Source organism: Haemophilus sp. HMSC71H05 (genome assembly GCF_001838635.1).
Classification (GTDB): domain Bacteria; phylum Pseudomonadota; class Gammaproteobacteria; order Enterobacterales; family Pasteurellaceae; genus Haemophilus_D; species Haemophilus_D parainfluenzae_R.
In genome coordinates this window covers 63,631-121,301 of the sequence record NZ_KV838033.1, presented here as the reverse complement: position 1 = coordinate 121,301, position 57,671 = coordinate 63,631, and the positions used below count along the sequence as shown (strand labels likewise).

The 57,671-nt window shown below is 37.2% G+C and carries 56 protein-coding genes (1 of these 56 running past the window's edge); 41 read left to right on the top strand and 15 right to left on the bottom strand.

Translation table 11 applies throughout. The features are described 5' to 3' along the window. Nucleotides 1-655, top strand: the 3' portion of a protein-coding gene (gene ispH, locus HMPREF3279_RS05605) for a 4-hydroxy-3-methylbut-2-enyl diphosphate reductase (RefSeq protein ID WP_070868332.1). Its footprint begins 290 nt before the window's first position; the window shows 655 of its 945 coding nt (coding positions 291-945); the start codon falls outside the window, past its left edge; the stop codon is at nucleotides 653-655. 48 nt (nucleotides 656-703) lie between these two features. Here ispH and HMPREF3279_RS05600 read toward each other — a convergent pair whose 3' ends face one another. Then, the gene (locus HMPREF3279_RS05600; protein WP_070868331.1) at nucleotides 704-1,075 is read right to left on the bottom strand and encodes a CopM family metallochaperone; all 372 of its coding nucleotides are present in this window, start codon (nucleotides 1,073-1,075) and stop codon (nucleotides 704-706) included. Between the two features lie 131 nt (nucleotides 1,076-1,206). On the opposite strand from HMPREF3279_RS05600, the gene rdgB reads away from it, so the two are divergent. The 7 genes from rdgB (at nucleotide 1,207) to HMPREF3279_RS05565 (ending at nucleotide 7,533) form a co-directional block, all read left to right on the top strand. Further along, on the top strand, nucleotides 1,207-1,806 hold the full coding sequence (rdgB, locus tag HMPREF3279_RS05595) for an RdgB/HAM1 family non-canonical purine NTP pyrophosphatase (protein ID WP_070868330.1): 600 nt from the start codon (nucleotides 1,207-1,209) through the stop codon (nucleotides 1,804-1,806). Nucleotides 1,807-1,844: 38 nt separating this feature from the next. Then, on the top strand, nucleotides 1,845-2,162 hold the full coding sequence (locus HMPREF3279_RS05590) for a heavy metal-binding domain-containing protein (protein WP_005695251.1): 318 nt from the start codon (nucleotides 1,845-1,847) through the stop codon (nucleotides 2,160-2,162). A gap of 145 nt (nucleotides 2,163-2,307) precedes the next feature. After that, the gene (locus HMPREF3279_RS05585) at nucleotides 2,308-2,670 is read left to right on the top strand and encodes a helix-hairpin-helix domain-containing protein (RefSeq protein WP_070868329.1); all 363 of its coding nucleotides are present in this window, start codon (nucleotides 2,308-2,310) and stop codon (nucleotides 2,668-2,670) included. A 213-nt stretch (nucleotides 2,671-2,883) separates the two neighbouring features. Beyond that, nucleotides 2,884-3,738, top strand: coding sequence for a formate transporter FocA (gene focA, locus HMPREF3279_RS05580; protein WP_049364775.1), 855 nt, complete (start codon nucleotides 2,884-2,886; stop codon nucleotides 3,736-3,738). Between the two features lie 55 nt (nucleotides 3,739-3,793). Then, nucleotides 3,794-6,106 carry a formate C-acetyltransferase gene (pflB, locus tag HMPREF3279_RS05575; RefSeq protein WP_070868328.1) on the top strand — a complete coding sequence of 771 codons (2,313 nt, stop codon included), beginning with the start codon at nucleotides 3,794-3,796 and terminating at the stop codon, nucleotides 6,104-6,106. A gap of 129 nt (nucleotides 6,107-6,235) precedes the next feature. Then, nucleotides 6,236-6,976: a pyruvate formate lyase 1-activating protein gene (gene pflA, locus HMPREF3279_RS05570; RefSeq protein WP_049364777.1), complete on the top strand. Its 741-nt coding sequence runs from the start codon at nucleotides 6,236-6,238 to the stop codon at nucleotides 6,974-6,976. A 53-nt stretch (nucleotides 6,977-7,029) separates the two neighbouring features. Then, a complete protein-coding gene (locus HMPREF3279_RS05565; RefSeq protein WP_070868327.1) occupies nucleotides 7,030-7,533 on the top strand; it encodes a surface-adhesin E family protein in 504 nt (167 codons plus the stop codon). A 195-nt stretch (nucleotides 7,534-7,728) separates the two neighbouring features. Here HMPREF3279_RS05565 and HMPREF3279_RS05560 read toward each other — a convergent pair whose 3' ends face one another. Next, nucleotides 7,729-10,326, bottom strand: coding sequence for a hypothetical protein (locus tag HMPREF3279_RS05560; RefSeq protein WP_070868326.1), 2,598 nt, complete (start codon nucleotides 10,324-10,326; stop codon nucleotides 7,729-7,731). A gap of 72 nt (nucleotides 10,327-10,398) precedes the next feature. Continuing rightward, complete coding sequence (gene efp / locus HMPREF3279_RS05555) at nucleotides 10,399-10,965, bottom strand: elongation factor P (RefSeq protein WP_005695259.1); 567 nt, start codon at nucleotides 10,963-10,965, stop codon at nucleotides 10,399-10,401. Between the two features lie 36 nt (nucleotides 10,966-11,001). Between efp and epmB the strand changes: the two genes are divergently transcribed. The 9 genes from epmB to HMPREF3279_RS05510 all read left to right on the top strand — a co-directional run bounded on the left by epmB (nucleotide 11,002) and on the right by HMPREF3279_RS05510 (nucleotide 21,336). Further along, complete coding sequence (gene epmB, locus HMPREF3279_RS05550) at nucleotides 11,002-12,018, top strand: EF-P beta-lysylation protein EpmB (protein WP_070868359.1); 1,017 nt, start codon at nucleotides 11,002-11,004, stop codon at nucleotides 12,016-12,018. A gap of 74 nt (nucleotides 12,019-12,092) precedes the next feature. Continuing rightward, nucleotides 12,093-13,487, top strand: a complete 1,395-nt coding sequence (gene oapA, locus HMPREF3279_RS05545) for an opacity-associated protein OapA (RefSeq protein WP_070868325.1) — start codon at nucleotides 12,093-12,095, stop codon at nucleotides 13,485-13,487. Nucleotides 13,488-13,592: 105 nt separating this feature from the next. Further along, nucleotides 13,593-14,000 carry an MliC family protein gene (locus HMPREF3279_RS05540; RefSeq protein WP_049364780.1) on the top strand — a complete coding sequence of 136 codons (408 nt, stop codon included), beginning with the start codon at nucleotides 13,593-13,595 and terminating at the stop codon, nucleotides 13,998-14,000. Nucleotides 14,001-14,007: 7 nt separating this feature from the next. After that, nucleotides 14,008-14,712 carry a DNA repair protein RecO gene (gene recO, locus HMPREF3279_RS05535; protein WP_049364781.1) on the top strand — a complete coding sequence of 235 codons (705 nt, stop codon included), beginning with the start codon at nucleotides 14,008-14,010 and terminating at the stop codon, nucleotides 14,710-14,712. A 35-nt stretch (nucleotides 14,713-14,747) separates the two neighbouring features. Then, a complete protein-coding gene (rlmD, locus tag HMPREF3279_RS05530) occupies nucleotides 14,748-16,058 on the top strand; it encodes a 23S rRNA (uracil(1939)-C(5))-methyltransferase RlmD (RefSeq protein WP_070868324.1) in 1,311 nt (436 codons plus the stop codon). 101 nt (nucleotides 16,059-16,159) lie between these two features. Beyond that, a complete protein-coding gene (gene relA, locus HMPREF3279_RS05525) occupies nucleotides 16,160-18,409 on the top strand; it encodes a GTP diphosphokinase (protein WP_070868323.1) in 2,250 nt (749 codons plus the stop codon). Nucleotides 18,410-18,429: 20 nt separating this feature from the next. Further along, entirely contained in the window at nucleotides 18,430-18,786 is a 357-nt protein-coding gene (locus HMPREF3279_RS05520) for a diacylglycerol kinase (RefSeq protein WP_005698040.1), read from the top strand. A 148-nt stretch (nucleotides 18,787-18,934) separates the two neighbouring features. After that, nucleotides 18,935-20,191, top strand: a complete 1,257-nt coding sequence (locus HMPREF3279_RS05515) for a GntP family permease (protein WP_070590115.1) — start codon at nucleotides 18,935-18,937, stop codon at nucleotides 20,189-20,191. A gap of 14 nt (nucleotides 20,192-20,205) precedes the next feature. After that, nucleotides 20,206-21,336: a glycerate kinase gene (locus HMPREF3279_RS05510; protein WP_070868322.1), complete on the top strand. Its 1,131-nt coding sequence runs from the start codon at nucleotides 20,206-20,208 to the stop codon at nucleotides 21,334-21,336. Nucleotides 21,337-21,395: 59 nt separating this feature from the next. Here HMPREF3279_RS05510 and xerD read toward each other — a convergent pair whose 3' ends face one another. Genes xerD through proC form a run of 3 tightly spaced genes read right to left on the bottom strand, consistent with a single transcriptional unit; the run spans nucleotide 21,396 to nucleotide 24,267 of the window. Then, complete coding sequence (gene xerD, locus HMPREF3279_RS05505) at nucleotides 21,396-22,289, bottom strand: site-specific tyrosine recombinase XerD (RefSeq protein WP_005698164.1); 894 nt, start codon at nucleotides 22,287-22,289, stop codon at nucleotides 21,396-21,398. 2 nt (nucleotides 22,290-22,291) lie between these two features. Continuing rightward, nucleotides 22,292-23,452: a 3-phenylpropionate MFS transporter gene (locus HMPREF3279_RS05500; protein ID WP_070868321.1), complete on the bottom strand. Its 1,161-nt coding sequence runs from the start codon at nucleotides 23,450-23,452 to the stop codon at nucleotides 22,292-22,294. After that, nucleotides 23,452-24,267, bottom strand: a complete 816-nt coding sequence (gene proC, locus HMPREF3279_RS05495) for a pyrroline-5-carboxylate reductase (protein ID WP_070868320.1) — start codon at nucleotides 24,265-24,267, stop codon at nucleotides 23,452-23,454. The genes HMPREF3279_RS05500 and proC overlap by 1 nt, the downstream gene beginning before the upstream one ends. A gap of 668 nt (nucleotides 24,268-24,935) precedes the next feature. Between proC and HMPREF3279_RS05490 the strand changes: the two genes are divergently transcribed. After that, nucleotides 24,936-25,826 carry a replication initiation protein gene (locus HMPREF3279_RS05490; RefSeq protein ID WP_070868319.1) on the top strand — a complete coding sequence of 297 codons (891 nt, stop codon included), beginning with the start codon at nucleotides 24,936-24,938 and terminating at the stop codon, nucleotides 25,824-25,826. Between the two features lie 166 nt (nucleotides 25,827-25,992). On the opposite strand, the gene HMPREF3279_RS10030 is transcribed toward HMPREF3279_RS05490, so the two are convergent. The 3 genes from HMPREF3279_RS10030 to HMPREF3279_RS05475 form a co-directional block, all read right to left on the bottom strand. Next, nucleotides 25,993-26,145, bottom strand: a complete 153-nt coding sequence (locus tag HMPREF3279_RS10030) for a helix-turn-helix domain-containing protein (protein WP_005649008.1) — start codon at nucleotides 26,143-26,145, stop codon at nucleotides 25,993-25,995. A gap of 399 nt (nucleotides 26,146-26,544) precedes the next feature. Further along, nucleotides 26,545-26,895, bottom strand: a complete 351-nt coding sequence (locus tag HMPREF3279_RS05480) for a hypothetical protein (protein WP_070868317.1) — start codon at nucleotides 26,893-26,895, stop codon at nucleotides 26,545-26,547. Nucleotides 26,896-26,920: 25 nt separating this feature from the next. After that, nucleotides 26,921-27,262 (bottom strand): hypothetical protein, encoded by a 342-nt coding sequence (locus HMPREF3279_RS05475; RefSeq protein ID WP_070868316.1) that lies wholly within the window; start codon nucleotides 27,260-27,262, stop codon nucleotides 26,921-26,923. A gap of 161 nt (nucleotides 27,263-27,423) precedes the next feature. On the opposite strand from HMPREF3279_RS05475, the gene HMPREF3279_RS05470 reads away from it, so the two are divergent. After that, nucleotides 27,424-27,846 carry a helix-turn-helix domain-containing protein gene (locus HMPREF3279_RS05470; RefSeq protein ID WP_044364853.1) on the top strand — a complete coding sequence of 141 codons (423 nt, stop codon included), beginning with the start codon at nucleotides 27,424-27,426 and terminating at the stop codon, nucleotides 27,844-27,846. Between the two features lie 36 nt (nucleotides 27,847-27,882). Here HMPREF3279_RS05470 and HMPREF3279_RS05465 read toward each other — a convergent pair whose 3' ends face one another. Beyond that, on the bottom strand, nucleotides 27,883-29,094 hold the full coding sequence (locus HMPREF3279_RS05465) for a tyrosine-type recombinase/integrase (protein ID WP_070868315.1): 1,212 nt from the start codon (nucleotides 29,092-29,094) through the stop codon (nucleotides 27,883-27,885). 194 nt (nucleotides 29,095-29,288) lie between these two features. Here HMPREF3279_RS05465 and rdgC point away from each other — a divergent pair, with 194 nt between their 5' ends. Then, entirely contained in the window at nucleotides 29,289-30,218 is a 930-nt protein-coding gene (rdgC, locus tag HMPREF3279_RS05460; RefSeq protein ID WP_070868314.1) for a recombination-associated protein RdgC, read from the top strand. Nucleotides 30,219-30,301: 83 nt separating this feature from the next. Here rdgC and typA read toward each other — a convergent pair whose 3' ends face one another. Further along, nucleotides 30,302-32,152: a translational GTPase TypA gene (gene typA / locus HMPREF3279_RS05455; RefSeq protein WP_049364789.1), complete on the bottom strand. Its 1,851-nt coding sequence runs from the start codon at nucleotides 32,150-32,152 to the stop codon at nucleotides 30,302-30,304. 248 nt (nucleotides 32,153-32,400) lie between these two features. Here typA and glnA point away from each other — a divergent pair, with 248 nt between their 5' ends. The 15 genes from glnA to ndk all read left to right on the top strand — a co-directional run bounded on the left by glnA (nucleotide 32,401) and on the right by ndk (nucleotide 48,487). Next, the gene (gene glnA / locus HMPREF3279_RS05450) at nucleotides 32,401-33,819 is read left to right on the top strand and encodes a glutamate--ammonia ligase (RefSeq protein ID WP_070868313.1); all 1,419 of its coding nucleotides are present in this window, start codon (nucleotides 32,401-32,403) and stop codon (nucleotides 33,817-33,819) included. A 203-nt stretch (nucleotides 33,820-34,022) separates the two neighbouring features. Further along, the gene (locus tag HMPREF3279_RS10025) at nucleotides 34,023-35,165 is read left to right on the top strand and encodes an LPS O-antigen chain length determinant protein WzzB (RefSeq protein ID WP_083327174.1); all 1,143 of its coding nucleotides are present in this window, start codon (nucleotides 34,023-34,025) and stop codon (nucleotides 35,163-35,165) included. After that, complete coding sequence (locus tag HMPREF3279_RS05440; RefSeq protein WP_180365029.1) at nucleotides 35,155-36,399, top strand: oligosaccharide flippase family protein; 1,245 nt, start codon at nucleotides 35,155-35,157, stop codon at nucleotides 36,397-36,399. Before HMPREF3279_RS10025 ends, HMPREF3279_RS05440 begins: the two co-directional genes overlap by 11 nt. Then, nucleotides 36,399-36,869 carry a glycerol-3-phosphate cytidylyltransferase gene (gene tagD / locus HMPREF3279_RS05435; protein WP_070868312.1) on the top strand — a complete coding sequence of 157 codons (471 nt, stop codon included), beginning with the start codon at nucleotides 36,399-36,401 and terminating at the stop codon, nucleotides 36,867-36,869. The genes HMPREF3279_RS05440 and tagD overlap by 1 nt, the downstream gene beginning before the upstream one ends. 15 nt (nucleotides 36,870-36,884) lie before the next feature. After that, the gene (locus HMPREF3279_RS05430; RefSeq protein ID WP_070868311.1) at nucleotides 36,885-37,607 is read left to right on the top strand and encodes a LicD family protein; all 723 of its coding nucleotides are present in this window, start codon (nucleotides 36,885-36,887) and stop codon (nucleotides 37,605-37,607) included. 107 nt (nucleotides 37,608-37,714) lie between these two features. Continuing rightward, nucleotides 37,715-38,860, top strand: a complete 1,146-nt coding sequence (locus HMPREF3279_RS05425) for an EpsG family protein (RefSeq protein ID WP_180365028.1) — start codon at nucleotides 37,715-37,717, stop codon at nucleotides 38,858-38,860. Beyond that, nucleotides 38,860-39,885, top strand: a complete 1,026-nt coding sequence (locus HMPREF3279_RS05420) for a stealth family protein (RefSeq protein ID WP_070868309.1) — start codon at nucleotides 38,860-38,862, stop codon at nucleotides 39,883-39,885. The genes HMPREF3279_RS05425 and HMPREF3279_RS05420 overlap by 1 nt, the downstream gene beginning before the upstream one ends. Nucleotides 39,886-39,895: 10 nt before the next feature. Beyond that, a complete protein-coding gene (locus HMPREF3279_RS05415) occupies nucleotides 39,896-40,708 on the top strand; it encodes a glycosyltransferase (protein ID WP_257283380.1) in 813 nt (270 codons plus the stop codon). Nucleotides 40,709-40,721: 13 nt separating this feature from the next. Further along, complete coding sequence (locus HMPREF3279_RS05410) at nucleotides 40,722-41,933, top strand: DegT/DnrJ/EryC1/StrS family aminotransferase (protein ID WP_070868307.1); 1,212 nt, start codon at nucleotides 40,722-40,724, stop codon at nucleotides 41,931-41,933. A gap of 1 nt (nucleotide 41,934) precedes the next feature. Then, a complete protein-coding gene (locus HMPREF3279_RS05405; protein WP_070868353.1) occupies nucleotides 41,935-42,522 on the top strand; it encodes a sugar transferase in 588 nt (195 codons plus the stop codon). A 34-nt stretch (nucleotides 42,523-42,556) separates the two neighbouring features. Then, the gene (locus HMPREF3279_RS05400) at nucleotides 42,557-44,452 is read left to right on the top strand and encodes a nucleoside-diphosphate sugar epimerase/dehydratase (protein WP_070868306.1); all 1,896 of its coding nucleotides are present in this window, start codon (nucleotides 42,557-42,559) and stop codon (nucleotides 44,450-44,452) included. 5 nt (nucleotides 44,453-44,457) lie between these two features. Beyond that, nucleotides 44,458-45,708: an O-antigen ligase family protein gene (locus HMPREF3279_RS05395; RefSeq protein WP_049364800.1), complete on the top strand. Its 1,251-nt coding sequence runs from the start codon at nucleotides 44,458-44,460 to the stop codon at nucleotides 45,706-45,708. Nucleotides 45,709-45,723: 15 nt separating this feature from the next. Then, nucleotides 45,724-46,737, top strand: coding sequence for a dTDP-glucose 4,6-dehydratase (gene rfbB / locus HMPREF3279_RS05390; RefSeq protein ID WP_070868305.1), 1,014 nt, complete (start codon nucleotides 45,724-45,726; stop codon nucleotides 46,735-46,737). A gap of 18 nt (nucleotides 46,738-46,755) precedes the next feature. After that, on the top strand, nucleotides 46,756-48,057 hold the full coding sequence (gene pepB / locus HMPREF3279_RS05385; protein ID WP_070868304.1) for an aminopeptidase PepB: 1,302 nt from the start codon (nucleotides 46,756-46,758) through the stop codon (nucleotides 48,055-48,057). A gap of 10 nt (nucleotides 48,058-48,067) precedes the next feature. Beyond that, the gene (gene ndk, locus HMPREF3279_RS05380; protein ID WP_070868303.1) at nucleotides 48,068-48,487 is read left to right on the top strand and encodes a nucleoside-diphosphate kinase; all 420 of its coding nucleotides are present in this window, start codon (nucleotides 48,068-48,070) and stop codon (nucleotides 48,485-48,487) included. Nucleotides 48,488-48,534: 47 nt separating this feature from the next. On the opposite strand, the gene HMPREF3279_RS05375 is transcribed toward ndk, so the two are convergent. From HMPREF3279_RS05375 to HMPREF3279_RS05360, 4 genes are all read right to left on the bottom strand, one after another. Next, the gene (locus HMPREF3279_RS05375; protein ID WP_070868302.1) at nucleotides 48,535-49,266 is read right to left on the bottom strand and encodes an ABC transporter ATP-binding protein; all 732 of its coding nucleotides are present in this window, start codon (nucleotides 49,264-49,266) and stop codon (nucleotides 48,535-48,537) included. Beyond that, nucleotides 49,259-50,236: a FecCD family ABC transporter permease gene (locus HMPREF3279_RS05370; protein WP_070868301.1), complete on the bottom strand. Its 978-nt coding sequence runs from the start codon at nucleotides 50,234-50,236 to the stop codon at nucleotides 49,259-49,261. The genes HMPREF3279_RS05375 and HMPREF3279_RS05370 overlap by 8 nt, the downstream gene beginning before the upstream one ends. Before the next feature lie 228 nt (nucleotides 50,237-50,464). Beyond that, nucleotides 50,465-51,250 (bottom strand): substrate-binding domain-containing protein, encoded by a 786-nt coding sequence (locus tag HMPREF3279_RS05365; RefSeq protein WP_070868300.1) that lies wholly within the window; start codon nucleotides 51,248-51,250, stop codon nucleotides 50,465-50,467. A 73-nt stretch (nucleotides 51,251-51,323) separates the two neighbouring features. Further along, on the bottom strand, nucleotides 51,324-53,261 hold the full coding sequence (locus HMPREF3279_RS05360; protein WP_070868299.1) for a TonB-dependent receptor plug domain-containing protein: 1,938 nt from the start codon (nucleotides 53,259-53,261) through the stop codon (nucleotides 51,324-51,326). 227 nt (nucleotides 53,262-53,488) lie between these two features. On the opposite strand from HMPREF3279_RS05360, the gene glyQ reads away from it, so the two are divergent. The 6 genes from glyQ to HMPREF3279_RS05330 are packed head-to-tail and all read left to right on the top strand — an operon-like array spanning nucleotide 53,489 to nucleotide 57,455. After that, nucleotides 53,489-54,397, top strand: a complete 909-nt coding sequence (gene glyQ / locus HMPREF3279_RS05355) for a glycine--tRNA ligase subunit alpha (RefSeq protein WP_005695296.1) — start codon at nucleotides 53,489-53,491, stop codon at nucleotides 54,395-54,397. Between the two features lie 53 nt (nucleotides 54,398-54,450). After that, the gene (locus HMPREF3279_RS05350) at nucleotides 54,451-55,101 is read left to right on the top strand and encodes an FABP family protein (protein ID WP_070868298.1); all 651 of its coding nucleotides are present in this window, start codon (nucleotides 54,451-54,453) and stop codon (nucleotides 55,099-55,101) included. Beyond that, entirely contained in the window at nucleotides 55,101-55,358 is a 258-nt protein-coding gene (locus tag HMPREF3279_RS05345) for a hypothetical protein (RefSeq protein ID WP_070868297.1), read from the top strand. The genes HMPREF3279_RS05350 and HMPREF3279_RS05345 overlap by 1 nt, the downstream gene beginning before the upstream one ends. A gap of 4 nt (nucleotides 55,359-55,362) precedes the next feature. Further along, nucleotides 55,363-55,809 (top strand): hypothetical protein, encoded by a 447-nt coding sequence (locus tag HMPREF3279_RS05340; RefSeq protein WP_049384805.1) that lies wholly within the window; start codon nucleotides 55,363-55,365, stop codon nucleotides 55,807-55,809. 9 nt (nucleotides 55,810-55,818) lie between these two features. Beyond that, complete coding sequence (locus tag HMPREF3279_RS05335; protein WP_070868296.1) at nucleotides 55,819-57,084, top strand: histidine-type phosphatase; 1,266 nt, start codon at nucleotides 55,819-55,821, stop codon at nucleotides 57,082-57,084. 5 nt (nucleotides 57,085-57,089) lie between these two features. After that, nucleotides 57,090-57,455, top strand: coding sequence for an endonuclease domain-containing protein (locus HMPREF3279_RS05330; RefSeq protein ID WP_070868295.1), 366 nt, complete (start codon nucleotides 57,090-57,092; stop codon nucleotides 57,453-57,455). Nucleotides 57,456-57,671 lie beyond the last annotated feature (216 nt).

Here is a 57,671-nt window from a genome sequence, read left to right as displayed (position 1 = left end):
ATTGGTAACCAAAGTACATATGCAAGTGGCACGTGCGAGCCGTAAAGGGACAAAAGCGATTTTGATTGGACACAAAGGGCATCCAGAAGTGGAAGGCACAATGGGGCAGTATAATAATGCCGAAGGTGGCATTTTCTTAATTGAAAGCGTAGAAGATATTGCTCGTTTACCGGTTCAAGAAAGTGATGATTTAACCTTTATGACGCAAACCACACTTTCTCTTGATGATACGGCGGAAACCATTAGTGCATTGAAAGACAAATATCCTGCGATTCAAGGTCCACATAAAAACGATATTTGCTATGCCACCACCAATCGTCAAGAAGCGGTGCGTGAATTAGCGAAACAATGTGATTTAGTGGTGGTTGTAGGTTCTAAAAACTCATCGAATTCTAATCGTTTAGCTGAGTTGGCATCTCGTATGGGTGTGAAATCAAAATTGATTGATGATCCAAATGATGTGGCAGCAGACTGGTTTGAAGGCGTTGAAACAATTGGCGTAACAGCAGGCGCTTCAGCACCAGAAGAGTTGGTGCAATCCGTGATTGCTCGATTAAAAGAATTTGGTGCCGATACTATTGAAGAGCTTCAAGGCTTAGAAGAGAATATGTTCTTTGAAGTGCCAAAAGAGTTAAGAATAAAAGAAGTGAACTAATTCTATTAAAAAAGTGCGGTTAATTTACCGCACTTTTTTTGTGTTATTTTATTTTTTATTGTGTACTTTAAGCCATTTTTGCATTTGTTCAATTTCTGCTTGTTGAGCGTTAATAATATTCTCAGCAAGCTTACGCATCTCAGGATCTTTTCCGTATTTTAATTCAACTTCCGCCATTTTTACTGCACCAATATGGTGTGGCAACATACCTGCTGCAAAAGCGACATCAGGATCTTGATATTGCATAGCTGCCATCATGTCTTGATGCATTTGATTCATACCTTGCATTAATTCTTGTTGCATTGCAGAACCTGTCGACATTGGCATATTCATGTGTGCTTGGTGCGGTTGTTCATTCGCTTGGGCACAAATTGAAACTGCAGCAGCACTAAGTGTAATAAAAGTCATAAGTTTTTTCATGTTTTGCTCCTATGTGATAACTGAATGAGCGCAAATCATAAACGTTAACCTAAGGTTAAGGTCAATATTTATTCCGAAAATTTTTGGTGAGGTGCTAAAATAAGACAATGTTTGATATGAGGGACAGAATCATGAAGCAAAAAATTGTGCTTGCCACGGGCAATAAAGGCAAAGTAAAAGAAATGGCAGATGTATTAGCAGATTTTGGTTTTGAAGTCATTGCTCAGACAGATTTAGGCATTGAAAGTCCAGAGGAAACAGGCTTAACGTTTGTTGAAAATGCCATTCTGAAAGCACGTTATGCATCTGAAAAATCAGGTTTACCGGCTATTGCAGATGATTCTGGTCTTGTGGTGGATGCGTTAAATGGTGCGCCTGGATTATATTCTGCTCGTTATGCAGGTGTGGATGGTGACGAAGCTGATGCGAAAAACCGAGAAAAATTATTGGCAGAATTAGCCGATGTACCGACTGAACGTCGCCAAGCAAAATTTGTGAGCACGATTGTGTTATTACAACATCCATCCGATCCTTCTCCGATCATTGCTCAAGGTGAATGTGACGGGCAGATTATTTATGAAGAAAAAGGTGAAAATGGCTTCGGTTACGACTCGCTCTTTTTTAGCCCTGAAAAAGGCTATACCTTTGCCGAATTAGAAACCGTAGAGAAAAAGAAAATTTCTCATCGTGCGAAGGCATTAGCTGTTTTGAAATCAAAATTAACGGCCTAAAGTACGGTTGATTTTTAACGAGAATTAAAGGATACAAAATGATTATTACCACTACGCCTAATATTGAAGGTAAACAAATCGTAGAATATAAACAAGTCGTCTTTGGGGAAGTAATTGCTGGGGCAAACTTCATCCGTGATTTTTTTGCGGCCATTACCGATGTGATTGGTGGGCGTTCGAGTGTTTATGAGCGTCGTATTAGTCGTGCACGCCAAGATGCCTTGAAAGAGTTGGAAGAAAAAGCAATTGCGTTAGGGGCTAATGCTGTGGTTGGCGTAGAGATTAATTACGCAACAGTAAGCAATAAAAGTATGTTTATGGTGATTGCGAGTGGCACAGCTGTAGTGGTGCGCTAAGGTCTTTTTTTTATTTGCTTAAATGTAATTTTTGCGATCAAGATCGCAAAAGTGCGGTCGATTTCTTGCGTGTTTTCCGTGTTTCTTAAAAATGTCACTGTTGATATGAATCAACGGTACTTATTTGTTAATAAAGGGCATTTTTATGAAATTGATGAAACATTTATTTAGTTCATTATTTATTGCAGGTGCGATGTTGAGCACACAAGCGCTTGCAGAAGAAAAGACATCTGAGCAGGCTCAACCGCAAACGCAAGTGCAGCAACAAACTGCTGTACAAGCCCCATCACAAACTGTACAACAAATGGTGAGTGATAAATTAAATATCAATACCGCCAGTGCATCAGAAATTCAAAAAGCGCTGATTGGTATTGGGGCGAAAAAAGCAGAAGCCATTGTGCAATATCGTGAAAAACATGGTAATTTCACTGTGGCAGAACAACTACTAGAAGTACAAGGCATTGGCAAAGCTACGCTAGAGAAAAACCGAGATCGTATCGTGTTTTAATGTTGTTATTTTTATATGAAAAGCGGAATAGTGATATTCCGCTTTTTTATTTTGGGGGCAGAAAATTTACCAAAACTTGCAAAATATCAAATTTTTTTGGAATAAGTTGGGGATTTCTTGCAATGGATTTATAAGAGAGTAGAATACCAAATGGGTATAGGAATACCTATGTTGTAGTATAAGAAATAATAAACCAACTATTTGGAGTTAGATATGGCATCAGAAAATTTAAATCAATCTTCTGTTGCTCTCACACCAGTTGAAGCAACGGATTATGCTGAAAGCGTCGCTGCGTATAAAGCGCAAAAACGCCCATTTTTATCATTTCTGTCTGGTATTAGTGCTGGGGCTTGTATTGCTTTAGCCTTTGTATTCTATACGACGACACAAACAGCAAGCGCAGGAGCGCCTTGGGGATTAACCAAGTTAGTCGGTGGGTTAGTCTTCTCTTTAGGCGTAATTATGGTGGTAATTTTAGGATCTGAATTATTCACCTCTTCTACTTTAACCTTAGTTGCCCGCGTAGGCGGTAAGATAACCACAGCTCAAATGATCCGAAATTGGATTGTGGTATATTTGGGTAACTTTGTGGGCGGTTTATTTATTGCTGCAGTGATTTGGTTTGGGGGACAAACCATGGCAGCAAATGGTCAATGGGGTTTAACCATTTTGGCAACCGCTCAACATAAGATTCATCATACTTGGTTTGAAGCATTTAACCTTGGTATTTTATGTAACATTATGGTGTGTGTAGCGGTATGGATGTCTTATTCCGGTAAAACTGTTACAGACAAAGCATTTATTATGATCATGCCGATTGGTTTATTTGTCGCATCAGGTTTTGAACACTGTGTGGCAAATATGTTTATGATTCCACTAGGCATTATCACAGCTCATTCTAGTACGCCAGAATTTTGGCAACAAATTGGTGTGGATCCAATGAAATATGCAGACTTAGATCTCTATCATTTCATTGTGAAGAATTTGATTCCAGTAACGTTGGGAAACATTGTGGGTGGTGCGGTTTGTATCGGCTTATTCCAACGTTATCTAACCAAAGCTCACTAATGTACTAACGAACTAAACAAGACTTATTTTTTATCAATTAAAAAAGGAAATGACTATGTCAGAACTTAATGAAGCACAAAAAGTTGCGTGGGCAGGATTCGTTGCCGGTGATTGGCAAGAAAACGTCAACGTGCGTGATTTTATTCAAAAGAACTACACCCCGTATGAAGGTGATGATTCTTTCTTAGCAGGTCCAACCGAAGCGACAACAAAACTTTGGGAAACTGTTATGGAAGGAATTAAGGTTGAAAACCGCACACATGCGCCATTAGACTTTGACGAACATACGCCTTCAACGATTACTTCTCACGCACCAGGTTATATCAATAAAGACTTAGAGAAAATCGTAGGTCTTCAAACCGATGCTCCATTAAAACGTGCCATTATGCCATTTGGTGGTATTAAAATGGTGGAAGGATCATGCAAAATTTACGGTCGTGAATTAGATCCTGAAGTGAAAAAAATCTTCACTGAATATCGTAAAACCCACAACCAAGGTGTATTCGATGTTTATACGCCAGACATTTTACGTTGTCGTAAATCAGGTGTATTAACTGGTCTTCCAGATGCTTACGGTCGTGGTCGTATCATCGGTGACTATCGTCGTGTCGCACTTTATGGTGTTGACTTCTTAATGAAAGATAAATACGCACAATTCTCTTCTTTACAAAAAGACTTAGAAGATGGCGTAAATCTAGAAGCAACTATTCGTTTACGTGAAGAAATCGCAGAACAACACCGTGCATTAGGCCAAATGAAACAAATGGCAGCAAGTTACGGTTTCGATATTTCTAATCCTGCAACTAACGCTAAAGAAGCAATTCAATGGATGTACTTTGCTTACTTAGCAGCAATCAAATCACAAAATGGTGCAGCGATGTCATTCGGTCGTACTGCAACCTTCATCGATATCTATATCGAGCGTGATTTAAAAGCAGGTAAACTTACTGAAACTGAAGCGCAAGAATTAGTTGACCACTTAGTCATGAAACTTCGTATGGTTCGTTTCTTACGTACACCTGAATACGATCAATTATTCTCTGGTGACCCAATGTGGGCAACTGAAACCATCGCAGGTATGGGGTTAGACGGCCGTACATTAGTAACCAAAAATACATTCCGTATTTTACACACCCTTTACAACATGGGTACTTCTCCAGAACCAAACTTAACAATTCTTTGGTCTGAACAATTACCTGAAAACTTCAAACGTTTCTGTGCGAAAGTATCGATTGATACCTCATCTGTTCAATACGAAAACGATGATTTAATGCGTCCAGACTTCAACAATGATGACTACGCAATCGCATGTTGTGTATCACCAATGGTTGTTGGTAAACAAATGCAATTCTTCGGTGCGCGTGCAAACTTAGCGAAAACATTGTTATACGCAATCAACGGCGGTATCGATGAAAAATTAGGTATGCAAGTAGGTCCGAAAACTGCACCAATCACTGATGAAGTGTTAGATTTCGACACAGTCATGACTCGTATGGACAGCTTTATGGATTGGTTGGCAAAACAATATGTGACTGCCTTAAATATCATCCACTATATGCATGATAAATATTCATACGAAGCAGCATTAATGGCATTACATGATCGTGATGTATACCGTACCATGGCTTGTGGTATCGCAGGTCTTTCTGTTGCAGCAGACTCACTTTCAGCAATTAAATATGCGAAAGTTAAACCAGTTCGTGGCGACATCAAAGATAAAGATGGCAATGTTGTAGCAAGCAACGTAGCGATCGACTTCGAAATCGAAGGTGAATATCCACAATATGGTAACAACGACAACCGTGTTGATGACATCGCTTGTGATTTAGTTGAACGTTTCATGAAGAAAATTCAAAAACTTAAAACTTACCGCAATGCTGTGCCTACACAATCTGTATTAACCATTACTTCTAACGTGGTTTATGGTAAGAAAACAGGTAATACCCCAGATGGTCGTCGCGCAGGTGCACCATTCGGACCAGGTGCTAACCCAATGCACGGTCGTGACCAAAAAGGTGCGGTAGCATCATTAACTTCTGTAGCTAAACTTCCATTTGCTTACGCGAAAGATGGTATTTCTTATACCTTCTCAATCGTACCAAATGCGTTAGGTAAAGATCCAGAAGCACAACGTCGCAACCTTGCGGGCTTAATGGATGGTTACTTCCACCACGAAGCAGCAGTAGAAGGTGGTCAACACTTAAATGTGAACGTGTTAAACCGTGAAATGTTATTAGATGCGATGGAAAATCCGGACAAATATCCGCAATTAACTATTCGTGTATCTGGTTACGCAGTACGTTTCAACTCTTTAACTAAAGAGCAACAACAAGACGTTGTAACTCGTACATTCACAGAATCGTTCTAAAACACGATAAAATTTAACCGCACTTTAGCGGGAACATAAAAATTATGAGCCTGATTTAAGTCAGGCTCATTTTTTATAGATGATATTTTTGGTAAAATTTAGCTAGATTTATTTTTTGGAAATTTATGTATGTCTGTTCTAGGAAGAATTCACTCCTTTGAATCCTGTGGAACCGTGGATGGTCCCGGCATTCGTTTTATTTTATTTATGCAAGGCTGTTTAATGCGTTGCAAATATTGCCACAATCGTGATACTTGGGATCTTGATGGTGGTCGCGAAATCAGTGTGGAAGAACTAATGAAAGAAGTCGTGAGCTATCGCCATTTTATGAATGCAACCGGTGGTGGTGTAACAGCATCAGGTGGTGAAGCCATTCTTCAAGCTGAGTTTGTACGAGATTGGTTCCGAGCTTGTAAAGCAGAAGGCATTAATACTTGTTTAGATACCAATGGGTTTGTACGTCATTACGACCACATTATTGATGAACTGATCGATGTAACCGATCTTGTGTTGCTTGATTTAAAAGAACTGAACGATCAAGTGCACCAAAATCTTATTGGAGTGCCAAACAAACGTACGTTGGAATTTGCGAAATATCTGCAAAAACGTAATCAGCGAACCTGGATTCGTTATGTAGTAGTTCCAGGTTATACCGATAACGATCATGATGTTCATCTGCTCGGACAGTTTATTGAAGGTATGACCAATATTGAAAAAGTCGAACTTCTCCCTTATCATCGATTAGGCGCTCATAAATGGAAAACCCTTGGCTTTGAATATGAGCTCGCAGATGTTTTACCACCGACGAAAGAATCACTTGAGCATATAAAAACAATCCTTGAAGGATATGGACATACGGTAAAATATTAAGCTAAGGTGTAAAAAGATTAACAGCAGGCTTTAGAAAGCTTTAAGGAGGAAAAATGAAAAAATTAGCATTAACGTTTTTAGGTGTAGCCCTTTTAGCAGGCTGTTCAGCTGTTCAATCGCCAGTTACACAAGAAGAGGTGACATTAACGCCCCCTTCAAAAGATAGAGTAGGGTATGTTCGATTAGTAAAAGATAAAAATTACTACATTGATACCGATTCAATTTGGGTGGACAACCAAGATTTAAACCAAGTGCATTTTGATGCCGTGGTGAATTTGGATAAAGGTTTATATGTGTATCCAAATGAGAAAAGACGTTATGCACGTTCTGTTCGCCAATATAAAATCTTAAACTGTAAGAACTACCATTTAACTCAAGTTCGTACTGATTTTTATGATGATTTCTGGGGTGAAGGTTTACGTGCGGCACCGAAAAAACAAGAGAAATACACCATTAGCTTAAAACCTAATACAACCCTCTATGCGGCGGCACAAATCATTTGTGTTAACTCAGATAGAAAACCTTCTTTAGAGTTAGAAGGCTCAAAAGCGAAATAATCAATCAAAGTGCGGTTAGAAATAACCGCATTTTTTATCTCTATGAAACTAATGAGCAGGCAATAAAAAACGGTCAATATTTATCAAATATTGACCGCTCTTTTTATCTCTCAATGAAAGATTATTTCACACGAGAAACGTATTCGCCTGATAAGAATCAACCATCAAGAATATAAGTAAGGTAATCTTAATATACTATGCTTGAGCAAGGTACTTAGCTAAGATGACACCTAATTCTGAATTTGGATTATTAACTTGAATGTAAAGTGTATCTATTGGTCTTGTTAATGCCATTAATACCCATGTTGCAGCATATTTTTGTCGTCGTTCATCTTCTGAAAGATAAAGATCATCACTCAAATAACTTGCTGCAGTTTCTTCTCCTTTTTTGCGCTCATAGAATAAATCCAGTTCTAAACATACAACGGACCAAGCTTCTAATCCTCGGCAAGATTCATAAAAAAGACTGCGGTAGGTCTCTGATGTAGGTGCTTCATCTTCATTTCTTTGTTCTTCATCTTCATTTCTTTGTTCTTCATCATCTCGGTACATTGTCTGATTATGTAAGAAAAATTGATCTTCAGGAATACCTGTTAATTTTGTTAAATGAGAGCGTTTTGATTTTTGGGATTTAGAATAGATGATATTGTTGTTTTCATCAATCTGAATATCTTGAACTAATTTCCCTTCCTCAAATAGGAATTTAGATTCAGATTCAGTTAAAAAAAGAATACTCTCGTAATTTGAAAGATCATTATATTCACCTGCTTGCTGTAATTTGTTAACCACACTTTTAAGTTTATGGTGGTAAGGATCATTCATTTCAATGATAACGGTTCCTTTGTCATCATTGGAACGGATTGCACTTAAATCAAGATTAATTTGGAATTCATTTGCAATAAAATTACAAAGCTCAACAATGTTTTGTTTCATTCTGAATGTACGATTTCGCTTTTTAATTTCAATGACATTATGGATAACTTTTTGTTCTGTATCTGAATATTTCCAATTACATTCTTCGTTATGACGAATAAGCTGCTCTCTACCTCCTGTACATACTACAATATTTTTCTTTTCCCAAAGTAAGAGAAATATGTCTCGTTCAAGAGGGTGGCAATCTTGTCCTTCATCAATAAATAAAGTTTTTCCTTGTCCACGAATTGCACCTAATGAACGATTTACAAGTTCAGTAAAATCTTCAGGAGTTTGTGAATATTTTTTATCCTTCTCTTCGCTGAAATGATTCCATTGCTCATTAGGAATTTTATCAATCTCAAGTTGGCGAAATAATTCTTTTGGATCTTTGATGGCCTGAATAAAATAACGTAGCACTTGATAATAATCTGTTAGAAAAACATGATTATTCAGCTGAGAAGAAATTCTGTTCTTATTCTGTTCAACATATCTCTCTAAAGGTATATTTTTATTGTGATTTTTCCATCTTAAGAAAAACTCTCTGGTTCCCTTATCCCAAGATTCTAAAGGAGTATTAGCTCTTGGGTTATTAAGTAAATATTCTTCTATTTTAGCTTTTCTTTGGTCTTGAGTAGCTACAAGCTCAGCAATTCTTTTAGCATTCATCACCGATAATATTTGTAAACTGATTATTCTTTCATAGAAAAATTTATGAAGGCTTTTAATGGCTGTTTTTGTACCGTATTGATATTGGTTTGTAATTAATCTAACATCATTAGCCAATAGTTTATTATAAGTAAGATAATAACCGCTTTTACCACCTGCAAGTGTTTTATTTTTTGCTTTTTCATAAGATTTCTTAATTAAGGATAACATCTCAAATGTCTTACCAGAGCCAGCTTTACCACTAATAATAACAAGATTTTTATTAAGTTCTTTATCTGCTTGGATTCTATCTGGTAGTGTCGTTCTTTTTTGTTTTTTATTTTCCCCACTGAAAACAAGATCAAAAATATTTTCATCATCTTGGTGGCTATTATTTTCGTTCTGCTCATCCAGATATTTTTCGTAGATTTTTAAATCTTCGGCGTACTGTTTATTAAGTCGATCAATTTTTTGCTTCGTTAATGAGCCAATTTTATTATCTTTTTCCAATTTCTCTTTTAGAATTTCTATATGTTGATCAATAATCATAAAGGCTTCATGATTATTTTTATCAATTGACCAATGAGCATTTGAAGTAAAACTATTTTTTGAATAAGGAATGCTTTTTAAATAACATGTAAGCTCCTTGAATCCAAATTTTGAAGCATAAATAAAATTAGGGTGAGAATAATCTTGATATTCTTCGCTTTGGCTTAAAACCCAAATAATTGGGTGAGGTGTTATATTAAATTTAATAGGTTCGCCTTGATAGTTAAGTTCCAGTTGATGATCCTTCCAAATAGCCTCTAAGTAGTTTTTTGTTTGACGAAACATTTCTTTACGATAATCACCAATATTTTCTTCATACTCATCGGTATAGAGATAGTTTAGGCTTCCTTCAACTTCAGGAGCTTGAAGATTATTAAGATAGTCAATAAATTTTATAGGAATAATGAGGTTATTGAAGTATGTTGATTTCGGTTTCGTGACTTGATCTGTTGAGGAGTAATGCTGTAATGAGTAAAAACTTTTTTCTTTATTTTCTATAGCGATAATGAGAAGTAAATCAATATCAGTTTCAACCATTCCTTTTATTCTAGGCGTGTTTATGAAGAATACTTTTACATTCTGTTTAAATTTATCATATTTAATTTCTTTTTTTAGTTCATTTGTAAAACGTTCGATGTCAACTAAATGATGTAATGTATTATGAGAGTAAACGTCAATTGTCATGAGATATTCCTTTGGTTAGTTAAAAAAAAGCACTTAATTTTCAATTAAGTGCTTTTAAAAATTTATTTATAATTATTTCACGCGAGAAACATATTCGCCTGAACGAGTATCGACTTTAATCACCTCGCCAATTTGAACGAAAAGAGGTACTTTCACCACAGCACCAGTACTTAATGTTGCTGGTTTACCGCCTGTACCCGCAGTATCACCTTTAAGACCAGGGTCAGTATCGATGATTTCTAATTCTACGAAGTTTGGTGGAGTGACAGTAATTGGCGCACCGTTCCATAAAGTCACGATACAATCTGCTTGGTCTAATAACCATTTTTCTGCATCACCCACTGCTTTTGCATCAGCAGAGTATTGTTCAAATGTTTCTGGGTGCATGAAGTACCAGAATGCATCATCTTTGTATGAATAAGTGAGGTTAAGATCCATAACATCAGCAGCTTCAACCGAAGTACCAGATTTGAAGTTTACATCTAATACTTTGCCTGAAATTAATTTACGAATACGAGTACGAGTAAAAGCTTGGCCTTTACCTGGTTTAACGAATTCGTTTTCAACGATTACACAAGGCTCACCGTCTTGCATAAATTTTAGACCTGGTTTGAAATCACTGGTAGTATATGTAGCCATATTAAAAATATCCTAAAAAATAGAGATTGTTTGAAAGTGCGTATTTTAACCCGAAATATTGCGATTAGAGAAGAACAAAATTGGTTAGAAACCCTAAAAAATGCGATTTCTGATCCGAAAATCTTATTAAAAACCTTAAATTTACCTGTTGACGATTTTGCCGAGGATATCACCGCTCGTAAACTTTTTGCTATGCGAGTGCCTTTGCCTTTTGTCGAAAAAATGGAAAAAGGGAATCCGAAAGACCCACTTTTTTTACAAGTGATGACAGCTCAACAAGAATTTATTGAGGCCGAAGGGTTCAGCCAAGATCCTTTAGATGAGCAGCAAAAGAATGCCGTACCTAATATTCTGCATAAATACCAAAATCGCTTGCTGTTCATGGCAAAAGGAGGCTGTGCAGTTAACTGCCGCTATTGTTTCCGTCGCCATTTTCCTTATGATCAAAACCCAGGCAATAAAACGAGTTGGCAACAAGCAATAGACTATATTGCGGCCCATCCAGAAATTGAAGAAGTGATTTTTTCGGGTGGCGATCCGATGATGGCAAAGGATAGTGAATGGGCATGGCTATTAGAACGCCTTGAAAAAATACCGCACTTACAGCGTTTACGTATTCACTCTCGTTTGCCAGTCGTGATTCCAGATCGCATTACGGATGAATTTTGTGATTTATTGCTAAAAAGCCGATTACAAGCGGTGTTTGTAACACATATCAATCATCCAAATGAAATTGATGAGGCGCTCTCTTTGGCTATGCAAAAACTGGCAGGCGCTAAAGTTACCTTACTTAATCAATCAGTCCTTTTAAAAGATGTGAATGATAACCCACATACATTAAAAATATTGAGCGATAAGCTGTTTCAAGCGGGGATTCTACCTTATTACTTGCATTTGTTGGATAAAGTGCAAGGTGCGAGTCATTTTTATATCTCAGATGAGAAAGCATTACAAATTTACAAAGAATTACAGACGCTCACTTCTGGCTATTTAGTGCCCAAATTAGCACGAGAAATCGGTGGAGAGCCAAATAAGACTTTATACACCGCTTAAGATCCGATAAAATACGATTCAATTTTTCACCGCACTTTTGTGCGATCTTTAGTTTAGCAAATCGAGGTAATACCGTGGATAATAAAAATCAACCTAACGACAATTCATCTCAAAATGAATTAGATTTAGGATTTAATCACTCTGACTCTGTGACACCAAGAAAACCGGTTCAACAAAGTGGCTCAATTTTTGATAAAGCCAAAGGTTTATTTGGTAAAAAAGAACAGCCAGATACACAATTCCATGTTCGTCGCGAACCAACTTTTGGTGCGGCAGCAAGCCAACCTTTTTCACCTTCTCAAGCATTCCAAAGTGAAAATACTGAACAATCAGTGCAATCAAGTGCTTTCGGAGCTCAAGAACCTGTTGAAAATGTTCAAGTAGAAAACGCAGCGGAAGAAAAAGTGATTTTTGAAAATTCACCTGCAGAAGATATTGTGGAAGAAGTGAAAACTCAAGCCGAAACAGTTGCACCGACAGCAACCGCTGCGGCAGCAAGCTTGAAATCACCAGAAAAATGGAAGGTTTTACAAATGTTACCAGAAAAACATCGCCGTTTATTTATTGCGATTTTGGGTTTAGTGGTATTGTTGATCATTTTCTTCACCCTAAAACCAAATTCAGATACGGTAGAGTCTTTTGAACAACAAAACAGCAATGAAATTCCGGTTCAATTCCAATCATTGGATCAGTCTCAACCGGTTGAAACCACCGTATTAGATAACAATAACAATGCAGCGCCGGCAACGACAGAACAAGCTGCAAATGACGCTAAATCAGATACACCTCCAGCCATGGAGTACGTAGGTGATAAAGCAGATGCTGCGAAATCACAACCTGCAGAGCCTGCACAACAAACTGTTGCTCAACAACCAGCAACTCAACCTGCACCGGTTCAACCAACTGTTGCTCCTGTGCCAGTTAAAGAACCCGTGAAAACAGTACAACCAGCTGTAGAAAAACATACCGCAACAGTTGAGCATAAAGCAGAACCTCGTCGTGAACAAACACCGGTGGTTCAAGAGAAAAAACAACCTAAACCTGTAGCTGAAAAAGCAACAGTTCAGCCGACTCAAACCGTGAAAAAAGAGTCAAGCAAAATTCAAGAAGCGAAACCTGTTGCCACTAAAGACAGTAAGGTTCAAATTGTGGAAGCAAAATCAGCAACCCACAATACAGTGAAAGCAGCTGAACCTGCAGCACAAACCGCTTCAACAGGTGCAACAAAAACATTAACTGTGCCTCAAGGTGTTTCACTGATGCAAGTATTCCGTGATAATAAATTGAATATTGCCGATGTGAATGCGATGACCAAAGCAAATGGTGCAGGTAATGCATTAAGCAGTTTCAAACCTGGTGATAAAGTACAGGTTTCGGTGAATAGTCAAGGTCGAGTGAGTGAGCTTCGTTTATCAAATGGCGGCAAGTTCATTCGTCAAGCCGATGGTTCATATCAGTATAAAAAATAATTTTTAGTGGGCGAGTAATCGCCCATTTTTCTAGATAAGATTGTTTATCCTTGCTCATTTTTCAAAGTGAGCAATCATAAACAACCCTTGATGGAAATAGAATTCATGTTAAAAAAATTAAGCGTAATTTTGACCGCACTTTGTCTTTCTGCTTGTTCACAAAATGTTGAATTAAGCAAACCAGCACCACAGAAAATGAAAGTGCAAACCGTGGATAAAAAATCCCAAAAGGGATCAGCGACGGTTTATTTGTGTAAAGGCAATAAAGAAGTGAGTGTGGTTCATACCAAGCAAAAACAGAAAAGTAAAAAAACACTTAGTCAGGTGACCGTTACTTTTAATGATGTAACCGAAAAATTGACTCGAGTGATTTCTGAGCGTGGTAGAAATTATGCGAATATTCGTTGGTATTGGCAGGAGCGTGATGACTTCAGTCAATTACAAACTAGCGTAGGTGAAGTGCTCGCAGAACGCTGTGTGAAACAACCAAGTGAATTAAAATCAGGCAAATAATTCTTGTATGGATCTCCAACGCGGCTTTGTGTTACATCGTCGTCCTTATAGTGAAACCAGCCTTTTAGTGGATTTATTCACTGAAGAAACGGGACGTTTGACGGTTATTGCAAAAGGTGCACGTGCAAAACGTTCGGCATGGAAATCTGTCTTACAGCCTTTTACGCCATTACTTCTTCGTTGGTCAGGAAAAGGCGCATTAAAAACACTCACGAAAGCAGAGCCCGCAGCAATTACGCTGCCTTTACAGCAAACGGCTTTATACAGCGGGTTTTATGTAAATGAGCTGATTACTCGAGTGATCGAGCCCGAAACGGCCAATCCACAACTTTTTCAGCATTATCTACAGTGCTTAACAGGCTTAGCTACTCAACCGCAGGTTGAGCCCACATTACGTCTATTTGAATTTCATTTACTTAAAATCTTAGGTTATGGCATTGATTTTCTGCATTGTGCAGGATCAGGTTTACCAGTAGATGAATCGATGACTTACCAATATCGTGCGGAAAAGGGTTTTATCGCCTCGTTAGTGAAAGATAACTTAACCTTTTATGGGCGAGATTTGCTTGCTTTTGACCGTTTGGAATTCACCGATGAGTCCGTCTTGCAAGCAGCAAAGCGCTTTACTCGAATCGCGCTCAAACCTTATTTAGGTGATAAGCCGCTGAAAAGTCGAGAGTTATTTACGCAAAACGTGCTTTATTTAAAATAATCCTTTCTTTGATATAAACAGATTAAAACATCACCATGGCTTTACTTTACGCTCCACAAAAAAAACAGAAAACCACCCAAAAAGTTGTCGCTGAAATTCAGGATTTAGATTATCAAGGGTTAGGTGTCGCCAAAATTCAAGGTAAAACTTGGTTCATTGAAAATGCCTTGCCAATGGAAAAAGTGGAAGCGATAGTGACGGATGAAAAGCGTCAATATGGTTTAGCCACGGCACAAAAATGGTTACATAAGAGTAATCAGCGTGTTGAGCCGCAATGTCGTTATTATGGACGTTGTGGTGGATGCCAAGGCCAGCATATTCCTGTGGAAATGCAACGTAAAGCGAAAGAGAAAGCTCTTTTTTCTCGATTAAGTAAACTGCAGGCCGAGCCTATTCAATTAATGCCCATGATTTGTGGCGAACAATGGGGCTATCGTCGTCGTGTACGATTAAGTTTGCTGTGGAATGCTAAACATAAAACTATTGAAATGGGATTTCGTCAGAAAAACTCCAATCAGTTAGTGAGTATTCAGCAATGCTTAGTCGCAGAGCCTGCGATTAATCATCTTATCCCCAAATTGACCGCACTTTGGGCGCAATATTCAGTCCCGAAACAATTAGGGCATGTTGAATTAGTTTCAGCAGAGAATGGCGTAGCCATGTTGTTACGTTACAAAGGAAATTTAGTCGAAACTGACCACACTTTGTTGCTCGAGTTTGCACGCCTCAATGCCGTGAATTTGTTTTTACAAGATGATCAAAATATTCAACTTGTGCATGGTGAAATGCCTTATTACGCGCTAGACGATATTCGCTTATCTTTCGATATCCGCGATTTTATTCAAGTGAATACCCACTTAAATCAACAAATGGTTGAAACTGCTTTAGATTGGCTTGATCTGAATCAGAATGATCATGTCTTAGATTTGTTCTGTGGGATGGGCAATTTCACATTGCCTTTAGCCAAACGCGTGAAAAGTGCGGTTGGAATTGAAGGGGTTTTTGATATGGTGCAAAAAGCCCAAGCGAATGCACACTTTAATCACATTGATAATGTTGAATTTTATCAAGCCGATTTAGACCAAGCTTTTTTAGAACAACCTTGGGCAAAACAATATTTCAATAAAATTCTTCTCGATCCGCCTCGCAGTGGCGCCGCTTTTGCACTGAATGCGTTATGTGAGCTGGGTGCAGAAAGCATTCTTTATGTATCTTGTAACCCTGCAACCTTAGTACGAGATGCAGAAATTCTCCGTTCTTTCGGGTATCGCATCATCAAAACGGCCATGATTGATATGTTCCCGCATACCAGTCATTTGGAGTCGGTGACATTATTTATCAAATAAGGTGTAAATTCTGATAGAATAGTCAGACTTTTTTGTTGTCTTAAAAAGACAACTCGGCTGACAGGATGTTGCCGAGCCATATTCATCAACAAGGGGGCATTATGGTTGCAGTTCGTGGTTCTCACTTATCAAATCCACATGATTTTGAGATCGAACAATGGTGTTCGAGCCTTAAACTTGCTGCCCCCGTAGAAAAGTCTCTGATTGATGCATGGTATTATGCCCAAGCCAAAATAGCTGAACATGCCGATCAAATGGAGAATGCAATCCTTACATTGCAATCCGGTGTGGAAATGGTGGAAATTCTGCATGAAATGAATATGGACAGCGAAAGCTTACTCACCGCTATGCTATTCCCCTTAGTAGCAAATAAAATTGTCGATTGGGAGCAAATTCAGGAACATTTTGGTCCTAAAATCACCAAACTGCTTAAAGGTGTGGAGGAGATGGATAATATCCGTCAGCTCAACGCCAGCCATTCTGCCAATGCGTCTCAAGTGGATAATGTACGCCGTATGCTCCTTGCGATGGTGGACGATTTCCGTTGCGTGATCATTAAACTTGCTGAACGTATTACGTTTCTTCGTAATGCGGAAAATCACTTTTGTGAAGAAGAAAAAGTATTGGCGGCCAAAGAATGTTCCAATATTTATGCCCCATTGGCGAACCGTTTAGGTATCGGTCAATTGAAATGGGAGCTTGAAGATTACTGCTTCCGTTATTTGCATCCAGAACAATATCGAAATATTGCCAAATTATTACATGAGCGCCGCTTAGATCGTGAGCAGTATATTGCGGATTTCGTCACAGAATTAACCGGTTATTTAAAAGAAAATATCGATCAGGTTGAGGTTTACGGACGTCCAAAACATATTTATAGCATTTGGCGAAAAATGCAAAAGAAACATTTGGAGTTCAGTGGCTTATATGATGTCAGAGCGGTTAGAGTGATCGTACAGAAATTGCAAGATTGTTATACGGCGCTCGGTATCGTCCACACGCATTTCAAACACTTGCCAAAAGAATTTGATGATTATGTCGCCAACCCGAAACCAAATGGCTATCAATCCATTCATACTGTGGTGTTAGGCAAAGGTGGTAAGCCCATTGAAGTGCAAATTCGTACCCAGCAAATGCATGATGATGCGGAGCTTGGTGTAGCCGCCCACTGGAAATACAAAGAGGGCACGACAGGTAGCCTTTCCGCTTACGAAGAAAAAATCACTTGGTTACGTAAATTACTTGCATGGCAAGATGATATTACAGATTCTGGCGAAGTGATGGCTGAATTACGTAGCCAAGTCTTTGATGATCGCGTATATGTGTTTACGCCGAAAGGTGAAGTGGTTGATTTACCCGCGGGATCAACGCCTCTCGATTTTGCTTATGCGATCCACAGTGAAATTGGCCACCGTTGTATTGGGGCGAAAGTTGGTGGGCGTATTGTGCCATTCACTTATCACCTGCAAATGGGGGAGCAAGTGGATATCATCACACAGAAAAACCCAAATCCAAGCCGAGATTGGGTCAATCCGAACTTAGGTTTTACCCATACCTCAAAAGCGCGCGCCAAAATCCAAGCGTGGTTTAAGAAACAAGATCGTGATAAAAACGTTCCAGCTGGTAAAGAGCAGTTAGATAACGAACTTGCTCGTTTGAATATCAGCTTGAAGCAGGTCGAGCAGCTTGCCTTGCCGCGTTATAACTTAAAGAACCTTGAAGATTTATATGCCGGTATTGGTAGCGGAGATATTCGCTTAAATCAGTTGATGAATTTCTTGCAAAGCCGATTGATCAAAGTGACGGCTGAAGAAGCAGATCAAGAAATTCTCCGCCATGTGGCGAGTAAAAGCGCGAATACTGCACAGCAAAAGGCGCAACAGAAAGCCGAGCAACAACAGAATAAAGGCTATGTGATCGTTGAAGGGGTCGGTAATTTAATGCACCACATGGCGCGTTGTTGTCAGCCTATTCCAGGTGATGCGATTGCAGGCTACATTACGATGGGACGAGGTATCTCAATTCATCGTTGCGATTGTGAACAGTTCATTGAATTACAAGCTGCCCATCCTGAACGCGTGGTGGAAGCCCTTTGGGGAGATAATTATGCGGCGGGGTTCCATATTAATATTCGCATTGTGGCCAGTGATCGCAACGGTTTATTACGCGATATTACGACCGTGCTCGCGAATGAAAAAGTCAGTGTATTAGGGGTTTCAAGCCGTGCGGACACCAAAAAACAAGTGGCAACGATGGATATGGAAATTGAACTGAAAAATGTCGAAAGTTTAAGTAAAATACTGGCTAGATTAGCGAAGTTAGACGACGTTATCGAAGCAAAACGTTTATAGATTACAACATAGGAACTTTTATGTATAAAACCACGGGATTAACCCATTTAATTAACTCTACAAAATATTCTTTACAAGGCTTAAAGAGTGCATTCAAAAATGAAACTGCATTCCGCCACGAATGTTTTCTTGCGTGCATTATGATTCCACTCGCCTTTTGGCTCGGCGACACTAAAATTGAAATTGCTTTGATGATTTCATCGGTTTTACTTGTGATGGCAGTTGAACTGTTAAATAGTGCAGTTGAAGCAGTGGTGGATCGTATTGGCACAGAACGTCATGAGCTTTCTGGGAGAGCCAAAGACCAAGGTTCGGCAGCAGTGTTCATTGCACTTTGCATTGTTGTCGTGGTTTGGGGAAGTATTTTATTTTTCTAAAGTGCGGTCAATTTTCAGTAACAATTTCGGCTTATGTGTTTTACATAAGCCGTTTTTGTTGGTGGAAGTCGGACAAGATTTTATTCCTCTACTTTTGCTGATATAAATAAGAAAGATTTTTGCATATTCATATCCACAGGAGGACGTTATGCCAACAGTCTCAGCCTTAGGTGCGCTCATTGCACTCATCGTCGCTATTTTCCTTATTTTGAAAAAAGTCTCACCAGCCTATGGTATGTTAGTCGGGGCTTTAGTCGGGGGATTAGTTGGCGGCGCTGATTTATCTCAAACCGTGAGTCTCATGATCGGAGGCGCTCAAGGTATCACTACCGCAGTCATGCGAATTCTCGCAGCAGGGGTATTGGCGGGAGTACTGATTGAATCAGGTGCGGCTAATACCATTGCTGAAACCATTACAAACAAGTTAGGTGAAACAAGAGCATTATTAGCGTTAGCGTTGGCCACATTAATTTTAACCGCCGTTGGTGTATTTATTGATGTTGCCGTGATTACGGTCTCTCCAATAGCCTTAGCACTTGCTCGTCGTACTGACTTATCAAAACCCGCTATTCTCTTAGCGATGATTGGTGGGGGAAAAGCAGGAAACTTAATGTCACCGAATCCTAATGCGATTGCTGCAGCAGATACATTCCATCTTCCTTTAACGTCAGTGATGATGGCAGGGATTATCCCCGCTATTTTTGGCTTAATATTGACGTATTTCTTAGCAAAACGGTTAAGAAACAAAGGTTCGCGCGTTTCTGCCCAAGAAGTTGTAACAGTCGAAACGCAGAATTTACCCTCATTTTTAACCGCACTTGTGGCACCTTTGGTTGCCATCTTCTTACTGGCACTTCGTCCGTTAGCCGATATTAAAGTCGATCCTTTAATCGCTTTACCACTTGGTGGTCTGATTGGCGCATTATGTATGGGCAAGCTTCGCCAAGCCAATAACTATGCGATTAGCGGTTTAGGGAAAATGGCTCCGGTGGCGATTATGCTACTTGGTACGGGAGCTTTAGCCGGTATTATTGCCAATTCCGGCATGAAAGATGTGCTCATTGAAGGCTTAAAACATTCGGGTTTACCTTCTTATATCCTTGCGCCAATTTCAGGTGCACTCATGTCGCTTGCGACGGCATCAACAACTGCAGGTACAGCTGTTGCTTCGAATGTGTTCAGTTCAACGCTATTAGAGTTGGGGGTGAGTAGTCTGGCAGGTGCCGCGATGATTCATGCGGGGGCGACAGTTTTCGATCATATGCCACATGGTTCTTTTTTTCATGCAACTGGCGGTAGCGTAAATATGGACATGAAAGAACGCTTAAAATTGATTCCTTATGAAAGTGCAGTGGGGTTAATGATGACCATTGTGTCCACCTTAATTTTTGGTGTATTTAGTTAGTTTAAGGAGAAAATATGAAAATTGTCATTGCGCCTGATTCATTTAAAGAAAGTTTAACCGCACTTGAAGTGGCTAATGCGATTGAAAGGGGCTTTAAACGTATTTTCCCAAACGCTGAATATGTGAAATTACCAATGGCAGATGGGGGAGAGGGAACCGTACAATCTTTGGTAGATGCCACTCGGGGGCGCTTAATTGAGGCAGAAGTCACTGCACCGTTAGGCAACCAAGTAAAAAGCTTTTTCGGTTTATCGGGCGATGGTAAAACGGCGATTATTGAAATGGCTGCAGCATCGGGATTGCATCTTGTCCCGATGGATGAACGCAATCCTTGTCAAACCACCAGTTTTGGCACGGGTGAGCTGATTAAGCAAGCCCTAGATCTTGGCGTACAACATATCATTTTAGGAATTGGTGGGAGTGCCACAAATGACGGTGGTGCGGGTATGCTGCAAGCATTAGGCTTACGTTTATTGGATAAAAATGGGCAATCCATTGGCTTTGGTGGTGCAGCATTATCTAATCTTGCTGAAATTCAACTGGTTGATTTAGATCCTCGATTGCAACACGTACAAATCGAAGTGGCTTGTGATGTGAATAATCCACTTTGTGGTGAACGAGGTGCCTCTGCGATTTTTGGTCCACAAAAAGGTGCGACGCCTGAGATGGTAAAAGAACTCGATGCTGCGTTAGCCCACTTCGCCGAAATTGCCAAGCGGGATTGTGGTAAAAAGATTCAAGATCAACCAGGTGCGGGTGCGGCAGGTGGTATGGGCGGTGGTTTATTGCTTTTACCCAATGTACAACTCAAAGCAGGCGTGCAGATTGTTTTGGATAATTTGAAACTCGCTGATCAAGTTAAAGAGGCTGATTTAGTGATTACTGGTGAAGGCCGTATGGATGCGCAAAGTATCTTAGGTAAGACCCCAATCGGTGTGGCACGCACAGCAAAACAATTTAATAAGCCTGTTATCGCGATTGTAGGTTGTTTGCGTGAGGATTATGACGTGGTGCATGAACATGGCATTGATGTGGTGTTCCCAATTATTCGTAATCTGGGCGATTTACCGACAATTCTCAAACAGGGCGAGCAGAATTTAATCTCAACAGCTCAAAATGTGGCGAGATTGTTGTCATTGAAATAAGCTTTTCATACTAAAGTGCGGTCAAAAATAACGATAAATTTGGCCGCACTTTTTTTATTTTATCCCCTCGGATGAAATCTTTCATGAAGGTGTTTCAAGCGTTCTTTAGCTACGTGAGTATAGATTTGTGTGGTGGAGAGATCGCTGTGTCCGAGAAGCATTTGCACAACACGGAGATCCGCACCGTGGTTCACTAAATGCGTCGCAAAGGCATGACGGAGAACATGTGGTGAAAGGGCATCCGTATCGATTCCCGCTAACACGGCATAATGCTTTATACGATGCCAAAAGGTTTGGCGAGTCATTTGCTGAGCTCGTTGACTGGGAAAGACCACATCAGAACTTTGTCCATTGAGCAAAATAGGGCGACCGTAAAGCACAAATTGTCGCACCCAAAACGCGGCTTCTTCCCCCATTGGTACAATACGTTCCTTGTTGCCTTTACCAATTACACGTACCACGCCTTGTTGCAGATTCATATTTTCAATAGTGAGCGTGACCAATTCTGTGACACGTAATCCAGTTGCGTATAGTAACTCCAACATAGCCTTGTCGCGTAACTCGAGCGGAATTTCGACATCAGGCGTATTTAATAAATCCGTGACTTGTTGCTCGGTTAAATATTTAGGTAAGCGGCTTGGCAATTTAGGTGAGCTCAGTACGGCACTTGGGTCATCCGTACGATACTTTTCACGATACAAATATTGGAATAATTTCCGCATCGCACTTAGCATTCGTGCAGTACTGGTAGCTTTGTAACCTTGCTCTAAACGGCTGCCTAAAAATTGTTGCAGATCTAAGGGTTCGAGAGTTTCGAGGGATAAATTTTGTTTATCCAACCAATCACAAAGTGCAGTCAAATCGAGACGATAAGACTGCACGGTATTTTCAGACAATCCTTTTTCAATCCAATATTCATTCAAGAATAAATCGACTAGCGTAAGGTTATTCATGTTTACACTCTATGTACCAAAAAGGCTTTCACACCACGCGGGGTGATAAATAAGCCAACGAAGGCAAAGGCGGCCATTAAGCTAAAGGCATAAACTGGCGAAATTGGATAAAGTACGCCAGAAAGCGCAGTGAAAATCGCAATGGCGGCAGATCCCGCTAAAGCATTGTATAAGCCTTGTAATTTCGCAATATGGGTTTGTGGTTGAGTGGTGATATAACGCACGGTCGCGTAATGGCCGACGACATAAGTAAGACTGTGAAAACATTGCAGTAAGACAATCTCAACAAAGGTATCGGCATAACCGAAAGCGAGCCAACGCACGATAGCCGCGATGCCTGTGAGATAGAAAAGGGCTGTAATGGTCCAGTTTTTGAATAATCGAGTGGAGAAGAAAAAGACCACGATTTCAGCTAATACACTGATACCCCAAAATAAACCTGCATCAGAAACGGAGTGGCCATGATTTGTCCAAAAAATGGTGCTATATGAGTAATAAGCTGCGTGCGATCCTTGAATCAGTGCAATCGCAATAAACAAGCGAAAAGTTGTTTTATTTTTCAGTAAGTCTAGAAATCCAACGGAATTTTCGACCGCACTTTGGGGTTCATCCTGCGGCATTGGGTTCGGATGAAGTAATTGCACAATACAGTAAAAAACGAGTATGCCCGTGATCATCCAAGTAATATATTGCTCACCCACGAGCCCAACGAAATATCCGAATACCATCACACCGACAACGAATGCAAAGGAGCCAATTAATCGCGCTTTACCGTAATCTAAATGAATTTGCTGTTGCCACGTGCTGGCGAGGCTATCGCCAATCGGCATACCTGCCGCATTCACCATGGAATATAAAGCAAGTCCAATAAACAAGAGCCAGAAATTGTGCGACATCAGTCCAATTAAGGCCATTGTAATAGCACTGGCCACGCCTAAATAACGTAAGCCATTTACTAAGAGGGAAACACGTTTGATTAAGCCAGAAAATAAAATACCGCCGCTGAAACGGAAAATGTAGGCACAGGCGAGCAATAAGCCGATGCTTTCTTCGCTATAAGATTGCGTTTTCAACCATGCAGGGAAAAGCGGAAGAAACACACCATAGGCACAATAGTAGCCAAAAAAGCTCAAAGCGAGCCAAGTAAAAGGACGAACTTGCATTAGAATAATTTTTCCATTTCTTGTGAGCGTGCCACACAGGCCTGCATCGCTTGTTTAATGATGTCGTTAAATTGGTGTTGATTGAACACATTCAACGCGGCTGCGGTGGTACCGCCTTTTGAGGTGACATTTTCTCGTAAAGTCGAAAGGGCTGTTTGAGGATTTTCAATCACCAGCTTAGCCGAGCCTAACATAGCTTGTTGTACCAACTCTCGCGATTGGTTTTCATCTAATCCTATTTCTATTAAGCCTTGTTGCATGGCTTCTAAAAATTGGAAGAAGTAAGCCGGGCTACTGCCAGACGCAGCGGTGACTGCATGCATTTGCTCTTCATTTGTCACCCAAGTGGTTTTCCCTACCGCAGAAAGTAAATCTTCCGCAAAAGTGCGGTCAATTTCAGGTGTGTTTTTATCAGCAAATAAGCCTGCCATGCCTTCTCCCACTAATGCAGGTGTGTTTGGCATCACGCGAACAATAGATTTTGCTGTTGGAAGGAGTTCGGCTAATCGGGCTGTAGAAATACCCGCAGCAATAGAAATAATTAATTTATCAGAGAAATCAACCGCACTTAATGGCTTGCAAACATCGGCTAGTACTTGTGGTTTTACTGCAAATAACACAACTTGAGATTGTATGATGGATTGCTCGTTGTCTGTCGAAACGGCGATGCCATATTGAGCAAAAAAGGCACGTTTCTCTTCATTAGGATCATTAACAATAATTTTGTCGGCTGGATAACCTTGTTTTAATAGGCCTAACACAATCGCTTGTGCCATATTGCCACCACCGATGAAGGCAATTAATTTCTGTTGCATCATTTTTTCCCGTGAGTTTATGGGCTACAATGTCGCGTATTTTACCCTATTATGAAGGAAGTGTTACGATGTGGTTTAAAAATTAAATAGATTGTCTTGAACCATTGCAAATATAATCAATCTTCTTTCATGTTTTGATAATTGGTTACCAAATTGGTTACTATTTTTAGGCGTGTACACTGTAGCTATTTATTACTTGTTCACTAATTATATGTAATATTACCTCTAGTATATACAATACATCAAAAAGTATCCGATGTATCCAAAAAATCTCTAATTTTTATCTATTCAATTTGTAATATGTCTTAAACAATGTTTTTACCATCAAGTTGTTGCGATCTGATTTAATTAGATATTATTTCATTTTATATTACTTCTAAATTATTAATATCTGATATGGGATGATATTTTGTTACGAATCTATATTTTTTGCTTAAGATTTAGGCATTCGATTCTTTTTTATGTTTCAAGTGTCTAAAAAACAATCAGATTAAGTTAAAAAATGCTTTTTTTGTATTAATCTCAGTTAAGACATATTAGCTAGATATGTCTACCACATAATTTCAATCATATATCACGAGGTAAATATGGAATCAGCATATACATTAGATGATTTTAATCAAAGCTTAGCTGAACGGATAAAATAGACAGATAATTTTGATAATGGGGTGCAGTTATACCCTAAAGATGTTGCATTAACTCATAAGTATATTCAGTTTAATGATCTGTTTATTAAATTTATGGTGTTAGATCTAGATCGGGAAAATTCTGCAATGGATTGGGAATTGTTAGGACTTCCAAGTCCCAATATAGTCGTACAAAATAGATTAAACGGTCGATGTCATTATATCTATGCGTTAGAAGTACCTATTTGTAACACAAAGAATGCTCGATTTAAGCCAATAAGTTATTTTAAAAAGATACAACGGGCTTATATTGATAAGTTAGGAGCAGATCAACACTATGTTGGTGTATTCACTAAAAATCCAAACTCAAATTTTTGGAGAACATTTGTATTTAATGTACCTAAATATACTCTGGATTATTTAGCTGATTTTGTTGATTTATCAAATAAACCTGTATTTTATCTAAATGATAATGAAGATATTGAAGGTCGGAATTGTTCTTTATTTAATCAGATCAAAAAAATTGGTTATCGTGAGATTCTGAAGTTTAAATGTTCAGGTAAACAATTAGAACAATTTAATCAGTATTTATTATCTTCATTAGAGTTATTAAATCAGAATCATAATCCACCATTACCATACAGGGAGTTAAAAGGAATTGCTAGAAGCTCATCTCGTTGGATCTGGGAAAGATTTTCTGAATCATCGTTTCAACAAATTCAGTCAAATCGTTCTCGAAAACGATGGGAAAAGCAACAAATTATCAAGAAAGAGTTGTTTAATCAATTTGGAGCTAATAAACCTAATATGTCGTTAAAGCAAATAGCAGAACAATTTAGTATTAGTATAAGTTCATTGAATCGTTGGGCAGAAGAATTCGGATGGGTGAAATCAAAAAATGACTTAAAAAGTAAATATGAGAAAATAGTATAGTTAAGAACACAAGGTCTGAAATGGCGAGAAATAGCAACCTGTTTATCAATATCAGAAGGCAGTGCTAAGATGTGTTTTAAACGATATAAAAGATAGTAAATAAAAGCCACCATGTTTTTGGTGGCTTATTTTTTTATACTTTACAAGTTTCAAGGTAACTTAGAATCTAAGATTCAGGAATACGAACTTGTCGTCCAAATTTGATAGATGTTAATTTTTTCGATTCAATTAATCGTAGAATAGTTGAACGACTTACACGTAAACGATCTTGAAGATCTTGAATTGTGAAGTAATAGCCGACGTTATCTTGTATTTTCATAATTATCTCCTATTTCGTACATACTTTTTAGGAGCTTAACACAGGAATTTATGAATCTAACTTTAAATTGATATTTTTTTTTATTATTTTTGTGAGTGTATATTTTGCACGGATATCACGTTGTAAAACACGTAGTAGAAAGATTAGTTCATCAATGTCGAGTTTTCTAAATAGTAAGCTAATTAATTCTTCAGTTTCCGTGTCAGAATGCGGTTTAAAATTTGGAAATTTTTTTATCATTTTAAGTTCACTGTACTTGATAAATGTATATAGGTATTTAATGTAAGCCAGAATAATTCTAAATGATGTCTAGATGCATTTAGTTGATTAGAATGATAAAACCTATAGGTAATACATAAAATGAAAAAAGAGCTCATTTTTGAGCTCTTTATGACGATTTTAGTTTTCACTACTCATTGGTACAAAACCATCAGTTTCCGGTGAGTATTCAACATAGTAAGATGAATCTCTCATTTTGTAGGCTTGTGGAACATTGTCGGGTTTAGTGCTACATGCTTTGTTTAAAAGTTTGTATTCATCATGAGTAATACATTGACCTTTTTCATATGTTTTTAAAAGCCCTGTGATCATACATACATCATATGGAGAACGTTTCTCTCCAAAATAAATATAATCACCACATTTCATTGGTATTGAGCCACCTTGTTCAGGTGGGGATTCAATAGTACGGATTCCCGCATATGCAATGTTGGTCATTAAAACAAGAATTGAGAAAACAGTTTTAATCATATTTTATCCTAATAAGTATAATATATTATTTTGTTATAGCTTTTTTCTTAGAGAATATTTTTCTCAAAATAATTAATAAGAATCCAGCAACTAGACATATTACATGAATTCCTATGTAAAACCCAAGAATTTGAGAACCTCCACCTGAAGCATTTCCCTCAGCCATGCCAGCTTGTAATGCTAAACTAGGAGATAAGAAAATAGTGCTTAAAATATTAATACCAATTGTTATTCCTGATAATGTAGGCTGGGAATAAAAGGATATTAAAGCAAGTAAACTACAAAGAATTGCAATGTACAAGCCGATTACTGGAATAAAGATAGAAATAGCAGCAAAAATTAATGCTACGATTGAAAGAGCTTTCATGTTAGTTTCCTACTAGTAATTGATTTCATTAGGTTTATAAGCACACAGAATGTGTGAAACGAGATGATAATATATTGTCGAATATTTGATGTGTAGTAACGAACAGTGTATATTGTTGACTAGTATTAGTGTGTAATTTAACCAAATTGTAGGTGTTGAGCATGAATGTACATGAAAAGATCAGAAAACTACGTGAAACAAAGCATTGGTCACAAGAAGAAATGGCTGAAAAAATGAGTATGTCGTTGAATGGCTATGCAAAAATTGAACGTGGTGAAACGAAATTACATCTGGATAAGCTAGAGCAAATTGCACAAATTTTAGATATAGATATTGTTGAATTGATTAATTCTGGTGAGCGAAATGTCTTCGTTCAATTCAATGAGAATTCTCATTTTGGTTCGTCATTTCAGGGAGACAATGAGAAATCTCTATTGATTGAGATTGAAAAGCTAAAATTATCGTTATCACATTGTCAGCAATTATTGGAAGAAAAAGAAGGTTTGTTGAACAAGCTAGTAGAGCAAAAAGATAATGAAATAAAGCTACTGAGAGAAATGGTAGAGTTATTGAAGAAAGGTTAGGTAAATAAAGGGAATCTGTATTGATTCCCTTTATTTTTAGATACTTTTTTTCATACATTCTTCAACAAAATCTCCCCAAGCATTCATTAATGGTTTTCGTTGTTCAAGATAGGTTGAGCGATTGTAGGCATTACGAACTTGATTTTTGCTTTGATGAGAAAGGCAAGCTTCAAGAATTTCCAGATTCATTTCGGTAAATGTCTCGCTAAGATAGGTACTTGCGATAGAACGTAGCCCATGTGATGTTAATTGATCTTTATAACCAACGCGTTTAATTGCTGCATTAGCAGAGCTTGAATGTAATGGTCTTTCAGGATAACGTTGGCTTTGAAAAATAAAACGACTACGGCCTGAAATGTTTTTTAGCTTATTAAGTATTTTAAGCACTTGTGGTGATAATGGAATGGTGAAAGCTTTTTTCATTTTCATGCGTTCAGCAGGGATATTCCATAGCGATTTCTCAAAATCAATTTCATTCCATTGTGCATTTGCAGCTTCACTTGGACGGGTGATAGTCAAAAGAGAGAATTCAATAAGATATTTCACCATAAGGTCAATATGTGAATGACGTAACGCAGACATGAATTCAGGTAGTTTTTCAGGTCTAATAGTTGGATGATGTGTTGTTCTGTTTACATTAAAAGCCTTTGATACATTGATGCATTTATTAAACTCAATAATACCTTTGTTAACAGCAAAATTCATGATTTCATTAACTAATGCAATAACAAGCTTCCCAGTGTGAGAAACTCCTCGTTCAAATAATGGTATAGCTGTATCATGTAACTGTTGTGGTGTAATTTCAGCAATAGGATTATCGCCTAAATATGGAAATGCATATTTTTCTAGCGTTCTCCATCGGCTTTTAAGTGTTACAGACTTGATTTCAGAAACTTTTTTTTGTTTCCATTGAGTTGATATGGCAAAAAATGTATTGTTTTGTCGTTGTAATTGCAGTAATTCATGCTGTTTTATGTATTCTTGCGGATCAATCTTATTAGCTAGTAATTGACGATATTGTTCTCTCAATTCCCTTGCTTTTGATAGTGTAATTGCTGGATATAGTCCTAAAGAAATTTTTGCTCGTTTCTTTGTTAGAGGTCGATAGTAATTAAATCTCCAAGATTTTGAACCTGTTGGTGAAATGATTAGAAATAGTCCATAACCATCAGTCAATGTATATGGTTTGTTTGATGCTTTTGCTTTCTTGATTTCAGTGTCAACAAGTGGTTTTACTTTTTTAGCCATAAGACATCTGTTTATGTATATAAAAATAGGTATTAATATGTTTTTTAGTAACCAAGAAATCTAGCTTGATTATGATAAGTTACCATTATGGTTACTAAAAAATTGAAATATGATGATATACTATGAATTATAAATGGTGTTTTGAAATAAGTAAATTATTGATTTAATAATAAAATTGTACATGGTGAAATGTTATGAGTTATAAAGTTAATTTTTGGTTTAAAAATTTAATGTCATATAGGCTGACTAAGCCCTTAGATTGGGATCTTAATGAATTGCAACGCCAGTTGTCAGATTGTGAATTTCATCCTTGTGGCTCACAAGATCAAAGCAAATTCGGTTGGGCGAGTCCCTTGAAAGACAGCGAATTATTACATTTTTCAGTGGGTAAACACATTTTGTTAGTTGCAAAAAAAGAAGAAAAAATGTTGCCGGCGAATGTGGTGAAACGTGAATTAGATGAACGCATTGAAAGCCTTGAGCAAAAAGAAAATCGTAAATTGAAGAAAACAGAAAAACAAACGTTAAAAGATGATGTGGTGATGAATCTACTGCCGCGTGCATTCACTAAAAACCAGCAAACATCTGTGTGGATTGATACGGAGAATAACCTTGTTCATGTCGATGCGGCATCCAGTAAACGTGCAGAAGATGCCTTAGCATTATTGCGTAAATCACTTGGTTCGTTACCCGTTGTGCCGTTGGCTTTTGCGAATGAATCTTCGACCATTTTAACGGATTGGATTGTGCAGGAAAAAATCCCGCATTGGTTGGTGGCGTTAGAAGAGGCTGAATTGCGTGGAAGCCAAGAAGACAGCGTGATCCGTTGCAAAAAACAGCCTTTAGAAAATGAAGAGATTCTCGCGCTTTTACAAGATGGCAAAAAAGTGGTGAGCAAGCTCGCATTAGAATGGGAAGATACGCTGACTTTTGTATTTAATGAAGATTGCACGCTCAAACGCTTAAAATTTGCTGATGCGGTGCGTGAGAAAAATGCGGATATTTTAAAAGAAGATTATGCGCAACGCTTTGATGCTGATTTTGTATTAATGACGGGTATTTTATCTAAACTGACCGAAAACTTACTCGATGAATTCGGTGGCGAGAAAGTCAGATTAGGCTAGTTTTAATCATGAAATAAAAAGGCGAACATCATGTTCGCCTTTTGTTTGTTTAAAAGTGCGGTCAAATTTCCGCACGTTTTTGATTAATGTGTGCTTGTACTGGTTGTCGTACGGTTTGCACGTTTACGATCGTTTTCCGTTAAGAGTTTTTTACGGATACGGATCGACTCTGGTGTCACTTCCACTAACTCGTCATCATCGATAAACTCGATAGCTTGTTCAAGTGTAAATTTTACCGGTGTGGTTAATACGATGGCATCATCTTTACCTGATGCACGCATATTGGTGAGTTTTTTACCTTGCAAACAGTTTACCGTTAAGTCGTTTGTGCGGCTGTGAATACCGATGATTTGACCTTCGTAAACCTCTACGTTAGCTTCGATCATTAATTTACCACGCTCTTGTAAACCAAATAGCGCATAAGCTAATGCTTTACCTGTCGCGTTAGAAATTAATACACCGTTTTTACGTTGACCGATTTCACCTGGTTTGATGTCATCGTAGTGATCGAAACTGGAGTAAAGTAAACCTGTACCTGACGTCATGGTCATGAATTCACCACGGAAACCGATTAAGCCACGGCTAGGGATGATGTATTCTAAACGTACACGACCTTTGCCATCTGGCATCATGTCACGAACTTCACCTTTACGGATACCTAATGCTTCCATAACAGAACCTTGGTGCTGTTCTTCCACATCGATAGTTACTTGCTCATAAGGCTCTTGTTTTTTACCGTTGATTTCGCGATAGATTACTTTAGGGCGAGAAACCGCAAGCTCATAACCTTCACGACGCATATTTTCAATTAATACAGAAAGGTGTAATTCACCACGGCCAGAAACACGGAATTCATCTGGGTTTGGTGTTTCTTCTACGCGTAATGCCACGTTGTGAACTAATTCTTTGTTTAAACGTTCAAGAATTTGACGAGAAGTCACATATTTACCTTCTTGCCCCGCAAAAGGAGAAGTATTTACACAGAAGAACATGGTGACAGTTGGTTCATCAACGGTTAATGAAGGTAAGGCTTCAACGGCGTTGATATCACAAATAGTATCCGAGATATTTAATTCACCTAAACCGGTAATCGCGATGATATCACCTGCGTAAGCAACATCTTCTTCATAACGTTGTAAACCAAGGTGACCTAACACTTGACCTACACGGCCTTGACGAGTTTTACCTTCGCCATCAATGATAGTCACAGGTTGATTTGGTTTGATTGCACCACGTTTGATACGACCGATACCGATAACACCCACATAGCTGTTATAGTCTAATTGTGAGATTTGCATTTGGAATGGGGCATCAAGTTCCACTTTTGGCGGTTCAACGTGTTGAACGATCGCTTCAAATAATGGGGTCATGTCTTCCGCTAATTCTTCGTGTTCAAGACCTGCGACACCATTTAATGCAGATGCATAGATAATAGGGAAGTCTAATTGCTCATCGGTTGCACCAAGGTTAACGAATAAATCAAAAACTTGATCCACCACCCAGTCAGGACGAGCGCCTGGGCGGTCAACTTTGTTGATAACTACGATTGGTTTTAAACCGTGAGCAAAGGCTTTTTGGGTTACGAAACGCGTTTGTGGCATTGGGCCGTCAAAAGCATCTACGACTAAAAGTACAGAATCCACCATAGAAAGCACACGTTCTACTTCACCACCGAAGTCGGCGTGTCCTGGGGTATCTACGATGTTAATGCGATAACCATTCCAGTTAATTGCAGTATTTTTTGCAAGAATGGTAATACCACGTTCTTTTTCAAGATCGTTTGAGTCCATTACGCGTTCATCAACATCACCACGAGTTGATTCAAATGTACCAGATTGTTGAAGGAGTTTGTCAACGAGGGTGGTTTTACCATGGTCAACGTGAGCGATAATTGCGATATTGCGCAATTTATTAATATCAATGTCGTTTTTCATTTATTACGTTCTTAATGTTTAAGTTTTGTAGGGTGGAATTTTTATGCCACCGAATAGTCCAAGTAGTTTGAATTAGTGAGTAAACCCACTCTACGAGAATCTCGAAAGGGCAAAAATTATACACGATATTTCGCTGCTCTGCTATGCTAGGGCATAAAATAAATCTTATGAAAAAAGCAAGCGATTGCGTTATAATGCTCCTTTAATTTTATTAAAGATTATACACATAGCAAAATAGAGGACTCCTTATGCCAAATGCAAATGCAATTGCCAACGTATTCAAACTGATCGAAGAGAACGATATTAAATTCGCACTACTTCGTTTCACTGACATTAAAGGTAAAGAACACGGTGTTTCTATCCCGGTTAGCCTTGTCGATGAAGATATGTTTGAAGATGGCAAAATGTTCGATGGCTCTTCTGTTGAAGGTTGGAAAACCATTAACAAAGCCGATATGCTTTTAATGCCAATTGCTGAAACTGCAGTAGTCGATCCATTTGCGCAGATCCCAACACTTTCAATTCGTTGTAGCGTTTATGAGCCAACAACCATGCAAAGCTATGATCGTGATCCGCGTTCAATCGCTATTCGCGCAGAAAACTATATGCGTTCAACAGGCGTTGCAGATCAGGCATTCTTTGGTCCAGAACCTGAGTTCTTCTTATTTGATGATGTGCGTTTTGATGTATCAATGAACCGTGCTTCTTTCGCCATTGATGACATTGAAGCCGCTTGGAACACCAATAAAAAATATGAAGGCGGTAACAATGCTTATCGTCCATTGAAGAAAGGTGGTTATTGTGCGGTGGCACCAATTGATACAGCTCATGATATTCGTTCTGAAATGTGTTTAATTTTAGAAGAAATGGGCTTAGTCATCGAAGCTCATCACCATGAAGTGGCAACCGCGGGCCAAAACGAAATTGCAACGAAATTCAACAGCTTAACCTTAAAAGCAGATGAAACACAAATCTATAAATATGTGGTGCAAAACGTTGCATTAGAACATGGTAAAACCGCTTGCTTTATGCCGAAACCAATTACGGGTGATAATGGTTCAGGTATGCACTGTAATATGTCATTAAGCAAAGATGGCAAAAACATTTTCCAAGGTGATAAATATGCAGGCCTTTCTGAAACCGCACTTTATTATATCGGCGGTATCATTAAGCATGCAAAAGCATTAAATGCATTCACTAATCCAAGTACTAACTCATACAAACGTTTAGTGCCTGGTTTTGAAGCACCAGTATTGTTGGCTTACTCTGCAAGTAACCGTTCAGCTTCAATTCGTATTCCGGCAGTAACTAGCCCGAAAGCAATCCGTATTGAAGCGCGTTTCCCAGATCCAATGGCAAACCCATATCTTGCATTTGCTGCATTATTAATGGCGGGCCTTGATGGCGTAGTGAACAAAATTCACCCAGGTGATGCAATGGATAAAAATCTTTACGATCTTCCACCGGAAGAATTAAAAGATATTCCAGCAGTCGCGAGCTCGCTAGAAGAAGCATTGAATTCATTAGAAAAAGACTATGAATTCTTAACGCAAGGTGGTGTGTTTACGAAAGACTTTATCGAAGCATTTATTAATATTAAACGTAAAGAAGTAGAGCGTTTAAATATGACACCACATCCTGTTGAGTTTGAGATGTATTATGCCTAGTGCGCGTATAATTAACTGATTCTATTTATAAAAGGTATTATCAAATTTTGATGATACCTTTTTATTTTATTAAATAAATGTATTTTATTATTAACATAAATGAAGTATAAAATGGAGTAGAGACTAGTTCCCTTGTTAGAGTAGGGGAATTTAGGTAGAATGGGGTAGTCTATAACATGTCGAAGTACTTAAAGGAATTGATGATGGCTAATGTTTATTCGCAAAAAATAAATGAAACTGATGAGGTTGACTTAATTGAATTAATAAGAACCTTATGGAAGAAAAAACTATGGATTATTTTGTCTGCTTTCGTTTTTACTATCATCGCAGCAGGCTATGCCTTTACAGCTAAAGAGCAATGGACATCTACAGCTATTGTTGCTGCTCCCCGCTCAACTGATTTAGGAAGTCTTTTGCCCGTGCGTGCAGAATATGCTCGTATTGTGGGTGATAGTGAATTTTCAACTGGTAAATTATCAAATTCTCTTTATGAACAATTTAAACATTTTCTTTTATCAAGTGATTTAAAAAGAGAGTTTTTGTCACAATCGACTTTAGTTAAAGATTACACTAAAGAAATGACAGATGAACAAAGAGATAATTACATTGAGACTGCAATTTCAAACTATCTCGTAGTTCATGAAGTTGATCCAAAGAAGAAGGATTTGACTGAATTAGATAAAATTGGATTAAAGCTTACTTTTTCAGCTGAAACGCCTAAATTAGCTCAATCAGTATTGATTGATTATATTAATTTTGTGAATAAATATGTCTTAAATCAAACTAATAAAGAATTTAAGCTCGGGTTTAATTTACGCTTAGATGCTTTAAAGTTTACTAAATTACAAATTGAAGAAAGCTTAACTGAGGCTAAAAAGGTTCAAGTAGAGAATTTAACTAAGGCTTTAAATATCGCGAAGAAAGCAGGAATTACAGACTTTTCTAAAGCAAATACAAATAGTTTATCGGTTCCTGAATATATGTTAGGTGAGGGACGTTTAAATATCTCTGACTCTAAATTAGCTGATGGGACCTACCTATTTATGTTGGGAGAGAAATATTTACAAGCGCAATTGGATATCGCAAAGAATACGGAAATTGTTTATCCAGTGAATTATTATAGTACGGAAAGACAGTTAGCAAAATTAACAGAATTAGAACCTCGCTTAGATAATATTGGAGAGGTAAAAAGTTATTATTATTTGAGTTCACCTGACTATCCAGTTATGAGAGATAAACCAAACAAATTAATGATTTTATCAATTGCATTCTGTTTAGGTATATTTTTATCAAGTATTGTTATACTGTTTAGACACTATTTCAACTTAAATGAAAATGAAAAGTAATGATAGAAAAGTTATTTTAGGTAATATTTTCTTTTTAGCATTGTTGCAAGTGGTTAATTATGTTTTCCCATTGCTTTCTTGGCCTATTATGTCTAATGCATTAGGTTTGTCGGACTTTGGTGTTTTACTAATTCTGCTGTCTATTTGTGGAATTGCTAACATGTTTACAGATTTTGGTTTTGATTTATCTGCAACCTATTCTGTATCAAAAAACATTAAAGATAAATCGTATATAGACTCTTTATTATCAAATGTATTTTTCATAAAGTCTTTTTTGTCTATTGTCGTTATTTTATGCTCTTTTTTATATATCTATACTCAGATTTCAATTTATTCATCGATTAATGCTTATACATATTTAATTATATCTTTAATCATTGTTTCTCAATCTTGCCAATATATTTGGTTTTTTCAAGGTGTTGAGAAAATGAAGTATATAACGCTAGCTACAGTATTGTCTAAGTCAGGTTATCTAATACTTTTACTAATTATTATGCCAATTTTTCAAAGTGTTAATTCTGCTTTGGTTTGTTTTCTTATAAGTCAGGTCGTGGTTAGTGTTACACATATACGATGTATATATAAAGAGAATTTCTCTTTCGGTAAAGTTTCAATTGGGCCATTAATTTCAGAGTTAAAAAAAAGCTTAGGTTTCTTCTTATCAAGAATAGTGGTATCGTTATATACATCTGCTAATACTTTAATATTAGGTCATTTTCAGGGGAGTACTGCAGCAGGCTTATATGGCGCGGCTGAAAAATTATACTTTGCAGGAAGTAGAGTATCGGGCGTGTTATCTCAGGCTTTATATCCAAACATGGCAAAAACAGGGAATGTTAAATTACTTGTAAAAATTGTTTCTAGTATTTTTATTCCATTTTGTTTTTGCTGTTATGCAGTAAGTTTTTTCTCTTCAGAAATTATGGAGATTATATTTGGGTCAGAATTTGCTTCGGCATCACATATATTAGATCTGTTTTTATTGTTAATGTGTATAACGTTTCTTTCTATCTCTTTAGGGTACCCTGGATTTGCAGCGATAAAGAAAGTAGAGTTCGCTAATTATAGTGTTGTGATTGGCTCTTTTTTCCATCTTTGCGGAATAGGTATTCTATTTTATGAGAATAGTATAACAACAATTAACTTATTAACATTGGTTCTTATTACAGAAAGTATAATACTAACCTTGAGAGTAGGATTGCTTATATATTTTTCTAGAAAAGGATATAGATAATGAAAAAAATAGTTATTACTTATGGAACATTTGATTTATTTCATGTTGGACATGTACGATTACTTAAGAGATTAAGGGCATTGGGTGACTCATTAATAGTAGGGATTTCTAGTGATGAATTTAATGCGATGAAAGGCAAAAAATCATTCTTTTCTTATGAAGAAAGAAAGGAGATATTGTTATCTTGTAAATATGTAGATGATGTTTTTCCAGAGAATAATTGGGAACAAAAGAGAAGTGATATAATTAAGTATGGGGCTAGCATATTCGGAATAGGTGATGATTGGAAAGGGAAGTTTGATGAATTATCTGATATTTGTGAAGTCATCTATTTAGAAAGAACAGAGAGTGTATCAACAACTGATATCAAAAAAGAATTATCAAAAATTAGTAGCCAAGAGTGTGAGCAGTTAGAAGCATCTCTTCATGCAGCATTGAACATCATTAAGACGGTAAAAAAAGCATTTTAATATGCTGGAGAATTTATGATTAATAAAATTAAATTTTTCCTCGATAAATTTCCTATAATTAAAAAAACGGTTGTTTTCTTATATGTGAATTCTATTGGTAGGGTAATTTATTATAAAGAAAATAGGAATTTTAGGAAACATAGTAAGGATACATTGCTTGCGCTAGATTCCGTTTTTCGAGGCTTATCTATTCCTTATTGGCTAGATTTTGGCACTTTATTAGGTGCGGTAAGGGAAAAAGATTTTATTCAACATGATTTAGATATTGATGTAGGGATGTGGATGCTTGATAGAACACCCTTATTGCAGAAGAGCCTAGAAGAGGCTGGTTTTAGAAAAATAAGAGATATCACTATATATAGAAATGCTGAAGTATATGGATTGGAAGAAACATATAGTTTAAATGGTATAAACGTAGATATTTTTTATTATACAAAAATTGATTCTGATAAGGCCTACTATCATGATTTTATACCTCTTCCTGGAGTGAGTCGTATTGGTACGATTAACAAGTTGGGAGGCTTAGTTCCGAGAGAAATCACTTTGCCAATTAAAGGTATTCAAGATATTGAATTTAAAGGCGCGGTTTTATCAGCACCATATCCAGTCGAAGAACACTTAATCGGGCGATATGGGGAGAGCTATATGATTAAAGACAGTAATTGGAGCATAACAAAAGGAAATCAGCAAAGTGTAAAAGTATTATCTGATGATGTTGGTATAATTAATTATTTATGATGAGTGGAAATAAACTAATCATTTTTATCGGCAGCTTATTCTATCCAATTTATTTTCTTCCTTTAGCTTTTCAATATGTGATAAAGAATGAAAAATTTGGATACTTTATGATCTCTTTATTTATGGGGATGCTGGCGTATACAATGATTCCTTATGATACGATGGATATTGTAAGGCACTATGAGAAGTTTGAATTGTTTTCCTCTATTAGTTTTGATGAGCTGTTTTTAGAGGGGCGATTAGTTGATTATATTTTTAATGTATATGCTTGGGCAATAATAAATATTGGATTAAGTAAGGAATTTGTTCCTTTATCTGTTACTTTTATTAGTTATTATTTCTATCTTATCACATTTAAGATTATTATTGATCGGGAGTTTGCTTCTAGCCAGTCTCTATATGTAAGCTATAAATATATAGTATTGCTGGGCTTTTTCCTTATTATCAATGAAATAAGGTTTATGGATGCTTCTAGTGGCCTAAGAAACATATTTTCATTCTCCATATTTTCTTATGCTCTAATTAGCTATATATATACTAAAAAATATTTTTCATTAATACTGTTATCTTTGTTGGCAATAGGCATTCATTTTTCTGCATTTATTGCATTGCTTATATTTTTAGTATCTCATTTTATTCGAATTAGTACTTTTTCAAAAGGAATTTATGTTGTTTGCTACTTCTTGTTTGTTTTGGGTGCGACGGATGTAATTTTTTATTTTGCTATAAATAAGCTGGAGCCTTATTTAAGGGAGTATGGTCTTTATTTTCCATCATACTTTGATGAAGATGGCGTTTGGGGAGCTGGATATTATCTGACTCAAAACATTAAGTCATTGATATTTGAAAAGTATATAAAAACTTTTCCTCTGTATGTTGCAGGATTGTATTTTATCCTATTTAGAAATTTTAAGAATGAGATATTGTCTAGATATTTATTTGTTCTTTTTATTTTTATTACTACAATCTCGGTGTCGAGAACACTGTTAGATAGATTTAATTGGTTTTTTGTTATTCTATTTATCTATTTTCTTTTAATAGAGTTAATTAATGGAAAAATTTCAAATTTGAAGAGGGTGTTTATATTTGTATTTTCATTTTCTCTTATTACTATGGACTTAGGTAGCATATATAAATACAGGGATATATTTGGCCGCTCTTGGGGAGACTTACTTTATACTCCATTTATATTTAAGTACGACAATCATATAGAACCATATCAATATATTATTAGAAATTCAGGAGAGCAGTAATGAAAATTGACTTCGTTTTACCGTGGGTGGATAACCAAGATCCTGAATGGCAAAAATCTCGACAACAATATGCTGAGAATCAGTCCTTATCAGATGCAAATTCGAGTGCGAGATTTCGTGATTCAGGCACATTAAAGTATGTACTTCGTTCTATTGAAAAAAATTGTCCTTGGTATAATAAAATTTATTTAATTACTTGTGGACATCATCCAGAATGGTTGGATATTAATTCACCTAAGATTGAATTAGTTAAGCATAGCGATATTTATGATAATAAAGAGCATCTACCGGTATTTAACTCAAGTTCTATTGAGATGAGCTTGCCAAATATTAAAGGACTTTCAGAGCATTTTGTTTACTTAAATGATGATACTATTATTTTTTCTAAAACGGATGTAGAGCGTTTCTTTGTTGATGGTAAACCTGTTGATTTTTTATGTCATGGGTGGCTAGCTCGTAATAAATTATTTGGAATGCTTAAAGGGCTGGATTCATGGGTTAATTCTTTAAATAATAATATTTTGCTTATTAATAAATTCTTTAATCCGTCAACGTTAGATAGCAAAGTTCTTTACCATAAAAGTTACTCAACTTTAAATAAAATGAGTAATTTTCTATTGAAGAATGTTTATAGGAAATATTTTTGGTTTGAACACTGGCATCATCCGATTCCTTATGTGAATAGTACCTTACAAGAAGTGAAAAAATATTGTTTTGATGAGATGCAATGCTGTTCCAGTAATAAATTCAGACATAATACGGATTTAACACAGTATTTATATCGTTATTGGCGTTTAGCTAAAGGAGATTTTTACCCCTATAAGTATGATGATGGGGTTGAAACCAATATTTTGACACTAGAAGATCTTCATAAGGCGATTCAAGATTGTGAAAAATTAAATCCAAAGTTTGTTTGTTTTAATGATTCTCCAAGCTTGTCCGATAATGAATATGTGCAGATTCGAGATGAAACTCTCATATTCTTTGATAAAAGATTTCCAGAAAAAGCCTCTTTTGAATTATAGGACATAAATAATGTTATCAGTGTTAATGTCAATTTATCATAAAGAAAAACCAGAATATTTTGATCAAGCAATGGATAGTATTTGGGAACATCAAACGGTGAAACCTGATCAAGTTGTATTGGTTGAAGATGGCCCTTTAACGACAGAGTTATATGATGCCATAAAGAATTGGAAAGTGAAACTTGGTGAGGTTTTGGATATTATTTCTTTAGAAAAAAATCTTGGAACTGGTGGTGCTAAAAGTATAGGGTTGGAAAAATGCAAAGGTGATTATATTGCAGTGATGGATACTGATGATATTTCTACACCGGAACGTTTTGAAAAACAAATTAAATTTCTTGAAAAAAACACTGATATTGATGCAGTGGGGTGTTTTTTGGAGGAAATAAATGAAAAAAATGAGATAATTAAGAATTCAGTTATTTATCCTCAAACACATGATGAGCTCCGGAGGTTCTTCTCTAAGAGAGATCCTATAGCTCACCCTACAACTATGTTTAGAAGACGATTTTTTGAAAAAGGAGCAAAATATCTTTCAAGTTTAGTAATGGCCGAAGATACATTATTATGGTATCAAGGTTTTCTAAATAACTGTAAGTTAGCTAATATAGACTATATTGGACTGAAATTCAGACGTAGTTCCGATTTTTATAAGCGTAGAGCAAATTGGAAAAAAACAATTGGGCTACTAAAATTCCGCCTATTTCATATAAATAGAGATTTAAATTATGGTATTAAAGCAGATATCTACGCAATTGCTTATTTTTTGATGTCTATTTCGCCAAGTTTTGTGAAAAAATTATTATATAAATTATTTAGATAGAAAGGATAAAAACATGAAAATTCCATTTTCTCCTCCATATGTTAATGAAGATGTAATCAATGAAGTTGTAGATTCTTTACGTTCAGGCTGGATTACCACAGGACCTAAAGTTAAAGCTTTAGAAGAAGAAATTAAGCAATTCTCCGGGGCCAAAGAAGTGCTTTGTGTAAACTCTTGGACTTCTGCAGCGATTATGATGCTTCGCTGGTTCGGCGTAAAAGAAGGTGATGAGGTGATTGTACCTGCTTACACTTATAGTGCAACAGCTTTAGCGGTGTTACATGCAGGGGCAAAACCAGTAATGGTGGATACTTCAGAAGATTTTAATATTTCTTTGGATGCGATTAAAAAAGCAATTACACGAAGAACGAAAGCTATTATGCCTGTTGATATTGCGGGGTTCCCTTGCGATTATGATGAAATTATGGATTTAGTGAAATCATCAGAAATTCGACCGCTCTTTAAGGCTGAAAGCGAAAATCAAGAAAAACTTGGCCGTATTTTAGTATTAAATGATGCTGCACACTCTTTAGGTGCTTGGTACAAAAAGGGCATGAGAACAGGAAGTGAAACGGACATTGCTATTTTCTCATTGCATGCTGTAAAAAATGTTACAACGGCTGAAGGTGGTGCAATTTGTATTAACTTACCAGCACCTTTTGATAATGCTAAACTCTATGGTGAGCTTCGCCAAATGGCATTAAACTGTCAAACTAAAGATGCTTTCTCTAAGAGTAAAGCTGGTGGTTGGCGATACGATATTACTGGTCTAGGTATGAAAATTAATATGGCAGATGTGAATGCTGCTATCGGCTTAGCACAAATTCGTATCTATGAAGATTTATTGAAAGAACGTAAACGTGTTTTTGATACTTATGGCGAAGCATTTAAAAAATATGATTGGGCAATTTTACCACCATCAAAACAAGGTGAAAAAGAAACTTCATATCACTTATATGCTTTACGTATTAAAGATTTTACTGAAGCACAACGAGATGCAATGATTGATGAAATTGCTAAGAGTGAAGTAGCTGTAAATGTTCACTTTATCCCAATGCCAATGCTCACTTTATTTAAGAATCTAGGTTATAAGATTGAGGATTATCCGCAAGCATATAATAACTATAAATGTGAGATTTCTCTTCCTATTTATCCTCAATTAACAGATGAGCAAGTTAAATTTGTAATTGAAACTGTTGTGAATGCCTATAATAAGGTTAAGTAAAGTGATTCGTTTTTTTGATTTTATTCTAAGTTTAGTTGGGCTAGTTGTTCTAGCCCCTATTTTCATTGTATTAGCCATTTGGATTAAGATTGATTCAAAAGGTCCCGTCTTTTATAAGCAAGTTCGAGTTGGACAGAATGGTATCGATTTTGGTCTGTTTAAGTTTCGCTCGATGGTAGTTGATGCTGATAAAAAGGGGTTAATCACTGTAGGAGGTCGAGATCCTAGAATTACCCGTTCAGGTTATTTTATTCGTAAATATAAACTTGACGAGTTACCGCAACTGATTAATGTACTGCTTGGCGATATGAGTTTAGTTGGTCCTCGTCCAGAAGTAAGAAAATATGTTGAACTTTATACTGATGAACAACAAAAAGTACTTTCTGTAAAGCCGGGGATTACTGATTATGCTTCTATTGAGTATATGGATGAAAATGAAATTTTAGGGAAGTCTAATGATCCTGAAAAGACTTATATTGAAGAGATCATGCCTGAGAAGATTAAATATAATATGAAATATATTAATAATAAAAATTTATTTGAATATTTTAAGATTATATTGTTAACAGTATTGAAAATTGTACGATAGATAATTATTTAGGTTGCCTTTTAAGGATGTTACTATGATGTATTCGTTTATATTCGGAATGTCAAGATCAACGAAAAGAGTTATAAGTCTTTTTATTGATATTATCTTGCTTGTTTCCTCCTTTTTCCTTGCGTATTGGACTAGATTGGGTGGGATTGTAGCTTTTGATAACACTGAAATCTGGATGACGTTACTATGTACAATACTTATAACTCTTTTTACTTTTATCAAATTAGGGCTGTATCGAGCAGTACTGCGTTACATTTCTTTTAAGGCTTTAGCAATGGTGGCTGGAGGGGCTTTTGTTTCAGCTGTTAGCCTTATTTTCTTTTCTTTTTTTATTGGTTCAGATATACCTCGAACTGTTCCTATTATTTATTTTTCTTATGTATTCTTGCTATGTGGTAGTGCAAGGATGTTGATTCGCTATTATGTTAGTTTAATTTTAGATAAAGATAATGAATCTGTCTTGATTTATGGTGCGGGAACCAATGGGCGGCAGTTGGCAGTGCTACTTAAACATGCTTATCGTTATCGTATCAGAGGCTTTATTGATGATAATGTGAAATTACATGGTACTTATCTTTTGGGGAATAAAATATTTTCGCCAAATGATATTTCAAGGCTTGTTCAAAAATATAATGTTAAAGTTATTTTACTTGCAATTCCTAGTGCATCACGTAGTAAGCGTAAGGCGATTATTGATAGCTTAATTCCTCTTAAAATTAAGGTTCAGACCATTCCGGATATGGAAGAAATCTTGCAAGGAAATGCAAAAATTGATGAATTGCGAGAAGTTAATATTGAAGATTTATTGGGGCGTGAACCAGTATTGCCAAATAAAGATTTATTGCAAAAGAATATTCTTCATAAGGCCGTAATGGTAACAGGAGCAGGTGGTTCAATTGGCTCTGAATTATGTCGTCAAATTATTTTAAATGAGCCAAATATTTTAATTTTATTTGAAGTTTCAGAATTTTCTCTTTATTCCATTCATCAAGAGTTATTAGAGATTGCGAAGAAAAATAATGTCGTAAATACTAAAATTTATCCTGTTTTAGGAAATGTGCAAGATATTGAACGATTAGATCGTGTTTTATCTCATTTTAGTATTGATACTATTTATCATGCTGCAGCATATAAGCATGTTCCTTTGGTTGAGTATAATATGATTGAAGGTGTGCAAAATAATGTATTTGGTACATATAATGTTGCAAGATGTGCGGCAGAACATGGGGTTAAGTCTTTTGTTCTTATTTCAACAGATAAGGCTGTTCGCCCAACAAATGTAATGGGGGCGAGCAAGCGTATGGCTGAACTCTGCTTGCAGGCATTATCAGATCAATTGAAAGACTACCAAACTTGTTTCAGCATGGTTCGTTTTGGTAATGTATTGGGGTCATCAGGGTCAGTTATTCCATTGTTTAGAAAGCAAATTCTAAAAGGTGGTCCTATTACTATTACACATCCTGATATTATTCGCTATTTTATGACTATTCCTGAAGCAGCTCAGCTTGTTATTCAGGCTGGAGCAATGGCAAAGGGTGGTGATGTTTTCATTTTAGATATGGGAGAGCCAGTTAAAATAGTGGATTTAGCTAAAAACTTAATTCAATTATCAGGGCTTTCAGTTAAGGATGAAAACAACCCGAAAGGTGATATTGAAATTACTTATACAGGGTTGCGTCCAGGAGAGAAGCTGTATGAAGAATTGTTAATTGGCGGAGATAATGTTCGTAAAACAACCCATCCCCGTATTATGACAGCTGAGGAGGTTTATTTACCATTTGAACAATTATCTGAAGTGTTGTCTGAATTAGAGAATTCTTGCAAAGATGCCAATTATATTGCTATTCGTCAAACATTGCTAAATGCGCCTACAGGTTTTAACCCGACTACAGAAATTGTAGATGTATTATATAAGGACTGAGATTTATGCATAATATAGGAGTTTTCCCTAAGTTATTTATTAATGCATCTATATTTTTATTTTTTTCTTTACTTTTGGTGTTCCCTAAAGGATATAACTACGGCTCGACTGCTTTATTAATTTTAAGTGTATTGTTTTTGTGTTATTTACTCTATAAGAGAGTAAGTGTCTCAACAATAGTGAAGCAGAATAAAGCTATTTTTGTGGTGACTACTTTTTATTTTTTAGTTTCGCTTTTCTTTATTTTCTTCCATGGGGAAAAAATTAATCTGATTGATAATCCATTGAGAGCATTTTTATTTCTTTCTGTAATTATTTTTGTGGTTTATAGTTCGGTTAAATTTGATGTATTGCTTTATAGTATTCCTTTAGGGGCCTTTATTTCAGGTGTCATAGCACTCTATCAATATTATATTTTAAACCTAGAAAGTGCTTTTTATAGCCAAATGAAGATCCAGTCTGGAGATATGGCAATGTCATTGGGCTTATTTAGTTTTGTTATTGCATTTCATTTATTAGATATAAATAAAACGAAACTAGCAGTATTGGTAATCATTTCTGGAATATTTGGTATTTTAGCAAGCCTGCTTTCTTTTGCTAGGGGGGGGTGGATTGCCTTTCCATTAGTCCTGATTTTTTTATTTGCCTTATACAATTCTATTTTTTCTAAAAAAACTTTTGCCATTACTTTAATTACGATTTTGTTATCTTTCAGTTTACTTTCTTTGAATGATAAGGTTGCTGAACGAGTAGTTGTTATACAAAAGCAGTTACTTGCTTATGTTGGAGGCTATAAAATAAGTAAAGTTGATTCTGTCGGCGAGCGTTTAGATATGTGGTATGCAGGAGTTAAGGCGTTACAAGAACATCCTATCTTTGGATGGGGGAGTAGAGGTTTAGATGTTTATAAAAAATCCCTAGTAGAGAAGGGCGAAATTAATTCTGCATCAATTGGATATTCACATTTACATAATCAATTTATAGATGAATTAGCAAAGAAAGGGATAGTAGGAGGCATTGCCATATTGAGCATTTTTGTTACTCCTCTATACCTGTTCTACAGAAACGCAGTAGGACAGTTGAATAAAAGAATAAAATTTATTTCGATATTAGGTATTGTCCATGTACTATCAATGATTATTTATTGTATGAGTCAGTCATTTCTTGCGCATAATTCAGGAAATATCTTTTACTTCTTTGTTCTATTTTTATTTTATGCTTTCATGGTTAATGAAAGAGATACTACATCTGAATAAATAGAGCTTCCTTTTATGAGCAAAAGAATCCTCATCACTGGCGGTTCCGGCTTCATCGGTTCCGCCCTCATTCGATATATCATTAATCATACTCATGATTCTGTTATCAATGTTGATAAGCTGACCTATGCTACAAATCAATCATCCTTAAAAGATATAGAAAATAGTACTCGGTATGCTTTTGAAAAAGTTGATATCTGTGATCTTAAGTCGATAGAAAGCGTTTTCAAGAAATATCGGCCAGACTCGGTGATGCATTTGGCGGCAGAAAGTCATGTTGATCGTTCTATTACAGGAGCGGCTGATTTTATTCAAACCAATATTGTGGGGACTTATGCCTTGTTAGAGGTTGCTAAGAATTATTGGCATACCTTAGAGGAGGCTAAAAAATCTGCCTTTCGATTCCATCATATTTCTACTGATGAAGTATATGGGGATCTATCCCTTTCCGAGCCCGCCTTTACTGAATATTCCCCTTATCATCCTAGCAGCCCTTATTCAGCCTCAAAAGCAGCGAGTGACCATTTGGTACAGGCTTGGCATCGCACTTATGGTTTGCCGGTGATTATCACAAACAGTTCCAATAACTATGGGGCTTATCAGCATGCTGAAAAACTTATTCCTTTAATGATTTCAAATGCTGTGATGGGGAAGCCTTTGCCGATTTATGGTGATGGGCGGCAAATTCGTGATTGGTTATTTGTGGGAGATCATGTTCAAGCCTTATATTTAGTTTTAACCAAAGGTCGAGTCGGGGAAAGCTATAATATTGGCGGAAATTGTGAAAAAACGAATCTTGAAGTAGTTAAAATGATTTGTGAGTTACTCGAAGAACTGGTGTCAAATAAGCCTAATCACATTAAGTATTACGAAGATTTAATGACTTTTGTAAAAGACCGACCAGGTCACGATGTGCGATATTCATTGGATTGTTCTAAAATTCATGCAGAATTAGGTTGGCAACCGCAAATAACCTTTGAACAAGGACTTCGTCAGACGGTAAAATGGTACCTAGAGAATAATAGATAAATAAAGGAGAAGAACTACATGCAAATTACATTATCAACGGCTCCGGCTTCGGAGAGTTGGGGCAAAAATGCCATTTTAAGTTTTAATCAAGATCAAGCCGTTATTCACCTTAAAGATGATGAAAAATCGAATCTTGTTTTAGTTCAAAAAGCCGCACGTAAGTTACGTGGACAAGGCATTAAAGACGTTGAGCTTGTGGGCGATGCATGGGAATTAGGAAATTGCTGGGCATTTTATCAAGGTTTTTACTCGGCGAAGCAAGATTATTCGATTGAATTTCCTCATTTAGATGATGAGCCACAAGATGAATTATTAGCTCGTATCGAGTGCGGTGATTTTGTGCGTGGCATTATTAATGAGCCGGCACAAACCCTTACTCCGGTTAAATTAGCAGAACGCGCGGCAGAGTTTATTTCTAAACAAGCCGAAAATTATGTCGATAAAAGTGCGGTCAGTTTTCAAATCATTTCTGGTGAAGCGTTAAAAGAGCAAGGTTACCACGGGATCTTTACTGTGGGTCGTGGTTCTATTAATCCGCCCGCTATGTTGCAATTAGATTTTAACCCGACTAATGATCCAAATGCGCCTGTATTAGCCTGTTTAGTGGGTAAAGGTATTACTTTTGACAGTGGTGGTTATAGTATCAAACCAAGTGATGGCATGAGCACGATGCGTACTGATATGGGCGGCGCTGCATTATTAACGGGTGCGTTAGGATTTGCCATTGCGCACGGTTTAAATCAACGAGTAAAACTCTATCTATGCTGTGCGGAAAACTTGGTGAGCGGTAATGCGTTTAAATTGGGTGATATTATCACGTATAAAAATGGTGTAACCGCTGAAATTCTAAATACTGATGCGGAAGGTCGTTTAGTATTGGCGGATGGCTTAATTGAAGCCGATAGCCAAAATCCACAATTTATTGTCGATTGTGCAACCTTAACTGGTGCGGCGAAAGTAGCAGTCGGTAATGATTACCACAGTGTACTTTCTATGGATGATGCGTTAGTAAATAGCTTATTCCAAGCCGCTAAAGAAGAAAATGAACCATTCTGGCGTTTGCCTTTTGAAGCGTTCCATCGTAGCCAAATCACTTCTTCTTTTGCGGATATTGCCAATACAGGTACAGCGCCGGTTGTCGCGGGCGCAAGTACTGCAACGGCATTTTTATCGTATTTTGTGAAAAACTATCAACAAGGTTGGTTGCATATTGATTGTTCAGCTACTTATCGTAAATCAGGTAGTGATTTATGGGCGGTTGGCGCAACCGGAATTGGTGTGAAAACATTAGCAAATTTATTAGTAACGAAAGCAAGTTAAGTAGGATTTTATGACAGAACGTACTTTTTCAATTATCAAACCCGATGCAGTAAAGCGTCATTTAATTGGTGCTATTTTAGGGCGTTTTGAAGCACAGGGATTTCGTGTCGTTGCGCTTAAAATGGTGCAATTAACTAAAGAACAAGCGGAAGGTTTCTATGCGGAACACCAAGGTAAACCGTTTTTTGAACCGTTGGTGGAGTATATGCTCTCTGGTCCGATGGTGGTTTCTGTGTTGGAAAAAGAAAATGCCGTAAAAGATTACCGCACTTTGATTGGTGCAACGAATCCAGCTGAGGCGGCAGAAGGCACTATCCGTAAAGACTTTGCGTTAAGTCAGCGTGAAAACTCTGTTCATGGTTCTGATAGCGTTGAAAGCGCAAAACGAGAAATTGCGTATTTCTTCGTAGATTCAGAAATCCAACCATAATTCATTTCTATAAAAAAGCACTTAGTGAATCGCTAAGTGCTTTTATTTTATTGCTTTTCAATTTTTGAGATAGTCTTTTTCATTGGATCAATTTCAGCCCGAATATGAAAGGCTTTCGCTAAATTCTCCGCATTTAACACGGCTTGCGTTTCACCTACAGCTAACAATTTTCCTTTATCTAATAGAACAATTTCATCACAAAATTGATAAGCCAATGAAAGGTGATGAATGGCAACAACACACGTATGTTGTGGTGTGAGTGATTGAAGCTGTTCCATCATATCAATTTGATAATAAGGGTCGAGTGGCGCAATCGGTTCATCGACCAATAAAACAGGGGATTCTTTAATACAGCAGCGGGCGAGTTGTACACGCGCTTTCTCGCCGCCTGAAAGCTGTAGGAAAGGTTTATCGAGCAAATGAGTTACGGCAAATTTTTCTGAAAATGCTTGAATTTTTGACCGCTCTTTTTCTTTTGGTAACGGAGCTGCCAAGCCTAACGCAATCACATCATAAACGGATAAATCCCAATGAATTTGCGTATTTTGTGCAAGATAAGCAATGTGTTGGCTTTTTTCAGTTGCATTCATTTTGCTTAATGGCTGATTATCGAACCAAACCTCTCCTTGTTTTAGGGGCAAGATGCCTGCAATGGTTTTTAATAATGTAGATTTCCCCGCACCATTGGCGCCCATAATGCCAATCAATTTACCTGATGGAAGCGTACAGTTGATGTCATTTAAGCAATAGGATTGGGTGAGTTTTTCAATTCTAATCATAGATTTTTCTCTGTTGCGTTAATAACATCCAAATCAAGCAAGGGGCACCGATAAGTGCGGTCAATGTCCCGATGTAAATATGTGAGAACAGTGGGATATATAAAATGGCTAAATCGGCCAGTAACAGCAATAATGCCCCGATTAACGCACTGCTGAGGTAAAGCTGTGATGGGCGAGCTTTTAATAAAATACGGGCGAAGTGTGGCGCGATTAAGCCGATAAAGCCAATAGTACCGGTCTGTGGAATGGTCGCCCCAACTAATAAAGCCACACCAAAGGTAGTGATAAAAAAGCTACGTTTGGGATCAACGCCCATGGTACTCGCCGTTTCTTCACCAAAGGTGAGTAAATCTAAATATCGGCGAGTGTGGTATAAGCAGAAAATCCCTGCGAGAACAATCGGGAGTGAAATGAGCAGGGTATCTAATTTAGCCCACATCAATGAGCCTTGTAGCCAACGATAAAGTTCAGCTAATGCCCATGGACTTTCAGCGTTGGAGAGTAATAATGCAATTGCTGAACCAAGCAACATATTGACCGCTAAGCCACTTAGAATCATCATTGTGGTGCCGTAGTTTTTAGCGATCAAATACACGATGAAAAAGCTTAAAAGTGCGCCAATCACACCACCAGCTAAGAGCAGTGAAAATGGCACGGCAAAATAATAGAGGATAAATACACTAGCCGCTGTTGCACCAGAGCTACTGCCGAGTAAGCCTGGACTCGCTAATGGATTTTGGAAAATACCTTGCATTGCATTACCGGCAATCGCGAGACTTGCCCCTGTCAATAAAGCTAAACCAATGCGTGGAAAACGAATATCCCACAGCACCATCGAACGCATATCGGTGAGCACACCATCCGCATTTTTGAGATGAGCAAAGTCGCCGAGCTGATGATAAATTGCAAAGCCGCTAATCAACAGCAACGCGAAGAAAAGTGCGGTATTTAATTTTAGTGTTTTGGTCAATGATCAATTTCCTATGTAATCCAAATATCATTTGTTAATTTTATTTTGTCAAATCTCCCCTAACCCCTCTTTGCTAAAGAGGGGGATTATAGTGTCGGGATTTATAATTCTGATATTTTATTCTAATCATTTATACATAAAGACATATAAATATGTCATCTAGAGTTAATTTAATAATGGAATTCCCCTCTTTAGCAAAGAGGGGTTAGGGGAGATTTGTCAGCTACATTATTTTAACTGCTCATAAATCTTCTCCGCCCCTTGCCACACGCCGTGATCGAAGCAATAGGTATATTTCATCGGAATGCTTACAAGCGGTTGGTTTTTGAAAAAATCTTGCAACATAGGGTGGTGCAGTAATTCAGCTTGTGCATTGTAACCTTGTTTGTCTGTCAGTGAAATGAGCACATTGGGTTGGCTTAAAATCACTTTTTCTAACGAGAAATTTTGTGCGGTAAGAGGTGTTTTTAACGGTGTTAATCCGAGTAAATTTAACAGCACAGGATATTGCGGATAGTAACTCTCTACCACTCCTGTTTCCGACAAAATTAGTGTATCGGTAAGCGGTCGATTTAAGTGAAAGTTTTGCGATTTTAGTTTTGTTACTAAATCAGCCGCTTTTTGCTCATTACCCAGTTGTTTGCCTAAGTCTAGAATCAACGTAAATAATTCATCTGGCGTTTGTGGGCTGTCGTTAATGGGAATAATCTTCACATTGAGTTTTTTCAGCTCTGCGACTAATTGTGGATAAAAGGTTTCGTTAATCAGAATCGTTTTATCCAAATAGGGCAATAATTCCGTTAATTGCGGTTCTAGTACAGGTTTGTCGGTATTAATTTTATCCAACATCATCAACGGATTTTTTGAATAAGGTGACTGTGCAGCAATTTGTGAAGGCTCAGCCAGTTCAATAAGTAATCTGTCGCTGCAAAGCGTAAGCGAGACAAATTGTTCCGAAGCCTGTGCTGTAAACGGAAGACAAAGCGCGGTTAAAATTAAGCGAGTTTTTTGCATATAGATAATGATACGCTACGTCATCAATAATGTAAAAAGGCGTGCTAAGCACGCCCTTGTTAGTAGGTAATAATTAGAACGATCCTTTCAACCCAACGTAAACATTACGTCCGTCTTGGCCATAGCCTACAATGTTTTCGTATTTTTTATTGAATACGTTGTTTAAATTAGCATAAATATTTAGATTTTGAGTTAATTGATAATTTACGCCTAGATTTACTAAGGTATAAGATGGCATACGATAACGATCTCTATTATTATCAATACGTTTTCCCACGTATGAAACATTTACACTTGATCCTAGTTGTTCTGTAATTTGATAATTTAAACCAGCGTTTGCTGTATGTTTAGGGCGTCGGATAAGTTGCTTATCTTGACTATCTTTTGTTCCTGTATAAGTGTAATTTGCATAAGAAGTTAATTTGTCACTTAATTTTCCGTTATAAACTAATTCAATTCCACGAATTTTACTTGTACCATGCATGTTCATAGATTGATAGGTGCAAGATGTTCCCCAGCTAGTCGTAAAGCAAGTTCCAGGAAGTGCTTGCTCTGAAATAAGATCTTTTACATTACGTGCAAAATAAGTTACATCTAAGCTATGATTTTTATCATTTGACTCAATTAATAGTCCTATTTCACCACCACGACTTTTCTCTGGTTTAAGATTGAAGTTTGGAAGTGAGTAGCCAGTATAGCCAAAATATTCAACCACTGTTGGTGTTTGTGTGGCAGTCCCTAAACTTGCATGAGTACGAAAATTTGGTGACAAGCGATATGCTCCAGAAATACGAGTGTTAAATGCATTCCCGTATTGTGAGTTATCAATATATCGTCCACTCAGTGCGAAACTATGGTCATCTTTACTTAATAAACGATATTCCATTGCAACGCTTTTATCACTAATTTTTAATTTATCATAGGAATATTCGCTGCCTCGATAGTTGGCTTTATTATAATCAGCCAAAAGACTGACAGCTTGAGTAACACTTCCTTCTCGATCAAAATTAATATCTAATTGATAATTAACATCAGATTTTTTAGTATCGTAAGCGCTTCCATAAGAAGAAAATACATCACGATCTGTTTTCAGATGGCTGAAATTAAATTTATGTTTAAACAGGCTTTGCTCATTTCCTACGTAACCACTTAGTTTATATAGAGTTTCTCGTGTTCGGATTCTATCATCGGAGAGCTGATCGTTGGAGCTGCTATCATAGTGAACAGTTTGTGTTGAATGAGAACTCAAGAACTCTATACCTTTTTGGCTATCATCATAGCCAAGTCTGGCAGATACACCATCTCTATGGAATTTATCCCTTTCAGACGCAATTGAGGTTGGATTATAAATTGCAGCATTTTCACCTGTGTAAGTGAATTTGCGATCACTATAAGCTGAAATTCCACGAGTATGGTGGCTATCTCCATGAACAGAATAGTAGAAACCATTGTTGTAACCTGAGACAGTAGCACTACCGTCCACTGTACCGTGAGAACCAGTTCCTAAATCAAAATCTACGTTAAATAGCTTATCTTTGTATAAACCACTTTTAGTGGTGATATAAACCACTCCTCCCATCGCATCACTTCCCCAAAGTGCTGATTGTTCACCTCGTAAAACTTCAATGCGTTCAATGTTACTTAATGATAAACCTCCAAAATCAAAACCATATCCATTAACTGGATTAACTTTTATGCCATCAATAATAACAGCTGTTTGATTGGAATCTGCACCACGTAAGAAAAGGCTTGTCGCTGCACCTCGCCCTCCGCTAACTCCCATTGCTACGCCAGGTACGGTTTTTAATACATCACTCACATAAGTTGCATTACGTTCTGAAAAATCTTTCTCAGTTAAAACAGTAACAGATGAAGCGGTTTGATCTTGGTTTACTGGGGTAGCGTAAGCTGAATAAACATGAATGGGTTCAAGTTGAATTTCTTTTTCCTCAGCAGCCGCTAATGCTGGAATCGCTAATAAAATCGCTGAAGTAATCACATTTTTTTTCATTTTAAAATCCCTAGGATAAAAGTCTGTATAAAAACGCCAGCAGTTTACACATTTGAGGCTTGGCAAGCAAACCTATCATGATGAAAATAACTCATCATCAAAATGAATGAAATTTAAGAGAAATAAAAAATTTAAGGATTTTTCTGACCGCACTTTTTCGCCTTTATCAGCCTTATAGTTTCAAGTATAATGCCTGTATTTTTCATCACATTGTTATTAAAAAAATTATGAGTACAAAATTCAACGTAAAAACATTCCAAGGCATGATTTTAGCCTTGCAAGAATATTGGGCAAATCAAGGCTGTACCGTTGTTCAACCTTTTGATATGGAAGTGGGCGCAGGAACTTCTCACCCAATGACTGCATTGCGCGCATTAGGCCCTGAGCCGATGGCATTCGCTTATGTGCAACCTTCACGTCGTCCGACCGATGGCCGTTATGGCGAAAACCCGAACCGTTTACAACATTACTATCAATTCCAAGTAGTGATTAAACCGTCTCCAGACAACATTCAAGAACTCTATTTAGGTTCCCTTGAAATGCTCGGTTTTGATCCAACGCAAAACGACATCCGTTTCGTGGAAGATAACTGGGAAAACCCAACCTTAGGGGCTTGGGGTTTAGGTTGGGAAGTGTGGTTAAATGGTATGGAAGTCACCCAGTTTACCTATTTCCAACAAGTGGGTGGCTTAGAATGTAAACCCGTAACAGGTGAAGTAACTTACGGTTTAGAGCGTTTAGCCATGTACATCCAAGGCGTGGATTCTGTGTATGACTTAGTTTGGTCTGATGGCCCGCTTGGCAAAACCACTTACGGTGATGTGTTCCATCAAAACGAAGTGGAACAATCAACTTACAACTTTGAATACGCCGATACCGATTTCTTATTCTACTGCTTCGATCAATACGAAAAAGAAGCGAAAAGCTTATTAGAATTAGAGCGTCCGTTACCATTACCGGCTTACGAGCGCATTTTAAAAGCGGCACACAGCTTCAACTTGTTAGATGCACGCAAAGCGATTTCGGTCACAGAGCGTCAACGCTATATTTTACGCATTCGTGCATTAACCAAAGGGGTGGCAGAAGCGTATTATGCAAGCCGTGAAGCCTTAGGTTTCCCAGGTTGTAAAAAATAAGGCGAAAAACGACCGTACTTTAAGCATTAACCCAACGATATAAGGAGAAATTAATGAAAGATTTTCAATACCCAGATGATATCTACACGGAAGCAGAAACTGATCCTAATACACTCGCGAATTTAGGCCCATTGGCTAGATTAGCGGGTGTTTGGGAAGGTAAGCGTGGTGTGGATATCAACCCAAAAGCAGAAGGGCCAGAAAAAGATCCTTATATCGAGCGTTATGAAGCACACCCAACCGATGGTCAAACCAATGGCCCGCAACTCTATTATGGATTACGTTATCACGCCCATATTGTACAACCGGGCGAGGTTGAAACATTCCACGACCAAGTGGGTTATTGGTTATGGGAACCTGAAACAGGCAATATTTTATTAACAGGTAGCATTCCACGCGGCCAAACGTTTATTGCTGTCGGTAATGCACCGGCTGATGCCGAAGAGTTTACGGTAAAAGCGGTACGCGGTTCATTAACAAACGGCATTATTTCTAATCCGTTCTTAGAGCGTTCATTTACCACGGAAAGTTTTGAAATGACGGTGAAATTCCATGATGATGGCAGTTGGTCATATGATCAAACCACTATCCTGATTATCCCGAATTATGATGCCCCATTTGAACATCGCGATCGTAACCGCTTAACTAAAATTGGCGAACCGAAATTGAACCCAACTGCGGCAGCCGAACAAGAAGGTGAATAATGAAACCCATTCTTTATTATGCGGCAGATTGCCCAGATACAGCGCCATTTGTGGCAGAGTTAAAACGCTTGGGTGTGGATTATGAGTCAGTGGAAGTATTATCTTCCATTCCAAATTTGAAACAATGGTTGCGTTTGCGTGATCGTCACGCTGCATTTGATGATGCAAAAGCACAAGGCTATGCGGGCTTTCCGGCATTATTGTTAGAGGACGATCGTGTTATTTTAGATGAAGCCAAATTAAAAGAGATTTTTTAAAGTAATGAAGAAAGTCAGTTTTTTGCAATTTTTATTTAGAATTGGTGATGACTATTTAATGTTTTTGCGAAATTTAACACCCGCTGTGTTGTTTTTATCACTCGCGTTATTTATGTATTCTGAGCTGAATTGGACACATTGGGCGTGGAGTAATGTGCTCGTGCTGTTTTTAAGTTTGGCTTCAGGATTTATTGCACTCAGCGTCATGGCAATAAATACCGTTGCTTTTGTACGCAAGATGCTGAAAACCTTAAGAACACTAGGCGGAGAGAGCGAACTTGATGAAAATATTGGTACGCTCGCATTATTTAAAATGCTCTGGGTGGAGAGCAACAGTAAACAACTAATCTTTTTTGCGGTAGTCAATATTGTTGCAGTATTTATGGTGTTAGTTTACGGCACCAAATATGCCTTGAATTTTTATAGCTCAATTTCAACATTAAATGATTAAATCTCGAATATGAAAAAAATAACCCTAAAATTCACCGCACTTTTACTTGGTTTGACGCTTGCAAGCGGTGTATTTGCAACAGAAAATCGCCAAAACAAACAGAATGAAGATTACGAGCTTGAGAAAGTCTTAATTTTCAGCCGCCATGGATTACGCTCGCCAGTGGAAAAAGATCCACAAGAGATGGCAAAATATTCACCGTATGCGTGGGCGAAATGGGATGTGCCATCAGGTTATCTCACGGCAAAAGGAACGGTATTAGAAACCTATTTTGGCCAATATTTAGGTCAATGGCTTGCAGATAAAGGGTTATTAACAACTGAACGTTGTGCATCGGGTGAAGGTATTTTCGCTTATGCGAATGCAGTACAACGCACAGTTGCAACGGGGCAAGCGATTGTGGCAGGTGCTTTTGCCGGATGTAGTGTGCAATTACAACATCGTGGTGAAATTGGTTCAGAAAAAGATCCAATTTTTACTACAAAAGTCCATAACCCAAGTAAAGCTTTGATCGAATCAGCAAAAAATAATGTAGATTTAACCGCTTTACAGCAAAAATTAGCGCCAAATTATGCGCTATTAAGTGAAATTATCGATTACAAAAACTCACCAAACTGCTTGCAAAAAGGCGAGTGTGATTTAGGTGGAAAAGTCGGTGAATACAGCATTAAAGACGGAAAGTCGGTCAAGATTACTGGCTCTATCAGCACAGGAAAGAAAATAGTTAGTGCATTATTACTCGCTCATTATGTGGGTAAGCCTGATTCAGAAATTGCAAACGGTCGTGTGAATAGCCAAGACAAATGGCGTGCAATTGACGAAATAAAAAACGAATATTACCGCACGTTATTTAAAAATAACGAAGCGTTAGCACAAAATGCATCATACCCGCTATTGGCATTTATTCAGCAACAGCTAAATAGCAAAAATAAAATTAATTTATTGGTTGGACACGATTCTAATATTGTTGCTCTGCTTGCAGCACTAGGTGTTGAACCTTATGAATTAGATGATTCATTGGAAAATATCCCAATCGGTGGCAAGTTACTATTTGAAGTGTGGAAACACAAACCCAGTGGTAAGCTCAAATTTAAGTTGGATTATGTGTATCAAACCACCGATCAGCTGATTAACATCACGCCACTAAGTTTAGCGACACCACCAAACCAAACGGCATTAACCCTCAAGGGTTGTGAAAAAGATGAACATGGTTTTTGTGATTATGAGCAGTTTCAAAAGGTGTTGAGTGAAGGGATTGAGAACGGTAAGAAATAGCGTTCATGCAACCCTATGAAAAATACTTAAAAGAGAATTCGCAAAAATTGCGAGTGGATCAAACGAATGCGGAAAGAAAGCTATGGCAACGCATCAATCGAGATCAATTATTAAGTTTTCGATTTAATCGACAAAAGCCACTTTTAAGTTATATCGTTGATTTTTATTGTGCAAAAGCAAAGTTGATTATCGAATTGGACGGTAGTCAGCACTATGAACCTGATTATCAGGAAAAAGACGCATTGCGAGATGCAGAATTAAATTCACTTGGTTTTACGGTGATGCGATTTAGCAATGATGAAGTAATGTGTGAAATTGAAAGTGTAGTAGAGCAGATTTATTTGTTTTTGGAGAATATGAGGGCTGATTGAGTATGAGGTTGGATTAACTTCTGACAAATCTCCCCTAACCCCTCTTTGCTAAAGAGGGGAATTCTTTAGTAAATTGATTGTAACTGGCCCATTTACATTTTTAATTTCAATAGAGGTTAAATTATCTGCTTTCAAAAAAATGTTAAAGTAAAACATAGATATTTAACTCTGCAAAGATCCAATCCCCTCTTTAGCAAAGAGGGGTTAGGGGAGATT

Bases quoted from the DNA above. Each gene is read 5' to 3' on its own strand.
- HMPREF3279_RS05600 (WP_070868331.1), bottom strand. From the start codon at position 1,075: ATGAAAAAACTTATGACTTTTATTACACTTAGTGCTGCTGCAGTTTCA.
- rdgB (WP_070868330.1), top strand. From the start codon at position 1,207: ATGAAGCAAAAAATTGTGCTTGCCACGGGCAATAAAGGCAAAGTAAAA.
- HMPREF3279_RS05590 (WP_005695251.1), top strand. From the start codon at position 1,845: ATGATTATTACCACTACGCCTAATATTGAAGGTAAACAAATCGTAGAA.
- HMPREF3279_RS05585 (WP_070868329.1), top strand. From the start codon at position 2,308: ATGAAATTGATGAAACATTTATTTAGTTCATTATTTATTGCAGGTGCG.
- focA (WP_049364775.1), top strand. From the start codon at position 2,884: ATGGCATCAGAAAATTTAAATCAATCTTCTGTTGCTCTCACACCAGTT.
- pflB (WP_070868328.1), top strand. From the start codon at position 3,794: ATGTCAGAACTTAATGAAGCACAAAAAGTTGCGTGGGCAGGATTCGTT.
- pflA (WP_049364777.1), top strand. From the start codon at position 6,236: ATGTCTGTTCTAGGAAGAATTCACTCCTTTGAATCCTGTGGAACCGTG.
- HMPREF3279_RS05565 (WP_070868327.1), top strand. From the start codon at position 7,030: ATGAAAAAATTAGCATTAACGTTTTTAGGTGTAGCCCTTTTAGCAGGC.
- HMPREF3279_RS05560 (WP_070868326.1), bottom strand. From the start codon at position 10,326: ATGACAATTGACGTTTACTCTCATAATACATTACATCATTTAGTTGAC.
- efp (WP_005695259.1), bottom strand. From the start codon at position 10,965: ATGGCTACATATACTACCAGTGATTTCAAACCAGGTCTAAAATTTATG.
- HMPREF3279_RS05540 (WP_049364780.1), top strand. From the start codon at position 13,593: ATGTTAAAAAAATTAAGCGTAATTTTGACCGCACTTTGTCTTTCTGCT.
- recO (WP_049364781.1), top strand. From the start codon at position 14,008: ATGGATCTCCAACGCGGCTTTGTGTTACATCGTCGTCCTTATAGTGAA.
- rlmD (WP_070868324.1), top strand. From the start codon at position 14,748: ATGGCTTTACTTTACGCTCCACAAAAAAAACAGAAAACCACCCAAAAA.
- relA (WP_070868323.1), top strand. From the start codon at position 16,160: ATGGTTGCAGTTCGTGGTTCTCACTTATCAAATCCACATGATTTTGAG.
- HMPREF3279_RS05520 (WP_005698040.1), top strand. From the start codon at position 18,430: ATGTATAAAACCACGGGATTAACCCATTTAATTAACTCTACAAAATAT.
- HMPREF3279_RS05515 (WP_070590115.1), top strand. From the start codon at position 18,935: ATGCCAACAGTCTCAGCCTTAGGTGCGCTCATTGCACTCATCGTCGCT.
- HMPREF3279_RS05510 (WP_070868322.1), top strand. From the start codon at position 20,206: ATGAAAATTGTCATTGCGCCTGATTCATTTAAAGAAAGTTTAACCGCA.
- xerD (WP_005698164.1), bottom strand. From the start codon at position 22,289: ATGAATAACCTTACGCTAGTCGATTTATTCTTGAATGAATATTGGATT.
- HMPREF3279_RS05500 (WP_070868321.1), bottom strand. From the start codon at position 23,452: ATGCAAGTTCGTCCTTTTACTTGGCTCGCTTTGAGCTTTTTTGGCTAC.
- proC (WP_070868320.1), bottom strand. From the start codon at position 24,267: ATGCAACAGAAATTAATTGCCTTCATCGGTGGTGGCAATATGGCACAA.
- HMPREF3279_RS10030 (WP_005649008.1), bottom strand. From the start codon at position 26,145: ATGAAAATACAAGATAACGTCGGCTATTACTTCACAATTCAAGATCTT.
- HMPREF3279_RS05480 (WP_070868317.1), bottom strand. From the start codon at position 26,895: ATGATTAAAACTGTTTTCTCAATTCTTGTTTTAATGACCAACATTGCA.
- HMPREF3279_RS05475 (WP_070868316.1), bottom strand. From the start codon at position 27,262: ATGAAAGCTCTTTCAATCGTAGCATTAATTTTTGCTGCTATTTCTATC.
- HMPREF3279_RS05470 (WP_044364853.1), top strand. From the start codon at position 27,424: ATGAATGTACATGAAAAGATCAGAAAACTACGTGAAACAAAGCATTGG.
- HMPREF3279_RS05465 (WP_070868315.1), bottom strand. From the start codon at position 29,094: ATGGCTAAAAAAGTAAAACCACTTGTTGACACTGAAATCAAGAAAGCA.
- rdgC (WP_070868314.1), top strand. From the start codon at position 29,289: ATGAGTTATAAAGTTAATTTTTGGTTTAAAAATTTAATGTCATATAGG.
- typA (WP_049364789.1), bottom strand. From the start codon at position 32,152: ATGAAAAACGACATTGATATTAATAAATTGCGCAATATCGCAATTATC.
- glnA (WP_070868313.1), top strand. From the start codon at position 32,401: ATGCCAAATGCAAATGCAATTGCCAACGTATTCAAACTGATCGAAGAG.
- HMPREF3279_RS10025 (WP_083327174.1), top strand. From the start codon at position 34,023: ATGGCTAATGTTTATTCGCAAAAAATAAATGAAACTGATGAGGTTGAC.
- HMPREF3279_RS05440 (WP_180365029.1), top strand. From the start codon at position 35,155: ATGAAAAGTAATGATAGAAAAGTTATTTTAGGTAATATTTTCTTTTTA.
- tagD (WP_070868312.1), top strand. From the start codon at position 36,399: ATGAAAAAAATAGTTATTACTTATGGAACATTTGATTTATTTCATGTT.
- HMPREF3279_RS05430 (WP_070868311.1), top strand. From the start codon at position 36,885: ATGATTAATAAAATTAAATTTTTCCTCGATAAATTTCCTATAATTAAA.
- HMPREF3279_RS05425 (WP_180365028.1), top strand. From the start codon at position 37,715: ATGATCTCTTTATTTATGGGGATGCTGGCGTATACAATGATTCCTTAT.
- HMPREF3279_RS05420 (WP_070868309.1), top strand. From the start codon at position 38,860: ATGAAAATTGACTTCGTTTTACCGTGGGTGGATAACCAAGATCCTGAA.
- HMPREF3279_RS05415 (WP_257283380.1), top strand. From the start codon at position 39,896: ATGTTATCAGTGTTAATGTCAATTTATCATAAAGAAAAACCAGAATAT.
- HMPREF3279_RS05410 (WP_070868307.1), top strand. From the start codon at position 40,722: ATGAAAATTCCATTTTCTCCTCCATATGTTAATGAAGATGTAATCAAT.
- HMPREF3279_RS05400 (WP_070868306.1), top strand. From the start codon at position 42,557: ATGATGTATTCGTTTATATTCGGAATGTCAAGATCAACGAAAAGAGTT.
- HMPREF3279_RS05395 (WP_049364800.1), top strand. From the start codon at position 44,458: ATGCATAATATAGGAGTTTTCCCTAAGTTATTTATTAATGCATCTATA.
- rfbB (WP_070868305.1), top strand. From the start codon at position 45,724: ATGAGCAAAAGAATCCTCATCACTGGCGGTTCCGGCTTCATCGGTTCC.
- pepB (WP_070868304.1), top strand. From the start codon at position 46,756: ATGCAAATTACATTATCAACGGCTCCGGCTTCGGAGAGTTGGGGCAAA.
- ndk (WP_070868303.1), top strand. From the start codon at position 48,068: ATGACAGAACGTACTTTTTCAATTATCAAACCCGATGCAGTAAAGCGT.
- HMPREF3279_RS05375 (WP_070868302.1), bottom strand. From the start codon at position 49,266: ATGATTAGAATTGAAAAACTCACCCAATCCTATTGCTTAAATGACATC.
- HMPREF3279_RS05365 (WP_070868300.1), bottom strand. From the start codon at position 51,250: ATGCAAAAAACTCGCTTAATTTTAACCGCGCTTTGTCTTCCGTTTACA.
- HMPREF3279_RS05360 (WP_070868299.1), bottom strand. From the start codon at position 53,261: ATGAAAAAAAATGTGATTACTTCAGCGATTTTATTAGCGATTCCAGCA.
- glyQ (WP_005695296.1), top strand. From the start codon at position 53,489: ATGAGTACAAAATTCAACGTAAAAACATTCCAAGGCATGATTTTAGCC.
- HMPREF3279_RS05350 (WP_070868298.1), top strand. From the start codon at position 54,451: ATGAAAGATTTTCAATACCCAGATGATATCTACACGGAAGCAGAAACT.
- HMPREF3279_RS05345 (WP_070868297.1), top strand. From the start codon at position 55,101: ATGAAACCCATTCTTTATTATGCGGCAGATTGCCCAGATACAGCGCCA.
- HMPREF3279_RS05340 (WP_049384805.1), top strand. From the start codon at position 55,363: ATGAAGAAAGTCAGTTTTTTGCAATTTTTATTTAGAATTGGTGATGAC.
- HMPREF3279_RS05335 (WP_070868296.1), top strand. From the start codon at position 55,819: ATGAAAAAAATAACCCTAAAATTCACCGCACTTTTACTTGGTTTGACG.
- HMPREF3279_RS05330 (WP_070868295.1), top strand. From the start codon at position 57,090: ATGCAACCCTATGAAAAATACTTAAAAGAGAATTCGCAAAAATTGCGA.